The organism is Solirubrobacter soli DSM 22325 (assembly GCF_000423665.1).
Classification (GTDB): Bacteria; Actinomycetota; Thermoleophilia; order Solirubrobacterales; family Solirubrobacteraceae; genus Solirubrobacter; species Solirubrobacter soli.
This window is the reverse complement of record NZ_AUIK01000032.1, coordinates 1-57,671: the sequence shown is the minus strand read 5'-3', so window position 1 is coordinate 57,671 and position 57,671 is coordinate 1. Positions and strand designations below refer to the sequence as shown.

The following is a 57,671-nucleotide window of genomic DNA, read 5'->3' as shown; positions in this document are numbered from 1 at the left end:
CTCGTCGAGCGACGCTCGCGCGCAGTAGCTCCCGACCTGGCTAGGCTCCGCATCCGGCTCCCCGGCGGCGATGCGATCACAGGGTTCGACCAGGCGCTGCGCGAGCTGGAGCGGGCGCGGGCCTATGTACGTGCGGCCGAGCTTCGCATCGGCCAACGTTCCGACTTCATGCTGTCGCAAACGCGACCGACGCCGAATCTGCCTTTACCGACGCGGCACGGCAGCTGGCGGGATCGACACTCGCGGCGAAGGGATTCCCACGCGACGTCGCCTGCGCAATCGAGCATCTTTGAACCGCTGCGCTCGCCGGTGGTCGCATCCCACCTCTTGGGAAGACGATGAAAGTGGCACTTCGCCACGATCTGGGCACTCTGACGCGCTGCCGATCAGGCCGGAAGGGCCTTTCAGCGCCGCGGGGTGAGGATGGGGCGCGCCTGGGCGAGTTGCGCGCGGTGCGTGACCGCGGCGCGCGCTGTGGCAATGGGCTGCGCCGGCTGTCGGGCGGTCGTAAGGGACGCGGAGGTGCGGCGCAGCCGGAGGCGCTGCTTGAACTGCTGTGGCGTCGTGCTACGCACCGAGACCGTCGTGGTCAGCGTGAGGCGGAGGTCGTGCAGCGCCCGCCACCGACGACTCAAGCGCGCGGGGATGCGCAGGGTCAACCGTAGGCTGCCCGCCGAGGTCCGGCGCTTGGTGAGGCGGGCCACGACGGTCCCGGGGGCGGTCGACAGCGTCTCGGTCGCCCGACACGGCGCCGGGCAGCTGATGCTCGTGTGCAGTCCGCGCGCGAGCACGGTTCTCAGCGTCTGATGCGCGTCGAGCTTTGGCGCGCGCGCCACGAGTGCGGGGGTCGCGGTCGGCGTGGCTACCACCGCCGTGGGCGTCGGACTGGCGGTGGCCACGGGCAGCTCCACGCGCTCGCAGTCTTCGGTCGTGTCGCTTGCATCGGCGACGGCGCGGTCTTCACCGGTGTCGCAGAAGTCCACGTCGGCGCTCGCGTCGCGGCTGGCGAGCGTGTCGTCGCCTGCGAGCCCGATCAGGACGTTCGCGGCGGGGCTGCCGGTCAGCTGGTCCGCGCCGGGTGTCCCGATGAGGTCCTCGATGTCGGTGGCCACGGTGTCGCGTGCTCCCGCCGGGCCATCCTCGGCGTTGCCGGACGTCGGGGCGCCGTCGATCGACGCTTGCACCGGATCGGTGCGGTCCGACCAGTCCGCGGCGTCCTCGCCCGCCCCGCCGTGGAGCACGTCGGCGCCGGGGCCGCCGTTGAACAGATTCGAGGCGTCGTCACCCGTCAGGAGATCGGCGCCTCGGCCGCCGTACAACGCCTCGACGTCCGGCAGGATCGTGTCGCGCGCATCGGCTCGGCCGTCGTCACTGTTGCCCGAGGTCGCACGGCCGTCGAGGCTCGCGACGACCGGCGCCGTGCGCTCGATGTACGCCGCGGCGTCGGCGCCAGCCTCGCCGGACAGCACGTCTGGTCCCTGTTCGCCCACGAGCAGGTCGTCGCCGAACCCGCCGCTCAGCGCGTTGGCGCCGCTGTCTCCGATCAGCAGATCGTTCCCGAATCCGCCGATGACGTCCTCGACATCGACCCCCACGGCGTCGTACTCGTCGTCCGCGCCGTCGTCGGCCTCGCCGTTGAGCACGACGAGCACCGGCCGGATGTGCTCGGCGTAGCTCACGGTGTCCTTGCCGGCGCCGCCGTCGAGCTGGTCGTCGCCGAGTCCGCCGGTGAGCTGGTCGTCACCGGGACCGCCCTCGAGCTCGTCGTCTCCGGCGGCGCCCAAGAGCCGGTCGGCGCCCGAGCCACCCACGAGGAGGTTGGCGCTGCCATCACCGGTCAGCGTGTCGTCCGCGGAGCCGCCGACGATGCCGTCGATGCTCTTCCACTGGTCGCCACCAGGGACCTGGGCGCTCGGGAAGGACGGCGATGTCAAGGTGGCGACGATCGGCACGCTCGCCCAGGAGTAGTCGGCCACGTCGAGCCCATCGGCCGGTGCGTCCGGCAGGCTGAAGTAGGCGCCGCCGTTGAGGTAGTCCGCAACGGCATCGTTGCCGCCGTCGAGCCAGTCGTCGCCGCCCTCGCCGATCAATGAGTCCACGTCGGCCCCGCCGTGCAACTCGTCGTCGCCGTCACCGCCGATGAGCTGGTCGGCCCCGTCGTCGCCGCTGAGCTCGTCGTCCCCCGCGCCGCCGGACAAGGCATCAGCACCAGCGCGGCCCGCGATCTGGTCCGCACCGGGCCCGCCGTTGAGCACGTCCGCGTTCGGGCCGCCGGTCATCACGTCGGCGGCCTGGCCGCCCTCGAACCACTCGAATCCGCCGTCGATGTCATCGTTCTCGCCCGACGACCCGTCGTTGGCGATACCGTCCAATGACACGTTCACGGGAGTCGTGTGCGACGCGTAGGTCAACGTGTCATAGCCGCTGCCGCCGTCCAGCACGTCGGTTCCGCCGCCGCCGTCGACGATGTCGTTGCCGTCGCCGCCATCGATCGTGTCGCCCATTCCGGAGCCGGTGAGCCGGTCGGCGCCGGTGCCGCCGCGCAGGATCTCGGCCGAAACGTTGTCGGACCCGAGGCCGTCGTTGAACTGGCCGTCGAGCGAGACGGCGACGCCGCCCCAGTCCTGCTGGTAGTCGACGGTGTCGACGCCCTCGTCGCCGCCTATGACATCGCGTCCTGTGCCGTAGCCGGCCGGCTCGATCAGGTCGTCGCCGGGGCCGCCCGTTAGCGCTCCGTCGCCCGTCTCGTAGCCGCTTTGGATCAGCACGTCGTCGCCGCTGCCGCCAGACTGGTTCAGGCCGCCCGAGAGACGGTCCTTGCCCGGGCCGCCGTCCAGAGTGTCACCACCCTCGCCGCCGCCCGTGGCGTTGAACAGGAAGCCGTCGATGACATCATCACCGCCGCCGCCCGCGATCACGTCAGGACCGCCGCCGCCCTGCAATGAGTCGCCTGCCGGACCGCCGGTGATGTGGTCGGCGGCGCCGGACCCGATGACCGCCTCGACGTCTCCCGCCACCTGGTCGTGCGCGCCGGCGCGGCCATCGTTGGCCACGCCGTCCAGCGTGACGGTGACCGCATCGCTGTCGGTCCCCGTGATCCGCGTCCCGTAGTCGACCGTGTCGGTGCCATCACCGCCGCGCAGGACGTCACCCTCGACCGGGATCGTCAACGGGTTGGACGCGAGGAAGCCCTTGGTCAGTCGGTCATCTCCGGGGCCACCGTCGAGCGTGTCATCGGCGAAGCCCCCGGCGAGCCAGTCGTCGCCCGAGCCGCCGTTCGCCTGGATCGGCACGAGGACCCGTTCGGCGTCGGACCCGGCCCAGCCCGTGGCGATCAGGATGTCGTTGCCGTCCCCGAGCGTGAACGACATTTTGGTGATGCCCGCGCTGGGACAGTCAACGTGCAAGGCATCGGATTTGTGGCAGGGGCCCTGAGGCTCCATCCCCGCGATGCCGGGGTCCGGCGGCGAGTAGTCGTAGGCCGGTCCGAGCCGGAAGTCGCTGCCCACGACGGTCACCCGCACCTCGTTGCGCTCGCCCGCCGCCGCGACGTACTGCAGCGTGCCCCCGCTCACGACCACCGTGGCGGCCGTCGCGACCGACGGAGCCCACGCGGCCGCCACGGTCGCGAAGGCGGCAAGGACCAGCCAACGCCTCATACCGCCAAGCTACGCCGCGCTGCCTACCCGGCCAACCGCACGCTCTACGGCTCGTGGCCGCGTAGATCTACGCGCCCGCACCAGTGAGACCTACGACCCTCGGATACGCCGCCACCGAGCACCCGACCCGTCGAACGTCCTCATTGTCAGTAGCCGATAACGATGTCGCCGAGTCCTCTGCAAGTTCCCAACCTCGGTGCCTCGGGAGGGGTCGTACGTCTCGATAACCCCACCCCCAATGGAAGGACCGACATGGCGTTCGGACAGACACAGACCAAGGACCTGGAGATCAAGTTCGTCAATAAGACGGACCTGACGCTCTCCATCCCCGAGAAGGGCCACCGGGTAAAGAACCCGGGCGCCCTCGAGGGGTGGAACGATCTGACGCTCGGCGGCAGCATCACCAACCTGAAGCCCGGGCAGTCGCGCAGCCGCGTGCAGACGGTGAGCGTCAAGCAGGACGACGACATCGAGATGGAGATCCACTACAGCGCGAGCGGGCGCGACTTCACCCAGATCTTCACCGGCCTCAACACCAACGACAAGCTCGCGGTCCTCTCGCTCACGCACCGCTAGGCCGTCAGCCGAGCGCGTCGCGGAGCCAGTGTGCTGAAACGGCCACCAGCCGCCTGCCCGCGACGCGTTGGCGACGGCTGCCGCGCGGGATTCCGACACACGCCGCGATGCTGTGCCTCGGGCACCTCGACGCGCTTGTGTCGCCGGGCAACAGCTACGGGCGAATGGACGGCGGCGTCGACCGTGCCATCACCGAGGAGTTCTCGCACGTCCAGCGCCGCGTGTGGGACGTCATCGCCGAGCGCCATCACTCGTGCACGCACCGACGATGCGTCTTCACGGCCCGCTCCAGCTCGCCATCTTGACCGCACCGGGTTGCAGACGGGGGGTGGGCAGGAAAACCGTCCTCTGAGTCAAGTTTTCCTTGCCACCCCCGGCTCGTGGTGGGATCCGTTCTGCCAGGAGTGGCGACCGCCGCGGCGGGCCACGCCGCTGCTGCCGGGCGCCGGCGCTAGTCGTCGTCCTCCTCGGCGCGCGCGCCCTCGGGGAGCGGCTGCCAGTCCGCGTGGTTGTCGAACCCCGGCCGCACGGTTCGCTGCTTCGGGTGAGTGCCGTCCGTGCGCATCGTGTAGAGGTCGTCGTTGAGGCCGAAGACGATCTTGCGCCCGTCGGGCGACCACGCCGCGTGGGTGCCCCACGTCATCGTGAGCCGGATCGGCGGGGAGCCGCCGTCGCGACGCATCACGTAGACGTCCCACTGCTCGTGAGGCATCGCGGTATCGCTGTGATAGACGATCCGCTTCCCGTCAGGGGACCAGTCCGGGTGCTCCTCGTCGGTGGGCGTGGAGGTCAGTGGCCGCAGATGGGAGCCGTCCGGACGGATCGTGGCGATGTCGTTTTCGAGCAACGAGTCGTCACGGGCGAACACGATCTCGCTCCCGTCCGGCGACCAGATGCCGTAGTGGTCCACGATGCCCGGGCTGCGCGTCAGGTTGCGCTCATGCGTTCCGTCGACCCACATGGTCATCAGGTCGATGTTGGGGTGGATCTCGGAGTAGTCGAGGACGCGGTGGAACACGAGCCGCTCGCCGTCGGGCGACCAGGCCGGGCCGCCGTCGTCGACCGTGTTGAACGTGACCTGCCGGAGCCCGGATCCGTCGGCGTTCATCACGAAGATCTCCTGGTCGCCCGTGGGGTTCGTCGGACCCTTGCGGGTGCTCCAAAAGGCGATCTTGCGTCCGTCGGCGCTCCAGCGGGGGAAGTCGTCGTCGGCGGGCGAGTCGGGCGTCAGGTTGCGCAGATGGCGTCCGTTCGGACTCATCGTGAAGATGTCCGCCTGGACCTCGTCCTCCGGGACATCTGCGTCGTCCAAGCCCATGAACACGATCTTCCCGTTCTGACCCGGGAACGTCGCGTGCGCGGGCGTCGCCGACACGATGAGCGCGCAGACAGCGCACAGCGAGGCTCTTGCAAGCATTTCGACCCTCCTGCTCGTCGACCGCCCGATGCGGTCGATCCGGTGCACGATCGAGCGCGCCGGTTACCCGCCGCTGAACGCGGACTGAACGGCGCTTAACCCGAGAGGCTCGCCGGCACCTCGATCACGCGCTCCACGGCCGCGCCCTCGAGATAGATCGGGAGGCGCACGCTGTTCGGCGTCGAGCCGGTGACGCGCAGGACGGTCACCCGCGCGGGAGCGATGTCGCCGCGGTCGAACGTGAAGCTGCCGAGGATGCCGTCGGTGACGTGGAGCGTGCGCAGCGACCGCAGGACCGACGCGCGCGTGCCGTCGGAGTGTGCGATCGCCTGCAGGACGACCTCCGCGGCCGCGGCCGCGTTGATGGCGAAGCCGCGGTGCGCGGCCGGGCCGAAGAGCGCGGCGAAGCGCGCGGCGGCCGGTGTCAGCGCGCCGGCGTCGGGTAGCGCCTCCGTCGTGGCCACGTAGACGCCGTGGGCCGCGCGTCCTGCGCTGGGGATCAGGCGGTCGACGTGGAACTGGTCGCCGACCATGATCGCGATGCGCGGGCCCAGGCGCGCACGCAGCGCCTTGACCAGCGGACCGCCGACGTCATCGCCCCCGCCGATCACGATCCCGTCGACCCGGGCGCGGGCCACCCGGCCGGCGAGGGCGGCGTACTCGTGCGCGTCGATGCCGCCGAAGTCCTCCGACCCGGCGATCTCGACGCCGAGCCGCGCGGCTGCGCGCCGGAACGGATCGGCCAGCTCGTCCCATTCCCCGTCGCCGACGAGGCCGAGCACGTAGACACGCCGCAGCTGCAGCCGCTGCGCGAGCAGCGCCAGCGCGACGCCCTCGACGTCGGTGCGGCCGATGACCCGAGCGTAGTTGCGCGTGCCCGTCGGGTAGTAGCGGTCCAGCGCGACCGCGCCCGCGGGTACGGTCGGCCGTCCACGCGTCAGGCCCGGGTCGCTGTTGGTCGGGCTGACCAGCGCGAGCGGGCCGCCCGGGGCGCGGTTGAGGATCGGGATCTGGAGCTGGGCGCAGTACGACGAGAGCGGGCCGATCACGGCCACGACCCGCTCGGCGCGCGCGTACGCGTTGGCGTTCGCGGCGCAGCGCCGTCGCTCGAAGGCGCCGGTTTGCGCCGTCGATTCGTCGCACGACTGGTAACCGACCACGTGCCGGCCCGCGTGGAAGCCATGGTCCTTCAGGACCCAGCGGATCGCGTCCGCGAGCCCGCGCGTGACATCAGCGTCGCCGCCCTGGAGCGGGAGATCGGACGCGATCAGCACGTCCGGCGTCGCGCCGCCGGACTCGACGGGGGTGCAGGCCGCCGGCGGCATCGTGCCCGCCCGGGTCGCGCCCGCGACGCTGACCCAGGCCGAGCCGGCGCCGACGGCCAGCGCCTGCGCCGCTCCGATCCGCACCCTCGTCACGGCGTTCGTGCGCGCATCGACGCGAGCGAGCACGCCGTCCTGGTAATCGCCCGTCCACGCCGCACCGTCGCCGTAGCTGACGAAGAAGGGCCGGCCGCCGACGTCGATCGACCGGACGCGTGGCTGCGGTCCAGGCTCGATGCGCCACAACCGGCCGACGTCCGGCGACGTGACCCAGACCGCGCCACCGCCGACCGCGATGCCCGTCATGGCGTCCCGGCCGACCCGGACCCGATCGGCGACCCGGTTCGTCGCCGGATCGATCCGTGTCACGTCGAGGTCGCTCGAGTTCAGGAACCACACGCCCTCGGCGCCCGCCGCGAGCGTGTTCACGCCGGCCGTGACGGGGATCTTCGCCACGATCCGGCTCGTCGCCGGGTCGATGCGGTAGATCCGGTTGTCGGCGCCGGCCGCCCAGAGCGCCCCGGCTCCGACCGCCATCTGCGGGGAGCCCACGCTCGGCGGCGGCCCGTACTCGCTGTGCCCGCGCGACAGCGCAATGGTGCCCGTGACCTTCAAGCTGCCCGGGTCGACGCGCGTGATGCTGGTCGTGAACCTCACGTCGAAGCTCTCGCTGCCGGCCCCGTTGCCGACCCAGACGGCGCCGCCGCCGACGGCGAGATCGGTCGGCCGCGAGCCGGCCGAGAAGCGCTTCACGGCCTTCGTCTCGGGATCGAGCCGCGCGACGGTCTCCGCTTCGCTGTCGAGCACCCAGACCGCGCCCTCGCCGACGGCGATATTGCTCGGCGCAGTCGTGGCTTCCGTGAAGGACCCGATCCCGCCGTCGGAGTCGAGCGCGACGACGAAGCTGCCCGGCGGCAGCGCCTCGACGTCGCCGTCCCGGACGTACAGTGCCGCGACCGCCGCCGTCGCGAGGGCCGCCAGCGCTGCGCCGACCCAGCGCGCGCGATGCCGCACCCGCCTGCGCATACGCGTCGCCGCGATCAGCTCGCCACAGTTTCCGTAGCGATCCTTCGGGTCGCGCGCGAACGCCCGCTTGAAGACGCGCTCGAGGCCTTCAACCGGCACGTAGCGCCCCTGCATGTGCGCCCACAGCGTCTCGGCCTCGCTCTCGCGCCGGAACGCCGGCATGCCGGTGAGGCACTCGTAGAGCACACACGCGAGCGCGTACTGGTCGGTGCGCGCGTCGACGCGCTCGCCGGCGATCTGCTCGGGGGCGAGGTAGTCGAGCGAGCCCACGAGCCGGCCGGTGTCGGTCGTGACACCGCCGAGCTGCTTGCTCACGCCGAAGTCGGTCAGGTAGGCGTGCTCGTCGTCGTCGACCAGGATGTTGGCCGGCTTGACGTCACGGTGCACGAGCCCGCTCCGGTGCGCCGCGTCGAGCGCGCTCGCGATCTGCCCGAGCAGCGCCAGTGTCCGCTCGAGCGCCAACGGGCCGTCGCGCCGCAGCAGCGTCCGGAGATCGCTGCCCTCGACATAGCGCATGGCCAGGAAAAGCTGCCCGTCCTCCTCGCCCGCCTCGTAGATCGGGACGACGCTCGCGTGGTCAAGCGAAGCCGCGAGCCGCGACTCGTCGAGGAAGCGCTTGCGGAAGCGCTCGTCCTCGGCCAGCTCGGGAAGGATCAGCTTGAGCGCCACCGGGCGCTGCAGCTTCACGTCAGTGGCGCGGTAGACGACGCCCATGCCGCCGTGGCCGATCAGCTCCTCGAGCTCGTAGCCGATCACGGCGCCGACCCGGTCAGCGACCACGTGAAGCGCGTCATCGCCGGCGCGTCCGCCGCCGCTCCGCGCCGCACGAACACGGTCGGCGCGGGAGGATCGGCGACGAGCGCGGCGCGCACGCGGCCCAACCCCTCCTCGCGCCAGCGGTCCGGGAAGCCGACCACCAGCAGGCCGGCGCCTCGCGCGTGCTCGACGACGCCGCGCCGCCCGGGCCGAGCGAGCACCGGCTCCGCGACCACGCCGCTGCGGCGTTGGACGATCAGCGACGCGTCGGCCAGCAACCGGCTGGCGTCACGTCCGCGCCGGCCGGTGACGGCGCCGATCAGGCGCAGCGGCGCTCCGGTCGCGCGCGCTACGCGCGCGCCCAGCTCGAGCGCCGCCCAGTCGTGGCGTCCGGCCCCGAAAGGCACCAGCACCGGCCCGTCGCGCGGCGTACTGGTCAGCACGCCCACATCACAGCGCGCGGTTTCGATCACCACGCGGGCCGCACCCTCCAGCGGCGCGCCCTGCAGCACGATCAGCTCGCACCCCTCGCGCTCGGCGAGCCGCGCGAGGTCAGCACCGGGCTCCGGCGACGAGAACGCCGCCGAGCGCGCATCGGGAAGCTCGCGCGCACGGGCCGCGAGTGCAGTCGTCGCTGCACCCACTTCGTTCGCCGGCACGACGCACGCGAGCACCAGCGGCGCCGCCAGCAACGTGGCCAGCGCCAGCAGCTCGTCGACGCGTTCGATCGAGGCCGGGACAACCAGCAGCGAGCCCGCCGCCGGCACGTCTGCCGGTGGATCGAGCGCCGGGTCCTGCTGCAGGATCGCGCGCTCGAGCCGTCGCAACTCCCCGCCCGGCTCGAGCCCGAGCTCGCTCGCCAGCTCGCGCTGCGCCACCCGGTAGGCCTCCAGCGCATCGGCTTGGCGCGCCGAGCGGTAGAGCGCGAGCATCAGCTGGCCGCGGAGCCGTTCGCGCAGTGGGTGGTGCGCGATCACGACCTCGAGCTCGCCGACGAGGTCCGCGTACCGGCCGTTGGCGAGGTCGGCGTCGATGCGTTGCTCCAGCGTGACGAGCCGCAACTCCTCCAGCCGTGCGCGCTCGGCTTGCACGCACGGCTCGTAGGCGAGGTCGTCGTAGGCCGGTCCGCGCCAGAGCGCGAGCGCCTCGCGCGGACGGCCCTCGCCGCGCAGCCGACAGAACCTGGCCAAGTCGAGCTCTGACGCGTCGACCCGTAGGGCGTAGCCGGGCGGACGCGTGATCAGCCGGTCGGGCCCGAGCTCCTTGCGCAGCCGCGAGACGTAGACGTGGATGCTGTTGTCCGCCCTGGCCGGCGGCGCGTCCCCCCACAACTCCGCCAGCAGATGGTCCGTGGAGACGACCGCGTTCGCGTGCTGGAGCAGGATCGCCAACAGCGAGCGTTGCTTGACTCCGCCGAGCGCGACCGCGCGACCGCCGTCGCTCACTTCCAAGGGGCCGAGTACGCGGAAGTCCATCGGGGGGCTCCGGCCGACAGTACCGGTCCCCGGCACACGCCGCCAGCCTCATCCCTGGCGCGAGCTGCGTGCGTTCCTGACTGGCCCCCGGACTCGCTCCCGCCTCAGACGAGCCGGCATCCGCACCGCCGGTACGGAGCGCGTCGTGGCGACGGACTGCTTGGACTCAAACTTCGGGCCCGCGACGCTCAAATGCGCGTCACCGGCCGTGAAGACGACGGTCGCGCCGGACCTGGGCGGCGATCCGATCGAGTCAAATGACGCGCTCGACCCCGTCAGATGCCCCATGGACCCGGCTGCGGCGCGTCCGTAGCTTGCCGTCGTCCCGTTCCTCCCCGAATTCACGGACGGCTCCCCTTTGCTTCCCAAGCTCTCAACGATCAACAGGTTCACTCGCGCCGGCGTGGCCGGCGCGCTCATCATCGCCGGCCTCGCCGGCCCCGCGGCCGGCCGAGCGGCGGCCGCGGAGAAGGTCACGCCGGACGTCACCGGGCTCCAGCGCGTGCTGGTCGTGGGCTGCCGGTTCCACGACACCACGTCGCCGGACATCCTCGACTACTCGAACAACGGCATCCGGCAGGTCCTCTCGCGCACGCACGACTACTTCGACACGCAGTCCAACCACCGCGTCGACTTCGAGGGTGAGTTCATCGGGTGGCGCACGCTCCCCAAGAGCGTCGACGACTACGGCAGCGACGGCAGCGGCGCCACCAAGGACTGTCAGGACATCGCGCTCGGCGTCCTGGCCGACCGCGGCGAGCAGGCGACGGCGTACAGCGACGTCGTGCTGCTCTTCAACTACGACAAGGGCATCTCGAACCAGACCGGCCCGATGAACGGGCGTCCCGGCACCTGGACGCGGCTGCGCTACACCGGCGGCACCGGCGGCGGCTGGACGAGCGAGGCCCTGTGGGCGCACGAGATGGGCCATGCATTCGGCCTGCTGCACTCGACGTTCCCGACCCGGGCCGACGGCAACCAGTACAACGACTTCCAGGACGCTATGAGCGGCTTCGCGCACTCCTCCCAGGAGCGCTGGAACTTCCTCGCCGGCGGCGTCTGCAACGGCATCGCCGGGCACCCGCGGTGCATCTACAAAGGCGAGGCCGACCAGATCCCGGTCGACTATTCCGCCTTCCAGAAGCAGCGACTCGGGTGGCTCTTCCCCGACCAGATCGCGACGCACTGGGGCGGCCGGTCCACCTACCGGCTCTCCGCGCCGACGTACAACCCGGGTGACGGCCCGACCATCGAGAAACTCAAGCTGATCGAGGCCAAGATCCCGGGCTCGAAGGCGTACTACGCGATCGAGTACCGCCGCGGCGATGCCGGCGGGGACGCCAATGCCGCCGCCTTCCGCCGCGGCTGGGACAGCTATGACGTCGGCATCCGCAGCGACCGGGTGACGGTCTATCTCGTCGAGCCCGACCTCTACGCGGCCAACGCCGGAGACCTCGGCGACGCCAACCTGGCGGCGGTGCTCAACCCGGGTGACCGCTACTCCTCGCCGGACGGCCGCCTGACCGTGAGCTTCGACGGCATCGTGAACACCTTCGACACGTCGCACATGAACGCGTCGGTGACGATCGCCACGCCACAGCCGCCGGCACCGCTCACCTACCTCTCCGCCGACGGCGCCGACGGTGTGTGGCTCAACCACGACGCCAGCGCGCAGCTGTTCGCCTACGCGGCCGAGCAGGGCGCGCCGGTCGCGGCGACCTATTACGGCGTCGACGACCCCGGCTGCACCGTCCAGACGCGCGACTGCGCGGTCTATCCTGCCGAAGGCTTCACCGTCACCGGCGACGGCGTGCACGATGTGACCTACTTCAGCACCGACGCGGCCGGGGGTAGCGAGATCGCCCGCCACACGACGATCCGCATCGACAAGACGCCACCGACCACGACCGCCGGCGTGGCCGCTGCCGACGGCGGGCCGCGCGTGCTGACCCTCACCGCCACCGACGCGCTGTCCGGCGTCCGCCAGACCGACTACGACCTCGACGGCGCCGGCTTCAAGCCCTACCGGGATCCGCTGCAGATCGCCGCGCCCGGCACGCACACGATTCGCTTCCGCTCGCGCGATAACGCCGGGAACAGCGAGGCGGTGCGACAGGTCGAAATCGAGGACACGACCGCGACGCCGACGACCACGTCGCCCGAGGCGCTCTCGACCACGCCGACCGAGGCACCCGCGACCACCCCGACCCCGGCGCCCACCGCTGCACCGACCGAGGTGCCCGCCGCACCCGGCGCCGCTTCGCCGGCCACCTCGCCCGCGCCACGCTCGCCGCTCGCTGCGACCGTCACCGCGACGCCCGCGAGGATCCGAACCGCCAACGGCCGGTCGGTCAAGGTGCACGTCACGCTGCACACGCAGGTCGCCGGCGCCACCGTACGGCTTACCAAGATCGTGCACACCGGCAAGGGACGCGCAAGCGGGTGGCGCGTCGGCACGGCCGACGTCGACGGCCGGATCTCCGCCGTCCGCGGCTCGACCTACAGCCTCACCTACGCGGTGCGTGACCGACTCGGACGCACGGTGAGCGCCACAGCGAGGATCGTCGTGCGGCGCTGACCGAGTGACCGCCGATGCGGGCCGTGATCGGTCGCGGCCCGCGTCGTCTCACCGTGCCCTGCGAGCGTTGGCGCCGCGCTTCCCGCACGCATAGGATCGCGACCAATGAGCGACCGTGCCGTCACGCGCCTCGGCGAGCTCATCGCCCGCGATTCGCCGTCGCCCACGCGCCTCGTGCTCGGCAACCTGGCCGCCGGCGTCGGCTACTACGCGCTGGCAAAGCTCGGCAGCGTCGTGCTGTTCACCGGCGAGGTGCAGGTCGCGTGGCTCCCGGTCGGCTTCGCCGCCGCCCTGCTGTACCTGGGCGACCTGCGATGGCTGGTCGGTCCGGCGGTGGCCGACGTGTTGCTCGGTACGGGCGTCGTGCCGTTCCACCGCGAGATGCTCACCGAGTGGACGCAGCTGCAGACCTTCGGCAACGTGGTCGAGTTCACGCTGATCGCGCTGCTGCTGCGCCGCTGGCTCGGCCGGCACAACCGGCTCGAGCGGCCACTGGACATCGCCTTCCTGCTCATCGCCATCGCTTGCGGGACCGCCATCTCAGCCGCCATCGGCAGCTTCTCGGCCTGGCGTGCCGGAGACGTCCAGGCGGACGAGCTCGGCTCGGTGTTCAGGACCTGGTGGATCGGTGACGCGTGCGGCGGACTGCTGGTGTTGCCGCTGATCCTGGTCTGGGTTGGCGGGCCGCCGCTCGTCTGGCCACGCGGCCGCAAGCTGCTGGAGGCGGTGGCGATCCCGGCCGCGGTGACGGTGCTCAGCGTCGTGGTCTTCGATTCGCGCCACCCGCTCACCTACCTGGTGCTCCCGGTGCTGGTCTTCGCCGCCGTCAACCTCGGGCAGCGTGGGGCCACGGCCGCGCTGCTGATGGCGATCGCGGTGGCTATCGCCCGCACCGCCGACAAGGCGGGGCCGTTCGCCACCCGCTCGATCGACGACGCGACGCTCGACACACAGCTATACATCCTGGTCGCCATCATCACCACGCTCACGCTCGGCGCCGTCGTGAGCAGCCGGGAGGAGTCGGCCCTGCGGCTCGCGGAAGCGCGCCGCCGTGAGGCGGAGCGAGCGGCGGAAGAGCGCCGCCGCATCGCGGGCGATCTGCACGACTCCGTCTCGCAGACGCTTTTCACGCTCGGCCTGCACACCGGGCTCGCGCGCCATCACGCCGCGCACGTGGACCCGCCGGTGGGCGAGGCGCTGCGCGCGACCGTCGACGAGGTCGCCGAGCTCGCGCACCGCGCCCTGCAGGAGATGCGAGCCTCGATCTTCGAGCTCCGCCGCGACGCGCTGGCCGAGCAGGGGCTCGTCACGGCGCTGCGCGCCCACGCGGGAGCCATCGGCCCCCGCCACGACGTCGAGGTCATGGTCGCGGGCCCGGAAGAGCGGGTGCCGCTCGATCCGGCGGTCGAGGAGCGGCTCTACCGCATCGGGCAGGAGGCGATCACGAACGCGGTCAAACACTCGGGAAGCGCGTGCGTCAAGGCCCGACTTGACGTGAGCTCGACCGCGGTGAGCCTGCAGGTGCGCGATGACGGCGTCGGGTTCGACCCGGCTGGGTCGTACGACGGCCATCTCGGACTCGAGTTGATGCGCACTCGCGCGGCCGAGGCGGGTGGCCGCCTCTCCGTCGACAGCGCACCCGGCCGTGGGACCGCGCTGACGGTCACCGTCGCGGCCGCTACCAACTCGCGGGCCGGAGCCCCTCGCGCACTGCGAGCAACGCCGCCTGCGTCCGCGACGTGAGGCCCAGCTTGGCCAGGATGTGGCTGACGTGCGTGCGCACGGTGCGCTCGCTGAGCACCAGCCGCCGGGCGATCTCCTTATTGGCATGGCCGTCGGCGATCAGCTGCAGGATCTCCAGCTCGCGCTCGGAGAGCTCGTCGAACGGGCCCGCCGCGGGCGCCGGTGCCGGCCGCAACGAGGCCATCATCCGGCGGGCGAGCGCGCCGTCGATGTGGATCTCGCCCCGCCGCGCGGCCCGGATCGCCACCGCGAGCTCCTCCGGCGCCGCGTCCTTGACCAGGTAGCCCGCCGCGCCGGCCTGCAGCGCGGCTTCCACCCTGGACTGATCGATCAACGAGGTGACCGCGACGACCTCCACGTCCGGCCACGTCGCGCGCAGCCGACGCGTCGCCTCGACCCCGTCGATGGGCTCCATGGCCAGATCCATCAGAACCACGTGCGGCGGCTCGTCATGGCTCGCGAGCGCCGAGACGGCATCGATGGCCTCCTGCGCGGCACCGGCCTCGCCGACGACCTCGATGTCGTCAAAGATGGACAGGTACGACCGCACGCCGCGGCGCACGAGGCCGTGATCGTCGACGATGAACACCCGGATCGGCTCGTCGGCGTCTTCCATGGCGGACACGAGCCGATCATAAGCCGCGGTTCCGCCGCTGCGCCGCGCCCGAGACATTTGTCGTAGCTGCCGGGACAGATGACGGTGATCGGCGCCATGCGCGGTTACCGGCCCAAGATCCGAGAAGACGCCGATGCCGGTGTCGTTGTCGCCTTGCCTCCGAGTTGTGGCGAGCGCGCGCAAGCGGGCCCTCGATGAGTCGATGTCTCTAGGGCCACGCCGGGAAGCGTGCTCTGAACCTCTCCACGATCAGGGCGGCGCAGGCGTCCGGTGTCGCCGATGACGTGTCCACGATGACGTCGTAGTCCCTGAAGCTGTGCGTCAGCCGGTAATGCCCGCGCGCGGCGCCGACGTGCCGGTCGCCGCGATCTTGCTCGCGCTGCACGATGATCGCCAACGGACAATGCACTCCGACCCAGAGCGCAGTCGCCCGCGACAACGCCCGCTCCAACCCCGCGGGTTGCTCGGGTATCACCCAGACATCATCGATGACCTGATCGAGCCCTGCCTCGACACATGACGACCAGAAGGAGTGGCTTGCCCGGATCATTCCGAGGCCGAGTTCTCCGGGCACGATGTCGAAGGCGGGCATGCCGTCGACGGTTGTCGGCACCCAGCTGATCCCGTCGGTCAGGGTCCCATCGATCGCGAAGAAGCGATCGCTCTGCGCCGCCAGGAAGGTGTCGATCCCTGTCGACTGCAGCGGCCTCGGCCACCGCTCCTGAAGCGCGGCGGCGATGCTGGACTTGCCCGAGCAACTCGGGCCGTTGAGAACGATGCAAGCCGCCGCCACCGATCAAGGATCGCAAATCAGCCTCGCATCACCGGGCGCGGGATCTTCGCCGATGTCGACGTTCGCGGCCGCGGCGCCCGGCCGTCTGTTCAAGACTGGGCGTTGTTCGCGCGCGCCTCCACTGGTGGCAGCCGTCGGCGGATCGGCGGGCGTGCGAGCAGAGGCGACGCCGGAGTGTGCCAAGAACGCTCGGCTTGTGCCCGATCGGCTCTGGGTTGCGGCGGTGGTTGCCGCCGGTGAGACTGTCGTGTCGATGACCGACCTGACGTCGCTCGATCTGCTCGGCCACGCGGCGCTGGTGCGTTCCGGTGAAGCGACGGCGCTCGAGTTGCTCGATGCGGCGATTGAGCGCATCGAGTCCGCGCGCTCCCTCAACGCCGTGATCTGCGATCTGTTCGATCGTGCGCGGTCGCAGGCGTCCGGGCCGCTCGGCGACGGGCCGCTTGCGGGCGCGCCGTTCCTGCTCAAGGACCTCGGCGCGCCGATCGCGGGCGTGCCCGAGCGGATGGGCTCGATGGCGCTGCGCGCCCACGTGTCGCCGGCGACGTCGGTCGTAGTCGCCCGCTACCTGGCCGCGGGCCTCGTCGTCGCGGGTAAGACCAACACGCCCGAGTGGGGCAACCACTGCACGACAGAACCGGTGCTCTTCGGTCCGACGGTCAATCCGCGCGCTCCGGACCGCTCGCCGGGCGGCTCGAGCGGCGGGTCCGCTGCCGCTGTCGCGGCCGGCCTCGTACCGGCGGCATCCGGCGGTGACGGGACGGGTTCGATCCGAGTGCCGGCGTCGTGCTGCGGCGTGATCGGGCTGAAGCCCGCCCGCGGACGCAAGACGTTCGCGCCCGACGCCGGTCATGTGCTCGAGGGCCTGGTCAACGAGCACGCACTGACCCGCACGGTGCGCGATTGCGCCGCGCTCCTGGACGCGACCGCCGGCCCGGCGATCGGCGATCCCTATTTCGCCGCACCGCCTGCCGAGTCGTGGCTTGCGGCGATCGAGCGCGATCCGCCGGCGCTGCGGATCCGCTGGACGGCCGATGCGCCGTTCGAGGGCACTACGCACGCCGACGTGCGCGCAGCGGTCGAGGCTGCGGCAGCGATCCTGACAGGGCTCGGCCACGAGCTCATGCAGGGTGCGCCGGTCTTCGACCCCGAGCCGGTGCTGGACACGGTCGCGGTGCTGCACCAGGTCTCGAATCTGGAGCTGCATGCGCTGGCGGAGTCCGAGCTTGGCCGGCCCCCCGAACGCGGGGAGCTCGAGCCGACCGCATGGGAGATGCTCGAGGAGGGCCGCTCGGTAACCGGCGCGCAGTATGCGGGCGCGATCGCCAGCGTCCACGCACAAGGCCGGCGCTTCGCCGACGGGCTGGCGGACGTTGACGCGTTCCTGGTTCCGACGCTCTTGACAGACGGCCCCCCGCCGCTGGCTCACCTCAACCAGCCGCGCGGCTCGACGAGGGAGTTCTTCCGCGTCGAGTTCGCCACGACGGGCTGGACGCCGATGGCCAACGTGTCGGGCTTCGCGGCGATCTCGCTGCCGCTCGCTACCACGACCGATGGGCTACCGATCGGGGTGCAGCTGATGGCGCCCGAGGAAACGGTCCTGCTGCAAATCGCCGCCCAACTGGAGCGCGCCGGCGAACTGACGACAGCACCCTGACCAGGGATGCGCGGCAAGTGCGGCCCGGCCGGCAAACGGCCGGGCCGCCCTGCGAGGCGCGTACTAGTCGTGATGGCAGTGCGACGGCGACGGCATGTCCAGTGCCGGGTTGCCGTCGAAGAATCCGGAGGGCTTGAGCATGAATCCGACCGTGGAGACCGGCATCACGGGCCAGTCCTCCGGCCGCGCGATGTGGTGAGCGCCGAACACGTACCAGAGCACGACGTCGGTGTCCTCGATCGGGCGGTCCTCCGCCGTCCAGCGCGGCAGGCCGTCGCCGCCCGCGTGCTGGTACGGGTAGTCGCCGGCCGCGTAGCGCTGCTCCGGGTCGTAGCGCGTCACCCACACGTGGTTGCTCGTGAACCCGCCGCGCGCCGCGAAGCGCGAGCTGGGCGCGAACATCGGCGCCACGTTCTCGCCCGGCATCAGCTTGTATGCGACGGGATCGCCGAGCTCGGAGACCTTGCCGGCGTTCTCGATCCGCCAGAAGCGGCCATGCAGCGGGTCGATCTGCGCCTGCGCCTCGCGCTCGGTCGCGTAGACCGTGCGCTGCACCGTCCAGGCCGAGTCCATCGGGTTCTCGGGACCGGGCGGCGACGGCACCGAGTCCAACTGCACGACCGTGTTCTCGTTGCCGTCCACCGCCATGTCCAGCCGCACCGCGAAGAAGTGCTGATGGTGCGGCGCGTAGAGGCCAGGCGCGAGCAGCGTGCCGTGCGCCGGACGCTCGCCGAGCGCCAGCGCGCCGGTGGAGATGACGCCGGTGAGCTTGACCTCGTACTCGATCGTGCCGTCGGTGTAGAGGTACCAGAAGTACCCATACTCGTAGTTGCCGACGGTGGCGATCGTCGAGATCACGAGCCGGCGCGATCGCCGCACCTCCACGTCCTCGGTGCGGAAGTCCATGTGCTTCCAGCCGATGCCGACGTCCTCTTCGTGCATGCAGATCGCGTTGGGGATGACCAGCGGCTCGCCATCCTGGTCGTTGCAGACCCCGTCGAAGTAGCGGATCTCGCCCAGGCAGTCGCAGCCCAGTTCGAGCGGGTTGCACAGCCAGCCGATGCCGTACTCGCCCATGTCGAACACGTTCTTGCGCCGGTGCATCGGCGCGGGGTCCCCGTACGGGATGTACATCTCCGACAGCGAGGCGCGGTAGACGATCGGCCGCAGCGTGCCGCGGTCCTCGTAGCCGATCTCGTGCAGCACCAGGCCCTCGCGCGGCGTGAAGCCGATCCGCAGCTGCCACTTCTGCCAGCGCACGTGGTGGCCGTCGACCTCGAAACTCGGGCCCTCGGGCTGCGTGATCTCGATCGGCTTGAGGTCGCCGCGCTGGGTCTCGTAGCGCGGGACGTTGTCCGCCGCGGCCATGCGCTGCGGGTCGTAGTTGCCGGCCTTCGGCGGTAGCGGGACGACGCCGTGGTCCTCGACGTTGACGACCTCCATCCGGTCGATGTCGAACTCGACGATCAGGCCCTCGACCGGGCGGGCGTAGCCGTTGTCGCCGGGCTCGGAGCGCACCCAGGTCAGCGGACGCAGAATCCGCCGCTCGGTGGGCGCGTCGTGCTCGCCCGTGTAGCCCGCCGCCCACGGGTCGAGCATCGTCAGAGAGAAGTCCTCGACGCCGCGCTTGCGGACAGCCGCCTGCCACTCCGGATTGGCCTGCACGGCCTCCTCGCAGGCCATGAACTCCTCCATCGTGATCTGCGGCTGCACGCCCTCGACGTGCTTGAAGGAGACGACGTTGCGGTCCGTGAGCGAGACGACCGCCTCATAGGTGGCCCGCTGCGAGCGCTCGTAGAGGACGATGAACGCTTCGCGCGGCACGGACTCGCCCGCCTGCACGGCCGCCTTCGGCGGCTCGTGCAAGGTGACGAACACGAAGCGCGCCGTCGCCCCGAGGCCCTTGCCGGCCTTCAGGATCGCCGACGCCGCGCTGACCTCCTCAGCGCTCAGCGGCTCCAGCGGATGGCCGACCCGCGGCTCTTGGAGCGTGCTCATACCGTCGCCTCCGCCGCCTCAACGTCTTCCTCGCGCACGAAGCGCCCGATCTTCCGATAGCGGTGGACGGCATTGCGGCGCATCCACAGCGCCGTCGCGCAGCCGATCAGGAACACGATCAACACCACCCACGGCACGAGCTTGATGTACAGGGCGTCGCCGGCGCCGGAGAGGCCCGCCCGGTTGTCGATCAGCAGATAGCAGGCGCCGGCCATGGCCAGGAAGCCGATGAACGGCGCGATCAGCGTCTTGATGGGATGGAACCCATCCGCGGCCTCGGTCCGGAAGTAGCGGATGATCGCGAGGCTGCACAGGCCCTGTACGGCCAGGATCCCGAGCACGCCGAGCAGCGGCGTCCAGGTCCCGAGCTTGAGCAGCGCGGCGAGCGTGCTGGGGTCCGACAGCGTGAACGCCAGCATGTAGAGCCCGACGATCACGGTCACGACCATCGACGCGTTGACCGGGCCCTTCTGCGTCGGGTGGGTCCGCCCGAGCGCCGCCGGCAGCAGGCCTTCGCGCGCGAGTGAGAACAGGTAACGCGAGCCCGTGTTGTAGAAGGCCATCGCGCAGGCGAACGAGCTCGTGATGATCAGGATCTCGATCATCGTGGTCAGCCCGGACCCCACGAACTTGTCGCTGAGCGGGTAGAACGCCGAGGCGTACTTGCCGGCGAACTGGTCGCTGACGGCCTGCGCGGAGCCGGTCAGTCCCCAGCCGGTGACGAACATGTACGAGACGAACGTGTAGAACACGCCGAGGCTGATGACCGAGATGTACAGCGCGCGCTTGGCGATCTTGTGCGGCTCGCGCGACTCCTCGGCGTAGTTGGGCGCCATCTCGAAGCCGACCCACGACCAGAAGGCGCCGAAGATCGCCACGCCGGCGGCAGCCGCCCCGAAGACCTTCAACGCGGCCTCGTTGTCGAAGATGTTCGCGGGGTTCAGCGGCGCGGCGCTGAACCCGTCAGGTCCGCCCTGGACGAGGATCGCGAACGCCAGGATGAGCATGACGAGCACCTCGGACACGAGCGCGACGCCGAGGATCTTGGCGGTCAGCTCGATGTGGAACCAGGCGAAGGCGGTCATCAGCGCAAGGAAGAAAGCCTCATACGCCCAGGCCGAGATCGAGACGCCGAACCACGCTTCGACCGACGTCGACGCGAAGTAGCTGCCGACCCCCGTGACGGCCGCCGCGAAGATGATGTAACAGAACGCGATCAGATAGCCCGCGCCCATGCCCATGACCGACCCCAGGCCGCGAGTGATGAACGTGTAGAACCCGCCGACCGCGGTCACGCGGCGCGCCATCTCGATGTAGCCGACGGAGAAGATCGTCAATGCGACGGTCGCGACGATGAACGCCGCCGGCACGGCGTAGCCGCCGCCCGAGACGGCGACCGGCACGTTGAAGAGCAACGCCGCGAGCGGAGCCGCGCCCGTGACGATGCAGAACAGCACCTGAGGCAACCCCAGCACGTCCTCCGCGAGGGCGTGCTCGCGATTCGGCACCCGCGTGCGGGCGGGTGGTGCGGCGGTGACCTTGCTCATGCGACCTCCAGCCTGGTCAGGACCCTGCGGGGAGCAGACCGACGCAAACCACGCCGGCACACGGCCGATGCACACCCAATCTACACCTTGCCGGTGGCTTAGTCTGAGCGCCGGTCAGTCGAAGCGCGGCGCGCGCTTCTCCAGGAACGCGAGCATGCCCTCGCGCGCGTCGGGCGTCTGGCTGGACGCGGCCATCAACTCGATCGCGTAGGCGTAGCCCTTCGGCTGGTCCAGGTCGACCTGGGCGTAGAACCCTTGCTTGCCCAGCGCCTTCGAGCTCCGGCTGCCTCGTGTGGCACGGCGCAGGAGGTCCAGGCAAGCCGCGTCGAGTTCGGCGGCCGGGACGACCGCGTTCACAAGGCCCCACGCCGCCGCGGTTCGGGCGTCGATCACGTCGCCGGTGAAGGCCATCTCGAGCGCGCGCTTACGCGGCAGGGCGCGGGCGACCGCGACGAGCGGGGTGTGGCAGAACCAGCCGCCCTTACCGCCAGGGATCGCAAAGGCCGCTTCCTCGGAGGCGACGGCGAGGTCTGCCGTCGCGACCAGCTGGCAACCGGCGGCCGTGGCCAAACCCTGCACCCGGGCGACCACGGGCTGCGGGATCGACTGGAGCGTCGTCATGAGCTCCGTGCAGAGTGCGAGCAACTCGCGCATCGCGGGCAGATCGGCGTCAACCATGTCGCCGAAGTCGTGCCCCGCGCAGAACACAGGCCCCTCGGCGGCGAGCAGCAGGCCGCGAGCGTCGCTCGTACCGACCTCGCGCACGGCGGCAAGCAGCTGCCGCATATGGTCGAGCGAAAGGGCGTTGCGGCGCTCCGGCATGTCCATCGTCACGCGAACGAAATCGTCCTCGCGCTCGACCCGCACGAGCGCGCGGCGCGCCGGCGTCGGGGTGCTCGGGGCGGCCGGATCGCGGGCGACCGTCGGCATGGTTCCAGACTAGGGGCGCAGCGCTCTGCCCGTCAACTCGTCCAGCGTCTGACCTCGACCGCCCCAGGCGGTCGCAAGTTCACATGATCGCTCAGGTCAAGAGAGAGGATGTCGGCACCACGCCGATTCGTCGTCCGCCAGCTGTATCGGCAGAGTTTCGAAGTCGTCGAAGAGCACCACTTCGGCGTCTGCCTATAGCAGCAGTCGACGAGGACGTTCGGAAGGAAGGTTGCAGCAGTGAGCGCGAGAGCCCGGACCGAATCCGCGCCCTGGCTGCCGCTGCTCTACTCGTCTCCCCCGTCCTGCTCGTTGCCGCGGTCATCTCGACCGCGCCTAACAAGTCCCGACCCCGCATCACGGCTGAGAACCTGGGCCGTCTCTCTTACGGATGAGATCGGACCCGCGTGGATTGCTGACGCCACCGGCGACCCCGGTGGCTGTCAGTTACGGCCAAGCGGCTGGGTCTGCGACGACGCTGATCCGGGCGGCAGCACTCTTGCCGCTACACGGTCCAAGCGACGTCGACGTCGTGCTGGAAGGCGAGTCCGACGCGATATGGCGGGCGCGCGCCAAGCCGGGCCTCCGGCTGCGTCAACTGACGTGGCGGCCCTTCGAGCCAACCGCGATCCGTGCAGACGGGGCGCGCGCGAGTGTCCCCGAGTTATCCGCTCTGGGGTTGAGACTCGCCGGTCAGCACGGGACAGGTACAGCGATAGAGATCCGTTGACGTGCGGTGCTGGTTCGTCAAGTCAGCGTCGCCCTCGGGGCGGCGCGCTGGTCTCTTCTTGGCAGAGATCGGTAGGTCGGCCGGCCCAGAATCGGGCGTATGCCCGATGCGTATGGTGGCCCGAGGATCGATGCTGATGACCGCGACTTTGATCCCAGGGTCTTCCGAGGAGGCGTGCCATGTCGCGGCGAGCAGGACGTTCAGCAACCGTACTCGCGATCGTGGCCGCACTAGCGGGGGGGCCGGTCGTTGCCGCGGGCGCGTCATCCGATGACGCGCTGACCAGCGTGCCCGACGCTGCGGCGACGGTCCGGGTGGACCCAGCGGAGGTGAGCGGCGGCGACGTCCCCGACCACTTTGTAGGGGTCAGCATCGAGTGGACGTTGATCGATCGGTATATGGGCGCCAACGCGCGGTTGGGGTTCGCGAAGCTGTTGCGCAATCTCGGCTCGGGCGTGCTGCGGATCGGCGGGAGCTCCCAGGATCAGGTGCCGTTCAGCGCGACGGGCCCGGATAGCGACCAGGTCGTCACGCCGCAGGATCTCGCAGCGATCCGAGCGGTCTTGGACCTTCTGGACTCAAAGGACTCCCAGGCGCCGGATTGGGTGACGGTGTTGGGTACCGCGTTGGCGCCCGCCACGGCGCCCTACCAGTGGCGGGGGGTCGATCACGCGCGCGCGTTCGTCCGCGACGGTGTCGCGCCGGTCTTCGGGGACGATGCGGGCCGCCGGCAGGTCGCCGGCATCGCGTTCGGTAACGAGCCCGACCTGACCTATTCCGGCGACCTCGCGCGCTACGTGAGTGATTTCGTCGCCTATGCAGCCGCCGACCCCGTTAACCAGTGGCCTCGCCTCGTGCCCGCAACGAGCGAGAACATCGGCACCTGGCAGACGATCAGAGACCGCGCGATCAACACCAGGTGGTTCTGGAACTGGCCCGTCGTCCTCGACAGCGTCGCGCCCGTGCTCAAGGACAAGGTCGGGGTGCTCGGACCGTTCGCGACCGACCACTTTTACCCCCGCTCGCCCGCACGTGCGCCAGCGACCCGTACCGGTGTCCGTCGATCCCGCGCCTGCTGGCCCAGGAGCGGATGGACAGCTTCGACTACGAGGTCTACACGCACGCCGCCGAGGCCGCTCGGCGCGGGCTGCGCTATCGGATGGATGAGACGAACACCGCGGCCGGACGAGGTGCCCAGGGCGTGAGCGACGTCGCGGCAAGCGGCACCTGGACGCTCGACACGCTGTTTCACGCGGCCTGCCCGCAACCTCCCGATCAGCCTGGCGCGAACACCGACTGCCACCTCGGCTCAATCGGCGTGAACGTGCACAACGCCGAGGTGCGCGCGTATTTCTTCCCCCAGGAAGGCAACGCCTACTACAACGCGATCCGCTACGACCCCACACCGGCGGCGGGGACGCCAACGGCGGCGCCGTCGTACTACGCGCTGCTGCTCTTCGCGCGGCTCGCCCAAGGCAGCACCGGCCTGCGCCCGCTCACCGTCGAAGCGGCCGCGCCCGCGGGTGTGCCGGTGTCGGCATGGGAGGTCCGGACCGGCCCGGCAGAGCGCCGCGTGTTCTTGATCAACAACGGCGCGACGCCGACGACGATCAACCTCCAGACAACCCCGGCGCTCATCGCCATCGACCGGCTCACGCCGTACGACCCAATGGACGCGGGCCGCACCCTCGACGCGCCCGAAATGCGCATCGACGGCCAAGCGGTCGCGTCCGACGGAGCCTTTCCCGGCCTCGCACCCACCCGCGCCACGATCCTCAACGGGCAACTTCCGATCGCGATCGCGCCCGGGGAAGCCGTCAGCATCACGCTGCACGACTACGCCGAAACCGAGCGGGCCAGCCAGATCGCGGTTTCGGTCCCGGCCACCTTGTTGCTGTCAATCGGGGCGACGCCCTCCTTCGGCACGTTCTCAGCGGGCGTCGATCGCAGCTACGAGACCGGGACGACGGCGACGGTGATCTCGACCGCGGGCGACGCGACTCTGGCGGTGGCTGATCCGAGCGCCACGGCCACGGGCCGGCTCGTCAACGGTTCCTTCGCACTTTCGCAACCGCTGCAGGTTCGCGCCGACTCGGGCACATTCGCGCCGCTGAGCACGACCGCCTCCGCGGCGCTCGCCCTTCGCACCTACACGCAGCCGGTAAGCAACCAGCCCGCCACCATCACATTCCGCCAGCACATCGCCGCCACCGACGCAATGCGGACCGGCAACTACGGCAAGATCCTGACGTTCACGCTTTCGACGACGACACCGTGAGGCATCGGGCTCGAGCGGCAGGGGCACCACGCGAATCGCGCCCGCCGCCGACCGGGACACGCGATCGGCGGGGATGGTGCCGAGCCCGCCTTCTAGCCCCCCGCCTGGCACGCGCGCCGGACCACGCTCAACGTGGACCGGCGACCGTCACAACCACGGGATCGCGCTCGAGACCGCTCGCAGTGGCCGCAGGCCTACAGGGGCGGCGATGGGCGGCGTGCTGCACAACGCGCTGCCGAGCGGAACCCAACTCCAACTGGCCCGGGGCCGCGCGATCCGGGTCGAACAACCGACACGGCCGATGCGCACGGCCAGATGAACGCGAACTCTCGCTGCTGGCGCTCGCGTCGATTCATGCCCGCCGGGTACCCGATCCCGTACAAGTCAAGACCGCGCGGCCTCAGGCGGTCCGCAGCGGAACGTCGCGGCACCGGGAGATACCAGTTCGTCGAGAAGCGCTACATCCGGGAGCGGCTCTCAAGAGACACGGCGGTAAGCGTCACGGAGGCCGCGCGAGCGTTCTAGCGTGGACTGCATGCTGTGGGTCCAGGTGAAGCGGGAACAGGTCACGTTGTCGGTGTGCGGTGGCGCGACGGTCGCGGCGTGGACGCAGCCGGAGCATCACCGCGATCACGTCGAGGTCGTCCGCTCCTACGACGGCGCGGTCGCGCTGGTGGCCGTCGGAGATCGGGTCACGGTGGTCCAGCTGGCCGACGGCAAGATCGTCTGGGCAGACACGAGCGCGAGCCTCGGGGCCGCCCTCCCGCTTGACGCGGCCAGGACGCTGGAAGTCACCGGACCGGTCGAGATCGACGAGGGGTTCTCCGGCCACTTCAGTTCAGGGGTCGGGTTCTGGACCGACGATGCGGACGTCGATCCCGCCGCGTGGGAGGCGACGAAGGCCGGCTACGTCGCCGAGCTCGAGGCCGCGGCGCGGCAACCGGTCCACCGGCGATTGGCAATACGGGGTTCCCATGGCACGGTGCTCGTCCACGAGGCCACCGTGGCGCCGGTCGATGGTGGCGAGGTGCTGCTCTGGCCTCCGGTCGCCGGGCCGGAAGGCGTGCTGCTCCGGCACGCCATCGTCACGGACGACGGCCGAAGCAGCTACACCGAGTCTCAGCCGCCGTGGTTGGTGCGCAACGACGGCACGCTCACGCAGCTGCCGTTCGAGCTCGGTGTCTCGCCGCTGCAGGCGTTGCCAGGGGACCGCTGGCTGCTGCCCGGCTGGGACCCACTGTGGCGCGACGACTATGACGAGCCCGTGAGCATCTTGGACGCGGCCGGCCGCACCGAGCCTCTGCTCGTCGACGGCGCCGAGCTCTCACCCTCGCGCGTGCTGGCGGCGGTGGCGCCCGAGTTGCTCGCCGCGCTGGACCCACCGGCGCCCAACCAGGACGTCGCGTGGGAAGTCGTCGGCGCCCGCCTGAACGACGAAGAGCTTCGGGTCGCGATCGAAGTGGAGGTCGTCGATGAACACGCCGAAATCGTGATTGCCGGGACGTCGCCCTTGCGAGAGCTCGCCCGCGTGCGAACGGGGCCGGACGAACGGATCGCGGTCGCGCTCTGACGCCGGCTTCCGGCGACCGGTTGCCAACATCAACGTTCTCAGAACCGCGGGCGCCCAGATGCGGCGGGTGACGAAATGTGCGGATTCGTCGAGGAACGACACTTTGCCGTCGTCGGCGCCGCTGCTCCCTTTGCTCCGAAGGAGCAGCGCTGCGACCTCTGGTCCCGAGGATCTTTCACCCGCACTGCCGCCGATCGCCCGAACGTCGGGCGTCGTCCCGGTCGCTCGAATCACCCAGCGGCCGTCTTCTCGGGGACGGCAGGAGCGGACCCGGCGACCTCGAACTCATGCGGGATGGTCGACGCGACGAGGCTCGAACGGCGGCTCGACAGGGCGGTGTCTCGGGCGACCACGCCGCGCGGCGCGGCCATCGTGATCGCCACGGTGTCGACCGTGATGACCGTCGGCGCCGGCACGGTGATGACCGTCGTCGACCACGACAACTATCCGTCGGTCGGATCAGGGCTCTGGTGGGCTGCGCAGACCGTCACGACCGTCGGGTACGGCGACAGCGTTCCGATGACTCTCGCCGGACGGCTCGTCGCCGTGCTCGTCATGCTCTTGGGGATCGGCTTCCTGACGGTCATCACCGCTGCGATCACGAGCACGTTCGTGTCGCGCTCACGGCGCGAGCGCGCGCCCTCGGATGCCGAGGCGGCGCTGGCGGAGCAGTTCCGTCAACTCGACAGCCGGCTCGAACGAATCGAAGCGGCACTCGGCCGTTCCTCGTCGCCGTAGCGCCCACTGAAACCCGCGGGCCGCCGAGCGGCGCCCGCAGAGCACGAACGCGACGCATGGTCGAGGTTGCGTCGTCACGTGGGCCGGGCGCTGCGGCACTGACAAGGCGCACGGACGCGCGTGATTCTGCGCTCACCGCGTGAACCCGGCGCCGATAGGGCGGCTGACGTGCTCGTGCTTCCGTGTGACGGCCGGTCGCCCTGTCGCGCCGATCGGCACGGCTCGTTGTGCTTGACGCGATTCGCCCAACTCCGTGGGAGCCGACGACATGCCTCGCTTCTGCTGGTCGTTGGAGGCCGGTCGTCAGCGGCGCGTCGGCTGGAGCCGGAGACTCGCTCCCGTTGTCGAGAAGCAGCAGTCGCGACCCGCCGTTCGCCCAGGGCTGGCGCAGTTCCTCAGCAGGAGGTTTCGATCTCTGCGCTGTCTGGCGGCGAAGGGGATCACTGCCGCGCCGCTCATGCGGGGGCGGAAGCTCCCGTAGACGTTCCTGCTCCTGGAGGCGTGGTCTTGCTGGCGCGTTTTTGGAGCTCGTTCGCGAGCAGCATGACGAGTACGGCGATCCCGACCCCGGCAAGCGTGAAGAGGACTCGTCGTGCCTCGTCGGTCAGGTTGGTGGGGTGCGGTATGTCATCGGCGATCAGGACCAATCCCGCGATCGCTGCGCAGTAGATCGCGTAGTTCACGGTGCGTAGCGCGGCGGCCGCGGCGGCGAGGACAAGGACGATCAGTTCGAGCACGTGTTTGTTGTCGATCGTCAGCAGGAACACGGCGGCAACCAGGGCGCCGAGGATCGCGCCGGCCACGCGCTGTTCGGCGACCAGGAAGGATTGTTCGAGGCTGGGCTTCATCGCGACCAGCGTGGCGATCGCCATCCAATCAGCGTTCGGCTGATCCAATCCGAACGCGATCCCGACCGCGATCGCGACAGCGAGCGCCCGGATCACCGCGAACAGGATCAGCGGTCGAGTCAGCTCGCGCGGCGCGGTGCTTCCGGGGATCTCCGGGATCGGCGCCGGGCGTGGTTTGCGCCCCCGCGCCAACCACAGCACGCCGGTGAACGCGATCCACAGCGCTGGCGCTGCAAGCCACGCCAGCACCTGCGCCCGTGTGTGGCTCGTCGTTCCGTCGGCCTGGTAGCTGTTGGGCAGGTCGATCGCGATGATGAACCAGATGTTGAGTAGCAGCGCCGCGACGAATCTGTGCAGGCCGAACTTGACCGCCAGCCCACCCAGCAACGTGACCGCGAACGCCGCGAGCACGACGAGCTCCCAGGCTGCTGCTCCAATACCGAACGCCAAGGCCGTCAGCAGCGCCCCGATTACCGCGACCAGGCCCATGCGGGTCGCTCGGTACGGGAACTCCCCGCCGGGGTCGCTCAGCCCGACCAACAGCACCCCGAACCCGGCACTGAGCAGGTACTGCTCCTTGTCGATCACGCCGAGGACGATCGCGGGCACCAGCAGAACACCCACGATGGCGAGCGCGCGCGGCACGTTGAGCCCTTTCCAATTGAGCTCGAACACTGTCGAAAACCGGCTCACCGGCTGATCCCAGCGCCCGGGAGGAGTTTTGCTCGCATCTCGCCAACGCCCGCCCCGGTTGGGGCACCGCTTTCGCCCGTCCGGTCAGATCCTCTCGTGAACCAACGCGGGAGCGGCGCGCCGGTCAACCAACACTGGCCTCGACAGCCTCGCCTCGCATCACCTCGATCGGATGACACGCGCTCCGCTGTCCCTGATCGAGAAAACCAAGCGCCCGCCGGCGCGCGCGATCGGCCCGCGCACCCCTGGTCCTGCAGGCGTGGAAAGGCAGAAGTGCCGCCGACACTGTCGGTCCCACGCGTCTCGACACCCGCGTCGGCGTGGACGTAGGTGCGGGCCACGCTGCTGCTTCCGCCTGCAGGCAGACTCGAGGGATCCCCACGGATGACGCGGATTCGTCGAGGAGCAGCACTTCGCGCGCTCCGTTGCCAGCGCAGGAAACCGCAGCGTCGTGATGGCCGTTTGCGACGGCGATTTTGGGCTTCGACCGCGCGGCCAAGAACGACACTACGTCCGGCTCCTTAGACCGGTCGGCCCGCGACCTTCCAATCCGCCTGCGCGCGTTTCCAACTGGTCCAGAACTCGTCGGGTGTGGGCCGGCGGCCGAGACGTTCGGCGCAGTCGGCCCACGTGGCGTCCCAGCGTTGTTGTCTCGCGATCGCGTAGGGACGCCGATGGAATACGACGAAGTACAGGGCGGTCCAGATCGTGATGGTCCTCGCCACACCCAGCGCGGACGAGAAGCCAGGCGCGTAGGCGTAGCGGGCCAGCCCCGGCCACACAACGATCGCGAGGAACCCGATCGCACTGGACTCGAGCGCGTCCTCGATCTCACGCCGCAGCGCGCGCATGAGCCTGATGATGACTCGCCGGGCGTGGTCCATGACGCAATCTCCCGCGACTCCTCGCACGTCGCCCGCTTCGACGACGTCGAAAGAGCGCTTCCGTCGAAAAGCAGCACAACCGCTTGAGCGGTTGTGGACGGCATACGGGACCATGTACGGTCGCGCGGGCAGCCACTACTGATCGGTGCGAGGTATGCGGTTGAACGCGCGCGTGACGGCGGCACTGTTAGTGGCGGGGGTTTTCGCCCTCGCCGCGTCGAGCGACGCGGCCACACCCGACTGTTTCGGCGCCCGCTCGCGCGATCCCGTCAAGCCCTGCGTCAACCGGGAGCTGAACCTCGTGGCGATCCCCAGCCCCGACGACGCACTGCTGGAATCCAGCGCGCCGTGCGCGCCAATTCGTTCGCGCCCTCCGGCCGTGTGTGCCTTCGGCGCGCGCAGGGAGGGCGCGAGCTCGTCGGTGGCGCTGATGGGCGACAGCCACTCGACGCACTGGCGGGCCGCCTTGGCGGTGGTGGCGCGGCGACGCAACTGGTACGGGCTTTCGATCAACCGCAATAACTGCCCGTTCACCTACGCGCACACCCCCGGGAAGGGAGCGTGCCGCGGGTGGGCGCCGAGCGTGGTGCGCTTTCTGAGGGCGCATCGCGGCGTGCGACGCGTCGTCGTGTCGGCCAACTCGGGTTCCGGGGTGGTGCCGGCGAAGGGCATGACGCGCATGGAGACCAAGATCGCCGGCTACATCCATGCCTGGAGGGCACTGCCGGCGTCGGTGCGCCACATATTCGTGATCCGCGATGTCCCGCATAGCCGCTCGACTACCAACAGCTGCGTACGCGGCGCGCTGGCGCGACACCGCAACCCCGCGGTGCGGTGTGCCCGGCGGCGAGCCGCCGCGCTGCATACCGATCTCGCGGCGGTCGCCGCCGAGCAGGCGGACGATCCGCGCGTGCATCTCGTGGACCTTTCGCCATACATGTGCGACGAGACGAACTGTTTCCCGGTCGTCGGCGGCGCGCTGGTGATCAAGGACATCGGCCATCTCACGCGGACGTTCTCGACTTCGCTCGGACCGTTTCTCGGACGCGAGCTCAAACGCGTCGAGCGCTCTGGAGCGAGAACGACCCCGCCCTCGTACCGCGATTCCTCGCGCTCGGAGCCGAAGCGATGACGCTGGCTTGTCAATCGGGGTCGCTGACCAGCACCGGCGCTCGGACGTAGGGCGGCCGAGCATCCGGCAGCCAGCGGGGCACGCTCCGCAGATCGCATTTCGTCGTGTGACTTCGGCGCACCGGAGCCGGCTGCTCGTCGAGCATGACGCCGCCGGCCCGTTCCGCATCACCGGCCCCCACGGCACCGTCTGGGAGCGCCGCGACAAACCGTGGTCCGAACTCCTGCGCAGCGGCGCCGTCTCGCTGGCCGACCGTTGCCACGCCCCCGTCGCCGACGCGGGGGTCGGCGGGCCCGAACTCGGGCGATGAGCTGGCCTCCAGCCTCCTTTACCCGGAGTCGGACGGCCTGAGCTTCCTCGAAGTCGAACCGGATCCCGTCCTCGATCGGTTGCAGGTGCGTTAGGCGGCCCTGAACGATCCGCGAGAGCCACATCGGACGGTCCTCACCGAGACGGCGAAACTTCTCGCCCGCCGGGACTGGCATCCGCTCCCACGACGGGCCGACGACTTCATCGTCTATATCGCCGAACACGACGAGGGCGTCGAGGAAATACGCCTCGGTCGGGGACGTCAACCCCGCTGACCGCGTCGCCCGCTGGTGTGCAGGTTTGCGTTTCTCGATCGCGCCCGACCAACGCAGGTCCCCCTGAGGCCGCATCGCCGCGTCGTTCTGCTCACCGCCGAGGTACACCGATTTGCTCTAGCCGTCTCGGGTGACGCTAGCGCGGCAGCCGCGTGATCAGCACCAAGCCAACCACCGAGCTCGCAAGGATCGCTCCGCCGGCCGCGATCAGCATTCGTGTTGCCGTCGCAGTGATGTCACCGAGCAACAAATCGCACGCCAGCACCCAGACGACAATCACTGCCAGCATCACCATCCCGACGCGCTTCACGGCGGCTTCGTTCATGTCGATCCTTGATGGCGCAGCGTCTGAAGCGCCAATTCTGTCGCATATGTCAAAGAGTTCCTGGACGGCCCCGCGGCTGGTTCTTCAATGGGGCATGGCGGGCGATCCGCTCAAATCGCGCGTTCGTCGAAGAACAAGACTCTCGGTGGCCGCGTATGGTGGCTCGGGTGATCGAGGTCGCACCCAGTGTCCGGGAGGCGTGGCCGCCGCAATGGGAGCAAGCGCGTGCCGAGTTCGTTCTCAGGATGCGGCTCGTGTCATGTGCGGACTCGCGCTCGGTGGCCGACGCACTGCAAGCTGCGCTCGACGAGCTCGTGCGCCGTCGCAGTGTCCAATCTCGGCTCGCGCGGACCGGCGCTGATGCGCCTGACGTCACCGAGGTGGCGGGCGACAGCCTGAAGTGGTTCAGGCGGGCATGCAACGGCTCGATAGGTCGGGAAGAACCGCTCGACGACGACGTTCCAGCCGTTGTCCGTTGCCCACCGAGCGGCCCATCGGAACATCTCCGAGTCGGTTGCGTGGAACTGGCGCTGCACATGGCGCATGCGAAGCCGCGGAGCGTACGCACAGCCGCCTCGAAGCGTCGAAGTGCGGACGACACCGGTTCGCCGCGTCGCCGTCGCTCGTAGGCACCGGGTAGGCGGTTTCGTCGAGAAACGCGACTCTCAGCGCCACTGAGATCGCAGCGCTGGTCGGCGGGTTCTTCGCGCGGCTCTCGCGTCGGGCCTGCCGGCTCGCTCTCGCTTAGGGCCGTGATTGCTCCCCTGCCCAGCGGTCGAGCGTCGCGTGCCAACACGACGGGCTCGCGGCACGCTTTGACCTCCACACCCGTGTGCGGGCGGCGGCATCCGGCACGTGATGCTCGTGACCGTGGGGCGCTGGTGCGATGAACTCAAAGGCGTTAAGGCCCGTACGTCGCGCAGGGGGACCCGTTCTGACGAACAGCATGTTCAAACTAGGAGACCGGGTGCGCTTGGCAGAGCCAATCGCATCGGCGGGACGCGAGCCCGTTGGCACCGTGACCGGGTTCGACACGCCCGAGTTCGCGCAATACATCAGCGCGCCTGATGACGTGCGCGTACGGTGGGATATGGGCCTCGAACGTCTGCACGCCCCAACCAGCCTCGTGCACGCATCGGCCGGCGATTGAAACGGTAGCCTGCGCTACCCCCGCCAGCGGGACGACAGATCCTCAACGTTCAGCACCGCTCGTCGCGCTCGATCAGCGCTCGCGCGAGGTGGTCGCGACAACGATGGCCGTCTCGGGGTCGACGAGCTTCACGCCGACGTCCTCGGCGGCGAGGCGTCGAGTTCGGCGCGGAGCACGCTTTCGTCGAGAAGCGGCACTCTCTGGCCCGTGCACAGCACGCGCGCCCGCCGCGTTGCGCGCCCGCACGCAGTTCTGCCAGGGCCTGCAGCGCACAGGTCTTCGCTGTCGCCCAGGGTGACATCGTCGACACGATCGCGCGGATGTCGCGACGGAACGCCCTGGACCCCGGCGGGAGAACCGCTGCGTCGGATGACGCGCCGCGCAGGCATGAACGGTTAGTGGCCTTAGACGCCATCGTGCCGCCGGTCGGGACAGCGATACGGCCGCCGCCCCGGGATTGTCACCGTGCCGACCAGGTCTGCGAGCTCGATCGTGCCGCGTGTGCACTCACGCGTCCTCGCCCTCCTTTCAAGAGGATCGTGGTGCTCAAGCTCACTCACACAATGAAGGGCGATACGCCGCCGGCTCGCGCGTCTCGCCCGACTGTCCTGACGCGCAGGACCCGGGTCGGGGGCGTAGCGTCGGCCGTGCGGAGTCGTCATGACGATGTGCCGGATAGCGCAAGCGAGCGAGCCGCCGCCAACCCAAACTCCTCGGGATGAGCGGGTTCGGCGAGTGCCCTCGGACCGGCGATGACCGAGCAGCAACACGTCGTCACGACCGTCGCGCCGGAGCAGGTCGCGACCCGCAACGTGGGTACGGCCCCTGGTGCGGCGATGGAAGGCATCGGCGGCGGGCTCGTCGCATCGCCGGAGGTGGTGCTGGCTCTCCAGCGCACCGCCGGTAACACCGCCGTCTCACGGTGGCTCTCGCGGAGCCGGAGCCTCGCGCGCAACGGGCTACTGCCCGCTCCTGACGCGCGGGCCGAGCCCGGCGTCGAGGAGCTTCCCGAGCCTGCCGTCGAACCGCAGGTGAGCGTTCGGCTGCCGCCCGCCCCGGCCCCGGCCACCGCTCCGGCGGCGTCGCCGGCAGCGGCGGGTCTGGCGGAGGGCTCCGGCGTGGCGATGGCGCTCGGCCCCGCGGCGGCGGCCGGAGCCGTGCTCCTGTACCCGGCGTCGGCCGGCGAGGCCTGGGAGACGACGATCAACCCGTTCACCGGGGGTCCCTACCGCAGCCCCGAGGAGTACGCGCACATCCAGCGCTACCTCGCCCAGCATCCCAACGCGCCCGAGCAGCAGGCGCGACAGCGCCAGGCCGAGCGCGCCGCCGTGTCCGCGCAACAACCGCTCGTGGCACGGTTGCAACGGCTGCAGCTCCGGCTGCTCGCGACGCGCGAGCGCATCACCTCGATGCCGCCGCGGCCGGTCCGCTCCGACATGCTGCGCCACGCGCACAGCCTGGCGCTCGCGATCGAGCAGCTGCTCCCGCGGGCCGATCAGTGCGTGAACCCGAATTTCTTGACGGTGCAGATCCGCGCACTGGCCAGAGAGGTCCGGCTGCTCGAAGTCCAGTCGCGGCGCTACGTCCCTGCGGCCGCCGACCTCGAGCACCTGCGCGCCGTCGCGGGTCAACTGCGGGCCGGACTGCCCGCCTCTCAGCGCAACCGCGACTCGATCGCCATCGCCGTCGGGCTGGCCGAGACCTCAGACGGTGGACTGACCCTCGTCTACACCACGAGCCAGAACTACTCGAGCCCTGGCGTCAACACGGCCGCGCAGTCCGCTGGCGCCGTGCGCTTGCTCGCCGATCCTCGAGTGGAGGCGCCGCGCTCGGTGAACCCGAAGACTGGACGCAGTCGCCGCGTCTCGGGGCGGGGCGTGCACGGCAGCCCGACCGACGCCGAGCAACTGCTGATCGAGGCGGCGATGGCCGGCGACCTCGAACTGATCGCCGTCGCTCCATCGCTCGCCGCGTGCCCGGACTGCGCCCGAGCCCTGCGGGCTGAGCACGTGACGATCGTCGACCCGTGACGCGCCACGCACGGTGCACGAGGTGGCGGGCGGCCTCGGGAACGGTCGGGCGAGACGAGCGGCGATCAAGCAGGGTCGACAGGCCGGAAGTTCACTCACTTCCCTCACCAGACACTGAAGTCGTGGCCAGATCGGACCGAAGCTCTCGCGAACCATCGAGAGAGCTGACTAGATCTTTGCCTGCCCAGATCATTCTGCCGACGCCCGACGCCGCTGCTCCTATCGAGCGGCCCTCCAACGCGATTACAGGCCTGCTTGGCCGACCTTGGAAGGGCCGAACGTGCCCCAGCTCAACCGCCGATGGTGCGCACCCGCAGGACGCGGTAGCCGCCGTAGCGGCTCGGCTGGGCTGTGGCGAGCACGAACCGCCCATCGCCGGCGGGCGCAAGTCCCGCCGGCTCGTACGTGACCTTGATGCGCGCACCCCACGTGCCGTCCGGGCGCAGCACGCGCGCGAAGGGTCGCGGGCGGCGATCCGTTCCGCCGATCGTGGCTATCGCACCGCCGCCAGCGGCATCGAGCGTCGCGAGCAGCGGATAGGCGCCGAAGCGGCCGAGGGTGACTGGGGCCGAGAACGCCGCGCCCGGCCGCTGCACGGCAACGCGCAGGAACCCGTCGCCGCGCGAGGCCCTGGTATGCCACGCGGCGAGTACATCGCCGCGCGGCCCGCCTGCGAGCGCTCCGAGCGCCGAGTCGCTTTCGCGGACGAACGCCGACGGCGTGAATCCGGGGCCGGCGGCGAAGTACTGCGCTTCATCGCCTTCGCCCCAGCCTGACCAGCCGAGCAGGGGGCGGCCTGTCCCGTCGCTCGCCAGATGCGGGCCGAACGCCGGCGCGATCGGACGGCTTGCCCACCCGCCCACCGCTTGTCGTTGCGCGACGTACAGAACGCGTTCGCGGTCCGGCTCAAGCGTGTAAGCGACCGTCGCAGTGCCGTCCGGCGCGAGCACGGTCTCAGGATCGTCGACCGGATCGGTGGCGAGCGTCATCGGCGGCTCGACCGCCCCGTCCGGCGCGACGAACGCCGCCCGCACCGGGCGGCTGCGGCTCGTGCTCTCCACCCACGAGAGCGCGACCTGGCCCGCATCCCCGATCCCGCACGTCAGGAACTCCACCCAGCGCTTGGGGTCGGCCACGAGCTGCGGCTTCGACCACACGCCCTGCTGCGACCGGCGCACGATCCGCACCCGCCACGTCTGGTCGTCGCGCCCGGACCGCTCGCGCAGGCATACGACCGCCTCCCCGGACGCTGCCACGTCGAGGTCACTCAGCTCGACGCTCCCGCGCGTGCTCCACAGCTCGCGCTGGCGCCCGTCCGGCCGTCCGTCGTGCAGCGCCACGACGCGCACGACGTTGCGCTCACCGCGCAAGCCCTCCCAGCCGAGCAGATCGCCGTCCAGGTGCACGCTGCCAAGCAGCGGCATCGAGGCCACGACGACCGAAGCGGCCAAGCTCATGCGTGGGCGAAGTGCTGGAGGGCGGCGCTCATCGACGACTAGAAGAGTGTCCCAGACCGCGAAGCGCTCTGAGCTCCAAAACGACGCAGCGGCAGCTGGCTACATCGAGGCATCGATGCCGCGGGCCGGGTTACGAGAAGCCGGATCGGCTCAGCGGGCCGCGCGGAGGCGTCTACGCCCTTGACGGTGCGATCACCACGCCCAGGTCCGCGACGGCGCGGTTGACTTGGTCGTCGCATCACGTCGCGTCGCGCCTGACGCCGCACTTCTCTGGTCTCGGCTAGCCGATCCGCAAAGCGAGAGCTTGTCACGGGCGATCCGCATCCCGCACTCGACGACGTTCAAGCCGGACCGCGACCGACGGATGGCTTCCCTATCCACTGCACCGTCTCAGACACCGTCAGCGGGTCCAGACGCGTGGCTTCTCGATCCGAGTAGGGTCAAGCCCTTACGCCGGAAGGCGCGCCTTCGTCGACAAACGAGACTCTGCCTCGAGCGTGCTCGCAACGGTGATGCCGGGAGCCCAATAGTGCACCGCTTCCGGTAATCGAAACGTGCGCCAGCAGGCAGGGCGCGCTCCGTTCCCAATCTCTGCCGTGAAGGCTCGAGAGAGGGGCGGCGAGGAGGTGCGTAGCGCGATGAGTGGGCTCAGGTGCGGGCGTTGGTCGCGGACGGGGTCTCGCAGCGTGAGATCGCGGCGCGGTTGGGGATCAACCGTCGGACGGTCGCGCGGTTGGCGGCGGCTGAGGAGCCGCCGAGCTATTCGCGGGCGCCGGCGGGGTCGATGCTCGATCGGTTTGAGCCGGTGATGCGGCGCTTGCTCGTGGAGTGGCCGGAGATGAAGGCGCCGCGGATGACGGAGATCCTGCGCGAGGACTACGGTTACGCCGGTTCGGTGGACTTGGTCAAGCGCCGGTTGGCGAGGATGCGGCCCGCGCGGGAGCGACCAGCGCAGAAGACGGGATATCGGCCCGGCCAGGTGTTGCAGGTCGACTGGGCCGAGATGCCGACGCGGCCGCGGATCGCGGGCAGGGAGCGGCGGGTCTACGCGCTGATCTGCACGTTGCCGTTCTCGGGTGCCTCGACGGCGCATGTCAGCTTGGACATGACGGTCGAGTCGTTTCTGGAGGGTCACGTGCGCCTTCGCGTGGCTCGGTGGGTCCCGCGCGAATGCGTCTACGACAACCTGCGCTCGGCGGTCGCGCGCCGCGACGGCGACCGGATCACGTGGAACGCCAGGTTCATTCAGCTACGCGGCCACTACGCCTTCCACGCCACGGCCTGCACGCCCGCCACTCCGCGCGAGAAGGACGCCGCCCACCAGGTGGAGCACTTTCAGATCCCGAAACTGGCGCACTTTTCGGTTCCCGTTGACAAACGGACGACACGACGAGGATGTCGTACCCCGACGCCAGGCGCGGCCGAGCACGTTTCGGGCAGCATCACGCGTTATGGAACAGCAGCGTCAGTCGGACGTTGTCGGCGCCGCCGCCGTGGCGACCGCGTCAAATCCGTCAAGTGACGGATCACCTCACGGACGGTGTGATCGGTTGCGGCGACGCGATCGGACACATGTCCACTGCGCCTGTGCCGTTCGGAGGTCAGTGCCGACAACGGTGGGTATCCCGTCATGAGACGGAAAGTGGAGCGCCGGTGAGTCGTGAGGGACGTCGGGCCGGCGCGGACCAAGAGGACCTGTAGCTGAGGTCTTGACACGGAGGTCTTTGTCTTGCCCTATGTGTATCGCCCAAAACAAGTGCGCGGCGCGCTCGCCGCGATGCTGGGCGCGGCCGCTCTGACGTTGGCCGTGGTGCCGGCAGCGGACGCGGCGTGCGTGGCCGCGCCGACGACGAAGGCGTTCGCCGCCTTCGGCGATACGGCCGATTACAGCCTGGCGCCGGCCGGCGCCTTCGAGTCGGGTATCGCGGGCTGGTCGCTGACCGGCGCTTCGGTGGTCAACGGCAACGCGTCCGCGAAGGTGCATGGCGCGGCGGACGCCAAGTCGCTCGCCATCAATGCGAACGGTAAGGCGGTGTCGCCGTCGTTCTGTGTTGGCATCCAGCATCCGACGTTCCGCCTTTTCGCGCGCCGTACGAGCGGCTCTTGGGGCGTCCTGAACCTCAAGCTGCGCGTGACGGGTTCCGACGGTGTCGTCAACGAGACGGTGGTCGGCTCCGTCACGGCCGGCGACACGGCGTGGCATCCGACGGCGCCGATCGCGTTGAGCACGGTGCTGGGGCTGTGGAACGCCGATCAGTCGGCGTCGGTCCAGCTCGTCTTCGACCCCGAGGACTATGGCGGAGCGTGGGCGATCGACGACGTCTACATCGACCCCTACAGCAAGAACTGACGGCACGACCGTGGCCCGGGCCGATGCCCGGGCCGTGGCACATGCGGTTTATAGCGCCGTGACCGATAACCAGAGACCGTGAGCACAACCGACGACATGCGCAGCGAGACGGCGGCCGACCGTCTCCTCGAGGACTCCTGGGACGGCAGGACGCGGCGCCTCCCGCGCCGCGAGCTCGTCACGGAGATCGTGTTCGCGCTGCTCTTCCTCGCGGCCGCGGGGGGCCTGCTGTTGCTCCCCGGCGCCACGAGCGGATTCGACCTGGCCACGGCGGGCGTCCTTGTCGGCCTCTACGTGATCCTCGCCGGGGTGGAGTTCCCGGTGGGCGCCGGCAACGTCCTGCCGACGCAACTCGTGCTGATTCCGATGCTCGTGCTCGTCCCTCCCGGCGCCGTGCCCTTCCTGGTCGCCGCCGGGCTCTTGCTGGCACGGCTGCTGGACTGGATCCGTGGGCGCGGCTCGTTCGAGCGCCTGCTGTTCTCGATTCCTGACGCCTGGCATGCGGTGGGTCCGGCCTGCGTCCTGCTCGTGGCGGGCACGTCGAGGCTCGGTCTGGCTGATCTTCCCGTGCTGGCGGTCGCCTTTGGGGCCTGCTGCGTCTTCGACGCCGGGTGCGCCATCCTGCGCGAGCTCGCGTCGCGAGGCGTCGCGCCAGCGCTCCAGCTCCACGTCTTCGCGCTGGTCTGGGCCGTCGACGCCTGTCTGGCGCCGATCGGCTTCCTGGCTGCCGAAGCCGCCCAGCGCAACATCTTCGCGATCCTGCTCGTCCTTCCACTGGCGGGCCTGCTGTTGCTGATGGCCGCCGACCGGCGAAAGCGCATCGAACAAGCACAGCACCGACTTGAACTCGCGGTACGCGAGCGCAGCCGTCTCCAGGCTGCGGTGCGCCGCATGGGTGATGCCTTCGCGGCCAAGCTCGACATCGACGCACTCGTCGACATCATGCTGCGCGGCTCCATCGAAGCCCTCGACGCCGACGCGGGACGCCTCCACTTCGGAGACCGCGAGCCTCGACGCTTGCCCGCGGATTCGACGATCGAATTCGCCGTCGCGCTCCGCGCGGCAAGCGACGCGGCGGCCGCCACCGGCCTGCCTCAGCAGATCGAGCACCAAGCCGGGTGGGCAGTTGCGCTTCCGTTCGCGGTCGATGGGGCCCATGGTCCCGACGGTGCGATAGGCGTAGCTCGCCGCGAACGCGAGTTCCAGGCGGACGAGGTCGAGCTGCTCGGCGAGCTCGTCGGCAAGGCGCAGACCGCGGCGGCCGACATCCTCGGCCACCACGCGCTACGCGAGGCAGCCGTCCGCGACCCGCTGACCGGCCTGGGCAACCGCCGCAAGATGGCGGCCGACGTCGATGCCTGGCTCGCCACCGCCGCCGCCTCGCCGCGGCTGCTGGTCATGCTCGACCTCAACGGCTTCAAGGGCTACAACGACACCTTCGGCCATGTGGCGGGCGACGCGCTTCTCGCGCGGCTCGGCTTGAAGCTCAGAGAGGAGCTGGCGCCCTACGGCGAGGCCTACCGACTCGGCGGCGACGAGTTCTGTGCCGTGCTGGAGATCGACGCCGAACACGTCGAAGAAGCGATCGCGATCGCCGGTCACGCGCTCAGCGAGACCGGAGAGGGATTCGCCATCACGGCGTCCTACGGCGTGGTGCTCCTGCCCCACGAGGCCGAGAACCTCGATCACGCCGTCCAACTCGCCGACGAGCGGATGTACGCGCACAAGCACAACCGCTCCTCGGGCGCACGAGATCAGGCGCGCGACGTGCTCATGCGGACCATGCAGGCCAAACAGCCCTCGCTCCATGAGCATTCCAGCCACGTCGCGGTACTCGCCGCCGGCGTCGCCCGCCGCTTGCAACTCACCGCCGAGGAGCTCGACGAGGTCGCCCGCGCCGCGGAGCTCCACGACGTCGGAAAGGTCGGCGTCCCCGACGCGATCCTTAACAAGCCAGGCCGGCTCGATCCTCAAGAGTGGGAGTTCATGCGCCAGCACACGATCCTCGGGGAGCGCATTCTCAACGCCGCCACCGCCCTACGGCCAGTCGCGCGGCTCGTACGCTCAAGCCACGAGCGGTGGGACGGCACCGGCTACCCGGACCAACTCAAGGGCAACGAGATCCCCCGCGGCTCCCGAATCGTGGCCGTCTGCGACGCCTACGAGGCCATGACCTCCGATCGCGCGTACCGCAGCTCCCTCACTCCGACCGCCGCCGCCGAGGAACTGCGGTCAGGCGCCGGGACGCAGTTCGATCCCGAAGTCGTCGAGGCCTTCCTGAAAGAGCTCGACCGCCACGGAGGCATCGACACGACCGAGCGCGAGCATGCCGACGCGCCCCTTCAGATCGTCGTCCACCGTGTACGCACTCTCCTCACCCAGGACGCACCACCAGCCTGACCCGCGTCCCTCGCACCGCCGACGCTGCTCCGTACGGTCCTGCTCCGGGGGTGTATGGTCGTAATGAGCCCTGCCGCATGCGCGGCGGGCCAGCCCTCGCGGCTCCCACTCTCGGCCGGCCTTTGGCACGTCGCCCCTCAGCGGTCCGCTACGACCAACAGGCAGGAGCCGTAATGACGCTGTCCCCTCCGCTCGAGCAGGCGCCAGACGTCGTGCTCGATCGCCCGAGCGACCCGCCGTCCCGGCGGACCGCGCGCATCGCGGGCATCTTCATGGTCATCACGTTCATCTCGATCCCGGCGCTCCCGCTGTATGATCATGTGCTCCACCAGACGGGGTTCATCACCGGCAGCGGCGGTGACCTGCGCGTGTCGGTGGGGGCGCTGTTCGAGATCCTCACTCTGATTGGCGGGATCGGCATGGCGGTCACGCTTTACCCCGTTCTGCGGCGCGCGAGCGAAGCCCTCGCGCTCGGCTACGTGACCGTGCGGGTGGTCGAGTCCTGTCTGATCGCGGTCGGCATCGTCAGCCTGCTCGCGGTGGTGACGCTGCGCCAGGACCTCGCCGGCGGCGCCGGCACCGACCAGGCCTCGCTCATCCTCAGCGGCCGCTCGCTGGTGGCCGTCCATGACGCGACGTTCCTGCTCGGCCCCGCGTTCTGCGCGGCCATCGGCAACGGGCTCATCCTCGGCTATCTGATGCTGCGGTCGGGGCTCGTGCCGCGGCGTTTCGCCCAGTTCGGCATGGTGGGCGGCTCGCTGGCGCTGCTCACGGCGCTCCTCGTGCTGTTCGGCGCCTACGACCAGACGTCGGGGCCGTCGTTCATCCTGACGCTGCCGGAGGCCGTGTGGGAGCTGTCGCTCGGCATCTATCTGATCGCCAGGGGCTTCAAGCCTTCGCCCGTCCTCTACGACGACGGCCCCCGCGCCGGCGTGGACGGACCGCTGATCCCGGTCGCGGCATGAGGGTCGGCGTGGTCGGCGCGTCCGGCAAGCTCGGCAGCTACATGGTCGAGGAGGCGCTGGACCGCGGGCACGAGGTCGTCGCCGTATGCCGCGAGCAGAGCGTCCCCAAGCTCGCGGCGTTCGGGGACCGGATCACCGTCGTGCCCGGCGCCACCGACGACCGCGAGGTCATCCGGCGGGCGGTCGCCGGCTGCGACGGGGTCCTCGTCGTCCTCGTCCCGCGGGGCGTGCACCAGTACGCCTCCGGGACGGCGCAGGCCGTCCTCGACTACGCCCCGCCGGGCGCGCGGCTCGTCTTCTCCTGCGGCTGGCACGTGACGCTCGACGGGGAGGACGTGTACACGTGGAAGCTCAAAGCCCTGGTCAGCGTCGGCGGGCGGCTCGCCCGGCTCGCCCGCTTCGCCGACCTCGACGACCAGGTCGAGGCGACGCGCCGCGTGTTCGCCAGCGACACCCGCTGGACTGTTGTCCGGGGCAGCAGCTTGGAGGAGGGCGCCAGCCAGGGGCTGCCGGTCTGGAGCCGCCACGTCGGCGACCCGATCCTCCGAAGCGACATCACGCGCCGCGTCGACTTCGCCCTGTTCATGGTCCAGGCCCTCGAAGACGACGAGCTGATCCACCAGGCACCCGCGATCGTGAGCCGCGAGAGCCCTTCGGCGCTCGCGCTTTCGTGACAGGCCAAGCTATGACGGACGCTTGCCCACCACGTAGAGGTGGGCATCGTCGACCGTCGCGTCGATCGTGCCGCTGTCGTCGAGCTTGATCTCGAAGAACGCGCGGTCGAGTTGGCGGTTGGACGCCGGCTGCGTGACGAACACGGTCTGGACCGAGTGGCCGCTCACGGACAGGCTGCGGCAGGACTGCTGCGGCTGCGGGTCCAGGAAGAAGTACGCCACGGCGCACACTCCGAGCACGCGGCCGGGCGACGCGGCGTCGATGCGGATCTTGCCCGCGACCGTGACCGAATCGGCGATCGGGCCGCCGCCGAACGGATAGTTGTGGACGAGACCGACTCGTCCGAATTGATTCACGTGCGCCTTCAGGCTCGCGGTTCCGGCGATCGGAATGGTCGTGGTCCGCGCCACACTCCCCTCGCTCCGTGAGAACGGGGCGAACCTGGCCGTGGAGGACTCGAAGCCGCTGTCGGAGACGAGGTCGGTCAGCGCGAAGCCGGCCGGCACCGGCGGAAGCTGATCCGGCGTGGGCGTGGGCGTGATGGTCGGGACGGTGGTCGGGGTCGGTGTCGGCGTGATGGTCGGGACGGTGGTCGGGGTCGGTGTCGGCGTGATGGTCGGGACGGTGGTCGGGGTCGGTGTCGGCGTGATGGTCGGGACGGTGGTCGGGGTCGGTGTCGGCGTGATGGTCGGGACGGCGGTCGGGGTCGGCGTCGGCGTGATCGTCGGGACGGCGGTCGGGGTCGGCGTCGGCGTGATCGTCGGGACGGCGGTCGGGGTCGGCGTCGGAGTGATCGTCGGGACGGCGGTCGGGGTCGGCGTCGGAGTGATCGTCGGGACGGCGGTCGGGGTCGGCGTCGGAGTGATCGTCGGCACCGCGGTCGGCGTCGGCGTCGGCGTCGCCACCGCGCCGTTCTGCCCGACCACGTACAGGTGCGCGTCGTCGAGCGTCGCGTCGAGCGTGCCGCTGTCGGCGAGTGCGAGTTGGAAGTACACGCGGTCCAGCCGCGCGTCGCCCATCGGCTGCGACACGAACACGTCGGCCACGTGCGACGGGTCGACCGGGAAGCTCTGGCAGAGCGTGCGCGGCTCGGGATCGGCCGTCACGTACGCGACCGAGCACACCGAGACCGACTTCCCGGCCGGGACGCTCGCGTTCACCCGCAGCTTCCCCGCGACCGTCACGGAATCCGCCATCGGCCCGGCTTGGAACGGGAACTGCGCGACCAGCGACACGCGCCCGAAGGCGTTCAGCGTCACGTGCAGACTCGACGCTCCGACGAGCGGATCGGTCGTGTCGAGCTCAACCGCTCCGTCGAGTGCCGAACCCGGCGCGAAGCCCGAGACGCCGGTCGCGAAGTCGACGTCGGAGACGAAGTCCGAGAGTGTGAAGCCGGCGGGGATCGGAGGCAACCCTGCGGCGCCGCTCGATGAGCCGGCATATGCCGCCGGGGCGGCGCCGAGCGAGAACGCGAGCGTCACGCTCGCGACGACTGACCTCCAGCGTGTCATGCCGGGCATCCTCAAGGCGGCGAGTTGGCCCGACAATGGGGACCCATCCCCGAACTTTGGCCTCGAGCCCCTGAGGCTGGGGCTCTCCAGTCATGCGCGGCGGCGGCCGGCGACGAGGTAGAGGGTGTCGCCTTCGGCGGCGGAGAGCAGGAGGTCGGGCTCGCCGTCGCGGTTGACGTCGCCGATCCCGAGGGCGTCGAAGCCGAGTTGGTCCGCCGGGGTCGTCGAGGTGAACGTGCGCAGCACGCGTCCCGTGCGGCCGGAGAAGATGTCGACGCGGCCCGCGGTGTAGGCGCCGACGGCGAGGTCCACCCGCCCGTCGTGGTCGACGTCGCCCGCCTCGCGACCCGGTCCGCGGCCGTCCCCGGGTGCGCCGGGCCAGGCCCAGATCGGCGAGCCGTCGCGGCCGGAGTAGACGCCCGCCCAGCCGGCCCCGCCCGCCGCGTTGTAGTCGGCGGCGTACAGATCGGGAACGCGGTCGCCGTCGACGCGCCCGACCTCGGCCACGAAGAACGTGCCGAAGTGCGACGCGCCCGCCGGCGGGGCCAACGCGAACCGCTCCCGCGCGGCGTCGAAGACGTGCACGCCGCCGCCGCTGAAGGAGCCGACGATCAGGCCGTCCCTACCGACGTGGTCGAGGCCGGCGCCGAACCCGCCGCTCCCGTCGAGCTGCCGCAACAGCTTGTATGTCCGCCCGGAGTAGACGTACACGGCGTTCGCGCCCTGCGCACCTACGGCGACGTCGGCGAAGCCGTCGTGGTCGACGTCGCCCGCGTTGGACACCGCGCTGCCGAACGCATCGAGCGGTGCGGCGCCCTCCCACATGTGCAGCAACCGGCCCGTCCGGCCCGAGTAGAGGTAGGCGCGGCCCGGCCCGGCGGTACCGGACGCGCCGCTGATGATGTCGTGGACGCCGTCGCGGTCGGTGTCGCCCGCGTCGGCGATCGAGGCGCCCTGGTAGTCGCCGGGCGCGCCGTCGAAGTGGAAGAGGCGGCGTCCGGTGCGCCCCGACAGCACCCACGTGACCCCGGCCGTCGCGTTCGCGTACGGCTCGCTCGTGATGACGTCGGTGACGCCGTCGCGGTCGATGTCGTCGAGCTCGGACACCGCCCAGCCGAAGTACCCGCCGTCCTGCCCGTGCCAGGTCTGGAGCACCTTCACGTCGCGCTCCACGAAGCCGGTGTCGTGCGCGGGCGCGCCGAGCGCCAACCCGACCGCCGCGAGTGTCAACCACGTCATGCGGCGGTTCTATGCCGCGTGCGGCCGGCGCGCTTCCACGATCGTGCGCAATTGCGTCCCGCGCAGCGCCGAAGGCGGGCAGCCGAACGCCGCGCGGAAACGATCGGTGAAATGACTCGACGAGCAGTAGCCGAGCTCGAGCGCGAGGCGTGAGAGGTCGACGGACGGCTCGGCCGCGAGCCGGTCGACCGCGCGTCGCAGCCGCAGCCCGTGGACGTAGCCGGCCAGCGAGAACCCGGTGCGGGCACGGAACACGCGTGCGAGGTGGAACGGGGAGACGTAGAGCGCCGCCGCCACCTCGCTCAGGACCGGCGGCTCGGCGACGCGCGCGATCAGCAGCTCCTTCGCCGCCTCGACCAGCTCGGCGTGCACGCGCAGCGTCCCCGCACGTCGCGGTTCGGGGCGAACCCCGGCACCGCGCAGCGCGAGGTCGAGCAGGCGCATCGCCGCCTCTTCGGCGACCAGCCGCTCCGCGGGCGGTGTCGCCAGCGCCACGGCGAGCGCGTAGGTGCGGGCGTCCGACGGTCCGAGCGGCCCGACCGGCGTCTCTTCGAGCAGCGCCGGCGACACCTCCAGCCAGACCGAGCGATCGCCGCGCGGGTCGCGCAAACCGCGCCGGTAGAGCTGATGCGGCTTGTAGAAGACGACGTGGTTGGGCGTCGTCAGCACCGGGCGCGCCCCGTCCTGCTCGATCAGGACGTGCGAGCGCGGGAACACGACGTGCGGCCACGCGCCCATGTTCGTGTTGACCTCGTCCCACGCGGGGTCGCCGGGCGCGCAGCGGAACTCCCCGAGCCGCCACTGGGCCGTCTCCAGCAGGATGCGCGAGCTAATACGGCAACACCACCGTATGAATACGGCAATCCTGCGGATGGCACGGCACAGCGGCGTCCGTAGCTTCAGCACCCATGCCGACCTACATCATCGAACGCGAGATCCCCGGTGCGTCGCAGCTCACGCACGACGAGCTCCGTGGCATCACCACCAAGTCCAACGAGACCGTCGAGAGCCTGGACAAGCCCTACGAGTGGCGTCACAGCTACGTCGCCGGGGACAAGATCTACTGCGTCCACGAGGCCGAGAGCGCCGACGTCATCCTCGAGCACGCCCGCAAGGGCGGCTTCCCGGCGAACCTCGTCGCCGAGATCGCGAACTGCTTCGACAGCACCGGGCCGCGCGCCCTGCCGGTCTGAGATAGTCGCCACGTGCTGATCGGCCGCGAGCTCGAGTGGGCGCGACTGCAGTCCGCGCTTGACGAAGCCGCGGCCGGGCGCGGCGGGCTGCTCCTGCTCTCCGGCGAGGCCGGTGTGGGCAAGACGCGGCTCGTCGCCGAGGCGCTCGGCGGCGCCCGCTTCTTCCGCGGCGCCGCGTCGCCCTCCGGCTCGCCCTACGGCCCCGTCGTCGGCGCGTTCCGCGAGTACCTGCGGGCCGTGCCGGGCGGGCTCGACCGCTGCGGGCCCTTGCGCAATCACCTCGCCGTGCTGCTCCCCGAGCTCGGCGAGGCGAGCGCCTCCGGCGATCGTGCCACGCTCGTCGAGGCGATCCGCTGCGGGCTGGTCACCCTGACCGCCAAGCAACCCGCGGCGTTGCTGCTGGACGACCTGCAGTGGTCCGACGACGCGACGATCGAGCTGCTCTCGGCCCTCGCGCTCCCGGTCCGCCAGCTCCCGTTGCTGATCGTCGCCGCCTATCGCTCCGACGAGCTTCCGCGCGCGCACCCACTGCGCCGCCTGCGGCACGACCTGCGACGCGACCGCGCGCTGGAGGAGCTGACGCTCGAGTCGTTCGACGAGCCCCAGACCGGTGCGCTCTTCGAGCGGCTCGTGGGCACGGCGGCGAGCCCCCGCCTCACCCGCACGCTGCACGACCGCACGTGCGGCATCCCGTTCTTCATCGAGGAGCTCACCGCCGCGTTGCAGGAGGCGGGGCGGCTGACGCCGGGCGCGGCCGGCCTCGAGCTGGCGTTGGACGACGACGTCCCGCTTCCCGCGACCGTGCGCGACGCGGTGCTGGTGCGGATCGAGCCGCTCAGCGAGCGGGGCCGCGCCGCCGCCGAGACCGCCGCGGTCGCCGGCGCGCGGATGGACCTCGCTCTGCTCGCCGGGCTGGCGGGGGAGGACGGTGTCGCCGAGCTGCTCGCGACCGGGCTGCTGGTCGAGACCGCCGGCGGCGAGGCGGCCTTCCGTCACCCGCTCGTCCGCGACGCGGTCTACGAGGACGTGCCGTGGCTGCGCCGCCGCACGCTGCACCGCTCGATGGCGGAGGCGGTGGACGACGCGGGCGAGGTCGCCGCGCACTGGCTGGCCGCGCGCGACTCGGCGCACGCGTTGAACGCGCTGCGGCAGGCGATCGCCGACCGCGCCGCGGTGCACGCGTACCGCGATGCCACCCGGTTGGGGCGCCAGGCGTTCGAGATCTGGCCGGAGGGCGAGCAGGTCGCCGAGCGGGTGGCCGCGCTCGAGCAGCACGCCCGCTATGCCGAGCTGGCGGGCGATCTGACCGAGGCCGCTCGCGCGCAGCGGGACGTCGTGGCGGCGCGTCGGTCGTCCGGCGCCGGTCGCGCACTGGCCGATGCCGAGCGGCGGATGGCATCGATCTACGAGCTGCAGGGCGACCGCGAGCGCGCGCTCGCCGCCCGCCGCGTCGCCGCCGAGGCGTTCGCCGCGAACGACCTGCCGGGCGAGGCGGCGGCGGAGCGGCTCGTGATCGCCGGCCACCTGCAGTCGGCCGGGCTGCACGACCAGGCGCGCGCGAGCGCGTCCGCGGCGCGGGTCGAAGCGCTGCGCGCCGAGCGGCCGGACCTGCAGGCGCGGGCGCTGGGTCTGGAGGGCGTCGCACGGGCCAAGGCCGGTGCGTTCGAAGAGGGGCTCGCGGTCATCCAGGAGGGACTCTCGTTGGCGCTCGAGCGCCAGCTGACACCGGTCGCCGCCGAGGTCTATCAGCGACTCGGCACGGCCAAGGAGATCGCGGGCGACTACGACGGCGCCCGGGATGCCCTGGGATTGGCGCTCGGGTTGTGCGATGCCACCGGGGACGGGCTTCAGCACACCTGTCTGAGTTGCATGACCTACGTCCTGCGCGAGCTCGGCGACTGGGACGAGGCCGCGAAGCTGTGCCGCGAGCTGCTCGCGCCCGGCCCGACCCCGCAGGCGTCGCTGGTCGCCGACGGCATCCTCGGCGCGATCGAGGTCTGGCGCGGCCACGGCCGCCGTGGGCTGCCGCTGCTGGTGCGGTGCCTCGAGACCTCGGCGCGGCTGAACGTCGTCTCGATGCAGTGCGACAGCGCCGCGGCGCTGGCCTGGCTGGCCGCCGCCGAGGGCGACCTGCTGCGCGCCGAGGAGCATTGCCGCGTGCTGCTCGCTCGCTGGGAGCGCAGCCAGGACCACCACTACGCGGTCTGGGGCCTGCGCTGGGCGGCCGGCCACCTGGCGCGGTCGGGGCGGCTCGACCTCGCGCGTGCCTGCAGCGAGGCGCTCGCGTCGATCGTCGCCTCCGCCGGCTACGCGGACGCGCTCGCCGCTCTGGCGAGCGCGATCGCCGAGACCGCTCTGGCCGAAGGCGACGCCGACGCCGCCGCACCCCAGTTCGCTCGCGCCGCCGAGCTGCACGGCGGGCTGAACATCCCGTTCGAGCGGGCGCAGATCCTCGTCCGCGGCGCGGCGGCCTTGAGCGCGATCGGCGAGCGCGACGCGGCGCTGGATGGGCTCACCGAGGCGCACCGGGTCGCGGTCGCGCTCGGCGCTCGCCCGCTGGCCGCCGAGGCGGCGTCAGCGGTGGCGGCGCTGGGCGCGTCGGTCGCCGATCACCTCGGCCGCCGCGCCGCCGCCGAGCACGAGACCGCCGGGCTCTCCCGCCGCGAGGTCGAGGTCGTGCGGCTGGTCGCGCAGGGTCTCACCAACCGCGAGATCGCCGCTCGGCTCGTGCTCAGCACCCGCACGGTCGACATGCACGTCCGCAACATCCTCACCAAGCTCCGTTCGCACACCCGCACCGAGGCCGCCGCCCGGGCGACGGAACTCGGCCTGCTCGAGGTCGAGTCGACCGCTCGCTGACCTTGAGCAAACGACCACGAAGTGATCCGGGCTCGGTGAGAGGATCTGCATCGTGCCCTACGTCCTAAAGACGGTCAAGGCGCGAGTCGCGGACGGCTTTGCCGAGGAAAGCGCTCGCCTTTACGGCGACAAGTATCTGGATCATCTCGCGCGAAGCAGTGAGACGGTTGCCCAGAGTCTCCGTCGGACGGTGGCGCTGCTCGTCCTGGCGATCGCAGCCTTCGTTCTCCTGGTCGGGAGCAAGGACGCGCAGGTGACGGTAGGGCCGATCAAGCTGTCAAATCTCGCCGGTGTCCTCACGTTCATCCCTGCCTTCACGGCATACCTCTTCTACGAGTTCTTCGCGTTGGTCGAGCTACGGGCCACGATCGACGAACTCATCAGCGCCACCGTCGAGACCCTGTATCCAACGCTGCACGAGAACGATCTCGACGTCACCCTCATGTCTCAGACCATCCAGGCATGGGGAGGCCCGGGAACCACACCGGGGCGCCTGCGCGCGAGCCCGCACACGTCGTGGTCAAAGGCCAGGGAAGCACTCGGGTACGTGGTGGGAGTGGGAATCCTGCTGGGCGCCCTCGCTTTCGCGGTGTTCGCTTACTGGCGCCTCTACAGATACCCGGGTGCCGACGACGTTCTCGTCACGGTCAGCCTCGTGTTCGCAGCTTTGAACTCCCTACGAGGACTGTTGGTCATGGCGGCATTCGAGGTATGACGCGGGTGCGACGGAACTCGGCCTGCTGAGCAACATGCCCACCGACTCCCCTGATTCGGTGGGCATGCTGTACAGCGGACCTAACTTTGCGCGCAAGACTTCTTCGCGTGGCAAGCTTGTCGCCATGTTCGAGGAAGCGCAGCTGTATTCACCGGTCACGCAGACGGAGTCCGGGGCTGTCGTCGTGCATCTCGGGGCGGACCATCCGGGCTTCCAGGACGCCGGATACCGCGAGCGCCGCAACGAGATCGCCGCTTCCGCGCTCGCGTGGGAGCCGGGCACGGTTCCCGCCCCGGTCGCCTACACCGAGGCCGAGGACGAGGTCTGGCGGCTGGTCTCCGGCGAGCTCGCCGTCAAGCACGAGCGCTACGCCGTGCGCGAGTTCCGCGAGGCGAAGGCCGCGCTCGCGCTGCCGTCGGACCGGGTCCCGCAGCTGGCCGAGGTCACCGCCGCGCTGAAGCCGCTGACCGGCTGGGAGTACCACCCGGCGCCCGGACTGGTCGATCTGCGCGAGTTCTACGGCTCGCTTGCGCAGAGTGTCTTCTACTCGACGCAATACGTGCGCCATCCGTCGCAGCCGCTCTACACGCCGGAGCCGGACATCATCCACGAGGTCATCGGCCACGGGAACATGCTCGGCTCGCCCCGCTTCGCCGCTTTGAAGCGCGCCGCGGGTGAGGCGACCATGCGGTGCGAGACCGACGCCGCCGTGCAGGCGATCGCCGACGTCTTCTGGTTCACGCTCGAGTTCGGCGTCATGTACGAGGACGGCGAGCTGCGCGCCTACGGCGCCGGCATCCTCTCCTCCTACGGCGAGATCGAGGAGTTCCGCTCGATGGAGATCCGCCCGCTCGACATCGCCGCGATGGCCACCGTCGACTACGACATCACCTCGTACCAGCCGGTGCTCTTCGGCGCCGCGTCGTTCGACGAGCTCGAGGACGTCGTCGGCGGCTTCTTCGAGACGGTTGACGACGACACCCCGGAACGCGTGGGCATCACCGCCGCCGCGTAGTATCGGGGCGCGATGCCCGACGTGCTGCTCTTGTGCCGGCACATCAAGGGTGAGGACGAGATGCCGGTCGCGGTCGCGGAACGGCTGCGTGAGACGCTGGACCACGACGGCCTCGATGTCGCCCTGATCCTGCACGCCCGCACGCCGCCGGCGACGGCACATGCGGAGTGGCTGGCGGCGCAGCTGGGCGGGCCGGCGGTGCTCGCCGACGCGCGCCTGGACCCCGCGACCGACGCGACCCCGGACGGGCTGGACGAGCTCACGCGGTCCATCCTCGAGCGGCGGGAAGCGCGGCCCGTGCTGGTGATCGGGCACATGCCGCAGCTCGGGTGGATCGCGGCGCGCATGCTCGCCAATCGCCCGTGGTGGCGGGCGCTGGTCGACGGGCCGGCGCCGCTGCTGCCGCTCAAGAACGCCGAGGTGGCCGCGATCGTCGTCGAGCCGGAGTTCCGCGGCCGCCCGACCGGCTGGCTCGACTGGACGATCGCGCCCGACGACGCCAAGGCGATCGACGAGGTGCGCGAGAAGATCAAGTCCAAGATGGAGGTCGCCAAGCTCCTCGGCGGCCTGATGAGCCTCGTGCTCAGCGGCGTGCTGCTCGCGCCCGGACGGCTCCACGAGCTCGGCGACCGCGGCGCCGTGACCGTCGCGGCCGCGTCGTTCCTCGTCGCCATCGGCCTGTACCTGCGCACGATGTACGCCTACGACCAGCTGCTGATGCCACGCCGCTTCTGGGGCGAGCGCCTCGGCACACGGCGCCCGCGCTGGCTCGTCCGGCGCCCACCGAGCAGCGCGGCGTGGGTGCTCTACCAGAACATGATGCACATCTGGACGTTCCTCTTCACACCCGCCACGGTGGCGGTCCTCGTCGGGCTGATCGCGCTCGCCTACGCGGCGCTGGACCTCTCAGGCCTGGCGACCGTCATCGTCGCGATCGTGCTCGTCGCCGCGACCGTCTACGGCCTCCGCCAACGCCCGGTGCTCGGCACCCAGGACTAGACGGCCGAGGCGACGCCGTCGGCGACCGGCAGGGGGCGGCCGTGGAAGTAGCCCTGTGAGAAGTCGACGCCCATGGTGCGGAGCATGTCGGCGGTCGCTTCGTCCTCGACGAACTCGGCGATCGTCTTCATGCCCATGCCGCGGGCGATGTCGACCATCGAGCGGACGACGAGCTGGTCGGTCTCGCTCGAGGTGAGGGAGCGGATGAAGTCGCCGTCGATCTTGAGGTAGTCGAGCGGGAGGTGCTTGAGGTAGTAGAAGCTCGAGAAGCCGGCGCCGAAGTCGTCCAGCGCGAAGCGGCAGCCGACGCCCTTGAGGCGCTCCGCGAAGGCACGGGCCTGGGCCATGTTGGCGATCGCGGCGGTCTCGGTGATCTCGAAGACGAGGCGGCCCGGGTCGACGCCCGACTGCTGGAGGTCGTGCTCGATCATCGCGGTCAGCGCCGGGTCGCCGGTGGACTTGCCGGAGAGGTTGACCTCGACGCGGCCCTCCCACGAGGGGTCGTTCGCGAGCAGGCGGATCGCGGCGCGGACGACCCAGCGGTCGATCTCCTGGATCAGGTCGAAGCGCTCCGCGGTGTCGATGAACGCGCCCGGAGGGATGATCTGGCCGTCGTCGCCGACCATCCGCAGTAGCACCTCGCGGTGGGTCACGAGGCCGGTCCGCAGGTCGATGATCGGCTGCCAGTACAGGACGAAGCGGTCCTCGTCGAGCGCGCGGCGGATCTGATGCGCCCACGCCAGCCGGGCCTGCATCTGGCCGACGAACTCGTCCTCGTCGTCGAGCACGTAGCTGCGGTTGCCGCCCGCTTCCTTGGCCGCGTACATCGCCATGTCGGCGGCGGCCAACACATCGTCGACCTGCGCGTCGCCGTGGCCGAACGGGACGACGCCGATGCTGGCCGAGGTCGACACCGGCAGCGTGCCGATCGTGACCTCTTGCGCGCGGACGGCGTCCAGGATCAGCTCGGCGACGTGCGCGGCCCGCAGGCGGTCCGAGCCGGGCAGGAGCACCGCGAACTCGTCGCCGCCGAGGCGGGCGATCACGCCGGCCTCGCCGACGACGCCCGTCAGAGCGCGGCCGGTCATGCGGACGATCTCGTCACCCGCCGAGTGACCGTGGAAGTCGTTGATGTACTTGAAGCGGTCGAGGTCGAGCAGCAGCACGGCGCCGTGTCCGCAGGCGGCGAGCTCCTCCTCGAAGCGGCGCCGGTTGAACAGCGAGGTCAGGTGGTCGTGATCGGCGAGGCGGCGCAGCTCGGCCTCGAAGCGCCGGCGCTCGGTGACGTCGCGCAGGATGCAGGTGACGACGACCTTGCCGTCCTCCCCCTCGGTCGAGCTGAGGGTGACATCGACCGAGAACTCGCGGCCGTCCTTGCGGCGGCCGATCAGCTCCGCGCCACGGTCCGAGGCGCCCGCGACCGCGGCGTGGAAGCAGTCCGCCGCGCGGGAGCGCGCGCTCGCCGCGAACAGGTCCTCGACGGAGCGGCCGACGAGCTCCGAGCGCTCGTAGCCGAACAGCTGCTCGGTGCGGGCGTTGACGAGCACGATCCGGCGCCCGGCGTCCACACGCACGATCGGGTCCGGCGCGGTCTCCATCACCCGGGCGCGGTCCTCCGCCTGCTTGCGAGCGGCGATGTCGCGGATGATGCCGCCGAAGAAGCGCGTGCCGCTCTCCTCCCAGGTGGAGAGGGAGAGCTCGATCGGGAACTCGGCCCCGTCGGCGCGCAGCCCGACGACCTCGACGGTCTGGCCGATGATCCGCGACGACTCGGGGCGCTCCGCCACCCGGCGGAGGCCGGCGTCGTGCATCGGCCGGAACCGCTCGGGCATCAGCAGCGACAGCGGCCGGCCGAGCACGCTCCCCGCGCTGTAGCCGAACATGCGCTCGGCGGCGGGGTTCCAGGAGAGGATCAGGCCCTCGCGGTCGGCGGCGATGATCGCGTCGTTGGCGGCCTCGGCGACCGAGCGGAAGCGGCTCTCGGACTCACGCAGCGCCTCCTCGGTCCGCAGCCCCGCGATCAGGCGGCCCAGCTGGCGCCCGATGTGGTTGGCGACCTCGAGCAGCCGGTCATCCGGCGTGACCGCGTTCAGCGAGAAGCACTCGATGATCGCGATCGTCCCGGCGTCCGTCCCGACCGGGAACGAGAAGCCGCCGCGCAGGCCGACGCTCGCCGCGCACGCGCTGCGGGGGAAGTTCGGCGAGCAGGTCACGTCGACGATCCACTCGGCGCGGCCGCTCTCGAGCACGCGGCCGGGAAGCCCGACGCCGCGCGGCAGCTCCATCCGCTCGGTCTCGACGCGGAACGCCTCGAAGCGCTCCGGGTCGCTCAGGGACCAGAGCTGCGACGGCAGCGCGCGCTCCGAGCCGTGGGCGAAGTACACGTGGCCGACCGGCCAGCCCGTCCAGCGGCACAGCTGCTCGAGGCAGGCGGAGAGGGCCGCGTCGACGGTCCGGGCGGTGCTCGTCGCGTCCGCGACGCGCTCGATCAGGCCGACGAGGCCGGAGTCCGCCGGAGCGGGAGCGGGCACGGGCGGCGTACGACGACCTCCGCGTGCGAGCGAGACGGCGGCGGCGCCCGCGCTCACGACGGCGGCGACGCCTGCGACACGTGCGTGATGTTGGACAGAACGGCCCACTACCACCGTTCATCGACGCGACGTCAGCCCTCCTTGACGTAGGTCCCGCAGAAGGTACGCGCCCACGTCACTGCGCGGACCTCATGAAGGCTCGGCGGTGTCGAAGCGCAAGCCGCTCGACCCCTCGCCCCGGCCGACGGATTTCCGCCGCCCGAGCCACAGATACGTGCCGCCGTCCATCCAGCGGGCGAGTTGGTAGGTACGGGTCACCCGCGCGCCCTCCCGCGGGACCTCGTCCTCGCGCAGGAGCAGCTTCGGGTCCTTGGCCAGCGGCGCGAGCAGGCGCCCGCGCGGCTTCAGCGGCGGCCCCGGCGGCGTGATCCGCGGGAGCGCGCCGAGCCGGAACGCCATCGACGGGTCGGTCGCGACGGCGCGCTGGGGCAGCAGCGGGAACCAGTGCTGGGGCGGGTCCGTGCGCAGCCGGTACGGGAGCGCGGACCCCGCCCCGACCCACCCGCTCGGCGGCTCGGTCGGTGGCGCTGCCTCGTTGGCGGCCTGCGCGCGATCGGCCGGAAGGCCGTCGTCGCCCTCGATCGCCCGCTCGACCGCCCACGCGAGGTTCGCGATCTCGTCGCGGAGCAGCAGCACGTCCTCGATGTCGCGGCCCTGCAGGCTCGCGGCGAGCGCGGGGGCGACGACCAGGGCGTCCTCGTTCGTGCCGTCCGCGCGCGAGAGCCCGAACATCCGCCATTCGCCCTGCGGCGCCGTGGGGCCGACCGTGGTCGTGCGGCCGAACGTGTCGCGGACGTCGAGCTTGGTGATCCGGACGACCGCGCCGACCGGGACCTCGAGCGGCAGCATCAGCCAGTCGGCGCCGTAGACGAGCGCGAAGCCGGACAGCAGCATCCGGCCGAGGTCCTCCGGCTGCGCCGACACGGCGCCGAAGCTGACGCGCCCGTCCTCGAACTCCCACAGCCGCGAGGCGGGCATGCCGGGGTAGGTGACGGCGCTCGGGACGACGGTGAGCGGGCCGAGCGTGGAGCGCCCGGCCGGTGGGACGGCCGTCGTGCCGGTGGCCGTGAACGCGTGCCAGTCGAGGTGGCCGTCGGTGTACTCGTCGGCCTCCAGCCCGATGCCGTCGGGCGAGGAGGTGCCGAACGCGTACTCGAGCCGGTCCGGCACCCAGCCCGCGGGGCCGCCCGAGGGCGTGAACGCGAGCGCGTCGAACCAGGCGACGAACGCCTGCGCGGCGGCGATGACGGCGGCGCTGTCGGTGGGGTCGACGACGGGGCCGGCGGGGAGCGCCGGCGGCGTCGCCCGCAACGAGGCCTTGAGGTCCTTGGCGAGCCTCTCGCCGTCGATGGCGCGGCCCGCCACGAGGGTCGCGAAGGGCGAGCCCGCGGCGATCGGATACGCGGTACGGAACGTGGTGGCGTAGCGGGCGAGGCCGCGGGCGGCGAGCACGCGCTCGAACTGCTGGCCGGCGCGGGCGCGCATGCGGGCGGTCGGGGCGGCGTGGATGTCGTCGGCCTCGACGAGCGTCTCCAGCGGCACGGCGGGCACCGAGTAGTTGCCCGTGCGGGCCGCCGGGTCCGGCCGGCCGGGGCGCAGCTTGGTCAGCGGGGCGACGGACGCGCTCACCTGCGCGACGATCGCGCTGCCGGCGTCGGCGGCCTCGAACTCGCCGAATTGCCACTGGCGGCCGAGCAGCCACAGCGGGTCGTGGATGCGGGCCTCGAGGCCGGGCGCGAGGTCGCGGTCGCGCGCGCCGGGCTCGAGCCGTGCCCAGTCGGTCATCAGGCGCTCACCCGCGTCAGGTCGGTGGTCACGGTCTCCGCCGCGGGCGCGGAGGCCAGGTAGATCGCGGGGAGGAACTGGCCGAGCCGCGGCACCGCCGGCGCGGCCTGCGTGGGCGCGGCGAGCGCCTCGCCGTCGACCAGCCGCAGCCGCGCGAGCTCCAGCGTCTCGAGCACGGTCGCCTCCAGGTTGTCGAGGGTCCACACGTGCCCCTCGTCCGGCGGCACCGCCAGCAGGATCGCCTGCGGCGCCCGCGCGGCGGGCTGCTCGACGTGGAAGCCGACGCCGGTCATCTGCGTCCGGTCGGGGACGACCTCGGTCCACTCGTCCACCACGAGCCCGGCGAGCTGCGCGCCCGCGTTCCCTGCGACGACGAGCGAGAGCCGCCCGCCGGTGATCGGCTGCTGCGGCGTCGCGGGAAGCCCGACCCAGCGGTCGCCGGGGCGCTTCGGCAGCTGCGCGACTTTGAGGCTCAGTGGCGCCGTGCCGGTCGCCTCGCCGTAGAGGAAGGCGGTCTCGAGCCGCGACGCCCCGTCTCGGACGTGCGCCGCCCGCTGCAGCCACGTGACCGCCGCGAGCGGGTCGCCGCCCTGCAACTCGGTGCTGGGTGCGAGGGAGAAGTCGGGTGCGCTGACGCGCGGGAGGAGCCGGAACGTGTCGCCGAGCACGGCGGCGACGCGGGCGGGGTCGGAGTCCGCGGCCGCGACGGCGGCGATCCGCCGGTCGAGCTCGACCACCGCGCCGCCTGCCGCCTCGACGGGGACGACGACGCCGAGCTTGGCCGCCCGGGCAAGGGCGTCGGCGAGCGGGCCGGAGGCGGCGCGCGGCGTGGTGGCGGCGGGCGGCGTGGTGGCGGCGGGCGGCG

General features: G+C 70.9%; 42 protein-coding genes and 1 pseudogene (1 of these 43 running past the window's edge). 23 read left to right on the top strand and 20 right to left on the bottom strand.

Annotation, left to right across the window (positions count from 1 at the left end; genetic code table 11):
- On the top strand, positions 1–342 hold the 3' portion of the coding sequence (locus tag G569_RS62965) for a hypothetical protein (RefSeq protein WP_157592301.1). It extends 135 nt beyond the left edge of the window; the window shows 342 of its 477 coding nt (coding positions 136–477); the start codon falls outside the window, past its left edge; it ends in the stop codon at positions 340–342.
- Positions 343–404: 62 nt separating this feature from the next.
- Here G569_RS62965 and G569_RS0125280 read toward each other — a convergent pair whose 3' ends face one another.
- Positions 405–3,659 (bottom strand): calcium-binding protein, encoded by a 3,255-nt coding sequence (locus G569_RS0125280; RefSeq protein WP_028065501.1) that lies wholly within the window; start codon positions 3,657–3,659, stop codon positions 405–407.
- A 252-nt stretch (positions 3,660–3,911) separates the two neighbouring features.
- Between G569_RS0125280 and G569_RS0125275 the strand changes: the two genes are divergently transcribed.
- Complete coding sequence (locus G569_RS0125275; protein ID WP_028065500.1) at positions 3,912–4,235, top strand: hypothetical protein; 324 nt, start codon at positions 3,912–3,914, stop codon at positions 4,233–4,235.
- 107 nt (positions 4,236–4,342) lie between these two features.
- Positions 4,343–4,540, top strand: a complete 198-nt coding sequence (locus G569_RS62960) for a macro domain-containing protein (RefSeq protein ID WP_028065499.1) — start codon at positions 4,343–4,345, stop codon at positions 4,538–4,540.
- 146 nt (positions 4,541–4,686) lie between these two features.
- On the opposite strand, the gene G569_RS51420 is transcribed toward G569_RS62960, so the two are convergent.
- From G569_RS51420 to G569_RS58900, 3 genes are all read right to left on the bottom strand, one after another.
- Positions 4,687–5,652 carry a TolB family protein gene (locus tag G569_RS51420; RefSeq protein ID WP_084285537.1) on the bottom strand — a complete coding sequence of 322 codons (966 nt, stop codon included), beginning with the start codon at positions 5,650–5,652 and terminating at the stop codon, positions 4,687–4,689.
- A 95-nt stretch (positions 5,653–5,747) separates the two neighbouring features.
- A complete protein-coding gene (locus tag G569_RS58905; protein ID WP_053226957.1) occupies positions 5,748–8,780 on the bottom strand; it encodes a protein kinase domain-containing protein in 3,033 nt (1,010 codons plus the stop codon).
- Positions 8,753–10,231 (bottom strand): AfsR/SARP family transcriptional regulator, encoded by a 1,479-nt coding sequence (locus tag G569_RS58900; protein ID WP_053226956.1) that lies wholly within the window; start codon positions 10,229–10,231, stop codon positions 8,753–8,755. Before G569_RS58900 ends, G569_RS58905 begins: the two co-directional genes overlap by 28 nt.
- Before the next feature lie 403 nt (positions 10,232–10,634).
- Between G569_RS58900 and G569_RS58895 the strand changes: the two genes are divergently transcribed.
- A complete protein-coding gene (locus G569_RS58895; protein ID WP_028065497.1) occupies positions 10,635–12,809 on the top strand; it encodes an OmpL47-type beta-barrel domain-containing protein in 2,175 nt (724 codons plus the stop codon).
- A gap of 105 nt (positions 12,810–12,914) precedes the next feature.
- Positions 12,915–14,552 carry a sensor histidine kinase gene (locus tag G569_RS58890; RefSeq protein ID WP_053226955.1) on the top strand — a complete coding sequence of 546 codons (1,638 nt, stop codon included), beginning with the start codon at positions 12,915–12,917 and terminating at the stop codon, positions 14,550–14,552.
- Here G569_RS58890 and G569_RS66065 read toward each other — a convergent pair.
- Together G569_RS66065 and G569_RS0125230 are read right to left on the bottom strand one after the other, a co-directional pair.
- Positions 14,488–15,351 carry a response regulator gene (locus G569_RS66065; protein WP_306765227.1) on the bottom strand — a complete coding sequence of 288 codons (864 nt, stop codon included), beginning with the start codon at positions 15,349–15,351 and terminating at the stop codon, positions 14,488–14,490. The two genes, G569_RS58890 and G569_RS66065, sit on opposite strands and share 65 nt — an antisense overlap.
- A 25-nt stretch (positions 15,352–15,376) precedes the next feature.
- A complete protein-coding gene (locus tag G569_RS0125230; RefSeq protein ID WP_028065495.1) occupies positions 15,377–15,961 on the bottom strand; it encodes a phosphotransferase-like protein in 585 nt (194 codons plus the stop codon).
- A 253-nt stretch (positions 15,962–16,214) separates the two neighbouring features.
- Between G569_RS0125230 and G569_RS0125225 the strand changes: the two genes are divergently transcribed.
- Positions 16,215–17,618, top strand: a complete 1,404-nt coding sequence (locus G569_RS0125225; protein ID WP_037498996.1) for an amidase — start codon at positions 16,215–16,217, stop codon at positions 17,616–17,618.
- 63 nt (positions 17,619–17,681) lie between these two features.
- Here the strand turns inward: G569_RS0125225 and G569_RS0125220 are convergent, their stop codons facing one another.
- From G569_RS0125220 to G569_RS0125210, 3 genes are all read right to left on the bottom strand, one after another.
- On the bottom strand, positions 17,682–19,616 hold the full coding sequence (locus G569_RS0125220) for a primary-amine oxidase (protein ID WP_028065493.1): 1,935 nt from the start codon (positions 19,614–19,616) through the stop codon (positions 17,682–17,684).
- Positions 19,613–21,163, bottom strand: coding sequence for an APC family permease (locus G569_RS0125215; RefSeq protein ID WP_028065492.1), 1,551 nt, complete (start codon positions 21,161–21,163; stop codon positions 19,613–19,615). Before G569_RS0125215 ends, G569_RS0125220 begins: the two co-directional genes overlap by 4 nt.
- A gap of 114 nt (positions 21,164–21,277) precedes the next feature.
- Positions 21,278–22,030 (bottom strand): enoyl-CoA hydratase-related protein, encoded by a 753-nt coding sequence (locus tag G569_RS0125210; RefSeq protein WP_028065491.1) that lies wholly within the window; start codon positions 22,028–22,030, stop codon positions 21,278–21,280.
- Positions 22,031–23,041: 1,011 nt separating this feature from the next.
- On the opposite strand from G569_RS0125210, the gene G569_RS62955 reads away from it, so the two are divergent.
- The 3 genes from G569_RS62955 to G569_RS0125195 all read left to right on the top strand — a co-directional run bounded on the left by G569_RS62955 (position 23,042) and on the right by G569_RS0125195 (position 26,668).
- Complete coding sequence (locus G569_RS62955; protein WP_028065490.1) at positions 23,042–24,025, top strand: hypothetical protein; 984 nt, start codon at positions 23,042–23,044, stop codon at positions 24,023–24,025.
- The gene (locus G569_RS0125200; RefSeq protein WP_028065489.1) at positions 23,911–25,098 is read left to right on the top strand and encodes a hypothetical protein; all 1,188 of its coding nucleotides are present in this window, start codon (positions 23,911–23,913) and stop codon (positions 25,096–25,098) included. Before G569_RS62955 ends, G569_RS0125200 begins: the two co-directional genes overlap by 115 nt.
- A gap of 535 nt (positions 25,099–25,633) precedes the next feature.
- Positions 25,634–26,668 carry a hypothetical protein gene (locus tag G569_RS0125195; protein WP_028065488.1) on the top strand — a complete coding sequence of 345 codons (1,035 nt, stop codon included), beginning with the start codon at positions 25,634–25,636 and terminating at the stop codon, positions 26,666–26,668.
- Between the two features lie 230 nt (positions 26,669–26,898).
- Here the strand turns inward: G569_RS0125195 and G569_RS64715 are convergent, their stop codons facing one another.
- On the bottom strand, positions 26,899–27,084 hold the full coding sequence (locus G569_RS64715) for a hypothetical protein (protein ID WP_211233071.1): 186 nt from the start codon (positions 27,082–27,084) through the stop codon (positions 26,899–26,901).
- Here G569_RS64715 and G569_RS64710 point away from each other — a divergent pair.
- Positions 27,065–27,406, top strand: coding sequence for a potassium channel family protein (locus G569_RS64710; protein WP_211233070.1), 342 nt, complete (start codon positions 27,065–27,067; stop codon positions 27,404–27,406). The genes G569_RS64715 and G569_RS64710 overlap by 20 nt on opposite strands.
- A 455-nt stretch (positions 27,407–27,861) precedes the next feature.
- Here the strand turns inward: G569_RS64710 and G569_RS51390 are convergent, their stop codons facing one another.
- Together G569_RS51390 and G569_RS0125180 are read right to left on the bottom strand one after the other, a co-directional pair.
- Complete coding sequence (locus tag G569_RS51390; protein ID WP_211233069.1) at positions 27,862–28,929, bottom strand: FUSC family protein; 1,068 nt, start codon at positions 28,927–28,929, stop codon at positions 27,862–27,864.
- A gap of 539 nt (positions 28,930–29,468) precedes the next feature.
- The gene (locus G569_RS0125180; RefSeq protein ID WP_157592299.1) at positions 29,469–29,798 is read right to left on the bottom strand and encodes a hypothetical protein; all 330 of its coding nucleotides are present in this window, start codon (positions 29,796–29,798) and stop codon (positions 29,469–29,471) included.
- 187 nt (positions 29,799–29,985) lie between these two features.
- Here G569_RS0125180 and G569_RS62950 point away from each other — a divergent pair, with 187 nt between their 5' ends.
- Both G569_RS62950 and G569_RS0125165 read left to right on the top strand, forming a co-directional pair.
- The gene (locus G569_RS62950) at positions 29,986–30,963 is read left to right on the top strand and encodes an SGNH hydrolase domain-containing protein (RefSeq protein ID WP_157592298.1); all 978 of its coding nucleotides are present in this window, start codon (positions 29,986–29,988) and stop codon (positions 30,961–30,963) included.
- Between the two features lie 106 nt (positions 30,964–31,069).
- On the top strand, positions 31,070–31,273 hold the full coding sequence (locus G569_RS0125165; protein WP_028065483.1) for a hypothetical protein: 204 nt from the start codon (positions 31,070–31,072) through the stop codon (positions 31,271–31,273).
- A 410-nt stretch (positions 31,274–31,683) separates the two neighbouring features.
- Here G569_RS0125165 and G569_RS0125160 read toward each other — a convergent pair whose 3' ends face one another.
- Complete coding sequence (locus G569_RS0125160; protein WP_028065482.1) at positions 31,684–31,872, bottom strand: hypothetical protein; 189 nt, start codon at positions 31,870–31,872, stop codon at positions 31,684–31,686.
- A gap of 1,902 nt (positions 31,873–33,774) precedes the next feature.
- Between G569_RS0125160 and G569_RS0125155 the strand changes: the two genes are divergently transcribed.
- Complete coding sequence (locus G569_RS0125155) at positions 33,775–35,052, top strand: hypothetical protein (RefSeq protein ID WP_028065481.1); 1,278 nt, start codon at positions 33,775–33,777, stop codon at positions 35,050–35,052.
- Positions 35,053–35,342: 290 nt separating this feature from the next.
- Here the strand turns inward: G569_RS0125155 and G569_RS0125150 are convergent, their stop codons facing one another.
- Entirely contained in the window at positions 35,343–36,509 is a 1,167-nt protein-coding gene (locus G569_RS0125150) for a hypothetical protein (RefSeq protein ID WP_028065480.1), read from the bottom strand.
- A gap of 652 nt (positions 36,510–37,161) precedes the next feature.
- Here G569_RS0125150 and G569_RS58885 point away from each other — a divergent pair.
- The 5 genes from G569_RS58885 (at position 37,162) to G569_RS0125125 (ending at position 42,898) form a co-directional block, all read left to right on the top strand.
- Complete coding sequence (locus G569_RS58885) at positions 37,162–38,031, top strand: helix-turn-helix domain-containing protein (protein WP_028065479.1); 870 nt, start codon at positions 37,162–37,164, stop codon at positions 38,029–38,031.
- Positions 38,032–38,265: 234 nt separating this feature from the next.
- A complete protein-coding gene (locus tag G569_RS0125140) occupies positions 38,266–38,859 on the top strand; it encodes a hypothetical protein (RefSeq protein WP_028065478.1) in 594 nt (197 codons plus the stop codon).
- 189 nt (positions 38,860–39,048) lie between these two features.
- Positions 39,049–41,259, top strand: a complete 2,211-nt coding sequence (locus G569_RS58880) for a bifunctional diguanylate cyclase/phosphohydrolase (protein ID WP_169542235.1) — start codon at positions 39,049–39,051, stop codon at positions 41,257–41,259.
- Between the two features lie 173 nt (positions 41,260–41,432).
- Positions 41,433–42,224, top strand: coding sequence for a DUF4386 domain-containing protein (locus G569_RS51375; RefSeq protein ID WP_064750447.1), 792 nt, complete (start codon positions 41,433–41,435; stop codon positions 42,222–42,224).
- Positions 42,221–42,898 (top strand): NAD(P)-dependent oxidoreductase, encoded by a 678-nt coding sequence (locus G569_RS0125125; RefSeq protein ID WP_028065476.1) that lies wholly within the window; start codon positions 42,221–42,223, stop codon positions 42,896–42,898. The genes G569_RS51375 and G569_RS0125125 overlap by 4 nt, the downstream gene beginning before the upstream one ends.
- Positions 42,899–42,907: 9 nt before the next feature.
- Here the strand turns inward: G569_RS0125125 and G569_RS64705 are convergent, their stop codons facing one another.
- The 3 genes from G569_RS64705 to G569_RS58875 all read right to left on the bottom strand — a co-directional run bounded on the left by G569_RS64705 (position 42,908) and on the right by G569_RS58875 (position 46,555).
- Entirely contained in the window at positions 42,908–44,410 is a 1,503-nt protein-coding gene (locus G569_RS64705; RefSeq protein WP_028065475.1) for a hypothetical protein, read from the bottom strand.
- A 90-nt stretch (positions 44,411–44,500) separates the two neighbouring features.
- On the bottom strand, positions 44,501–45,649 hold the full coding sequence (locus G569_RS51370; RefSeq protein WP_037498986.1) for an FG-GAP-like repeat-containing protein: 1,149 nt from the start codon (positions 45,647–45,649) through the stop codon (positions 44,501–44,503).
- 9 nt (positions 45,650–45,658) lie between these two features.
- Positions 45,659–46,555 (bottom strand): AraC family transcriptional regulator, encoded by an 897-nt coding sequence (locus tag G569_RS58875; protein WP_157592297.1) that lies wholly within the window; start codon positions 46,553–46,555, stop codon positions 45,659–45,661.
- Between the two features lie 2 nt (positions 46,556–46,557).
- Here G569_RS58875 and G569_RS0125105 point away from each other — a divergent pair, with 2 nt between their 5' ends.
- The 5 genes from G569_RS0125105 (at position 46,558) to G569_RS0125085 (ending at position 52,430) form a co-directional block, all read left to right on the top strand.
- Positions 46,558–46,842 (top strand): DUF4242 domain-containing protein, encoded by a 285-nt coding sequence (locus G569_RS0125105; protein ID WP_028065474.1) that lies wholly within the window; start codon positions 46,558–46,560, stop codon positions 46,840–46,842.
- Positions 46,843–46,854: 12 nt separating this feature from the next.
- A complete protein-coding gene (locus G569_RS0125100; RefSeq protein ID WP_028065473.1) occupies positions 46,855–49,701 on the top strand; it encodes a helix-turn-helix transcriptional regulator in 2,847 nt (948 codons plus the stop codon).
- 52 nt (positions 49,702–49,753) lie between these two features.
- Complete coding sequence (locus G569_RS0125095) at positions 49,754–50,416, top strand: hypothetical protein (RefSeq protein WP_028065472.1); 663 nt, start codon at positions 49,754–49,756, stop codon at positions 50,414–50,416.
- A gap of 124 nt (positions 50,417–50,540) precedes the next feature.
- Positions 50,541–51,431 carry a phenylalanine 4-monooxygenase gene (locus tag G569_RS0125090; protein WP_028065471.1) on the top strand — a complete coding sequence of 297 codons (891 nt, stop codon included), beginning with the start codon at positions 50,541–50,543 and terminating at the stop codon, positions 51,429–51,431.
- A gap of 12 nt (positions 51,432–51,443) precedes the next feature.
- Entirely contained in the window at positions 51,444–52,430 is a 987-nt protein-coding gene (locus G569_RS0125085; RefSeq protein WP_028065470.1) for a hypothetical protein, read from the top strand.
- On the opposite strand, the gene G569_RS58870 is transcribed toward G569_RS0125085, so the two are convergent.
- The 3 genes and pseudogenes from G569_RS58870 to G569_RS64010 form a co-directional block, all read right to left on the bottom strand.
- Positions 52,427–54,961 (bottom strand): bifunctional diguanylate cyclase/phosphodiesterase, encoded by a 2,535-nt coding sequence (locus G569_RS58870; protein ID WP_053226950.1) that lies wholly within the window; start codon positions 54,959–54,961, stop codon positions 52,427–52,429. The genes G569_RS0125085 and G569_RS58870 overlap by 4 nt on opposite strands.
- Positions 54,962–55,150: 189 nt before the next feature.
- A complete protein-coding gene (locus G569_RS0125075) occupies positions 55,151–56,806 on the bottom strand; it encodes a hypothetical protein (protein WP_028065468.1) in 1,656 nt (551 codons plus the stop codon).
- Positions 56,806–57,671: pseudogene (locus tag G569_RS64010) on the bottom strand (hypothetical protein); the annotation flags it as partial. The pseudogene G569_RS64010 and the gene G569_RS0125075, both read right to left, overlap by 1 nt.

What these genes read in the sequence shown, in the direction of transcription:
- G569_RS62960 (WP_028065499.1), top strand. Translation starts at nt 4,343, where the DNA reads ATGCTGTGCCTCGGGCACCTCGACGCGCTTGTGTCGCCGGGCAACAGC.
- G569_RS0125125 (WP_028065476.1), top strand. Translation starts at nt 42,221, where the DNA reads ATGAGGGTCGGCGTGGTCGGCGCGTCCGGCAAGCTCGGCAGCTACATG.
- G569_RS51370 (WP_037498986.1), bottom strand. Translation starts at nt 45,649, where the DNA reads ATGACGTGGTTGACACTCGCGGCGGTCGGGTTGGCGCTCGGCGCGCCC.
- G569_RS0125215 (WP_028065492.1), bottom strand. Translation starts at nt 21,163, where the DNA reads ATGAGCAAGGTCACCGCCGCACCACCCGCCCGCACGCGGGTGCCGAAT.
- G569_RS51375 (WP_064750447.1), top strand. Translation starts at nt 41,433, where the DNA reads ATGACGCTGTCCCCTCCGCTCGAGCAGGCGCCAGACGTCGTGCTCGAT.
- G569_RS0125200 (WP_028065489.1), top strand. Translation starts at nt 23,911, where the DNA reads ATGGACAGCTTCGACTACGAGGTCTACACGCACGCCGCCGAGGCCGCT.
- G569_RS58890 (WP_053226955.1), top strand. Translation starts at nt 12,915, where the DNA reads ATGAGCGACCGTGCCGTCACGCGCCTCGGCGAGCTCATCGCCCGCGAT.
- G569_RS0125150 (WP_028065480.1), bottom strand. Translation starts at nt 36,509, where the DNA reads ATGAGCTTGGCCGCTTCGGTCGTCGTGGCCTCGATGCCGCTGCTTGGC.
- G569_RS0125090 (WP_028065471.1), top strand. Translation starts at nt 50,541, where the DNA reads ATGTTCGAGGAAGCGCAGCTGTATTCACCGGTCACGCAGACGGAGTCC.
- G569_RS64710 (WP_211233070.1), top strand. Translation starts at nt 27,065, where the DNA reads ATGACCGTCGGCGCCGGCACGGTGATGACCGTCGTCGACCACGACAAC.
- G569_RS0125220 (WP_028065493.1), bottom strand. Translation starts at nt 19,616, where the DNA reads ATGAGCACGCTCCAAGAGCCGCGGGTCGGCCATCCGCTGGAGCCGCTG.
- G569_RS0125180 (WP_157592299.1), bottom strand. Translation starts at nt 29,798, where the DNA reads ATGCGCGCGCTGCGGCGTGAGATCGAGGACGCGCTCGAGTCCAGTGCG.
- G569_RS58900 (WP_053226956.1), bottom strand. Translation starts at nt 10,231, where the DNA reads ATGGACTTCCGCGTACTCGGCCCCTTGGAAGTGAGCGACGGCGGTCGC.
- G569_RS0125280 (WP_028065501.1), bottom strand. Translation starts at nt 3,659, where the DNA reads ATGAGGCGTTGGCTGGTCCTTGCCGCCTTCGCGACCGTGGCGGCCGCG.
- G569_RS0125275 (WP_028065500.1), top strand. Translation starts at nt 3,912, where the DNA reads ATGGCGTTCGGACAGACACAGACCAAGGACCTGGAGATCAAGTTCGTC.
- G569_RS0125075 (WP_028065468.1), bottom strand. Translation starts at nt 56,806, where the DNA reads ATGACCGACTGGGCACGGCTCGAGCCCGGCGCGCGCGACCGCGACCTC.
- G569_RS0125195 (WP_028065488.1), top strand. Translation starts at nt 25,634, where the DNA reads ATGCTGTGGGTCCAGGTGAAGCGGGAACAGGTCACGTTGTCGGTGTGC.
- G569_RS51420 (WP_084285537.1), bottom strand. Translation starts at nt 5,652, where the DNA reads ATGCTTGCAAGAGCCTCGCTGTGCGCTGTCTGCGCGCTCATCGTGTCG.
- G569_RS0125160 (WP_028065482.1), bottom strand. Translation starts at nt 31,872, where the DNA reads ATGAACGAAGCCGCCGTGAAGCGCGTCGGGATGGTGATGCTGGCAGTG.
- G569_RS0125225 (WP_037498996.1), top strand. Translation starts at nt 16,215, where the DNA reads ATGACCGACCTGACGTCGCTCGATCTGCTCGGCCACGCGGCGCTGGTG.
- G569_RS62950 (WP_157592298.1), top strand. Translation starts at nt 29,986, where the DNA reads ATGCGGTTGAACGCGCGCGTGACGGCGGCACTGTTAGTGGCGGGGGTT.
- G569_RS0125105 (WP_028065474.1), top strand. Translation starts at nt 46,558, where the DNA reads ATGCCGACCTACATCATCGAACGCGAGATCCCCGGTGCGTCGCAGCTC.
- G569_RS0125085 (WP_028065470.1), top strand. Translation starts at nt 51,444, where the DNA reads ATGCCCGACGTGCTGCTCTTGTGCCGGCACATCAAGGGTGAGGACGAG.
- G569_RS64705 (WP_028065475.1), bottom strand. Translation starts at nt 44,410, where the DNA reads ATGACACGCTGGAGGTCAGTCGTCGCGAGCGTGACGCTCGCGTTCTCG.
- G569_RS0125155 (WP_028065481.1), top strand. Translation starts at nt 33,775, where the DNA reads ATGACCGAGCAGCAACACGTCGTCACGACCGTCGCGCCGGAGCAGGTC.